The organism is Myxacorys sp., assembly GCF_059501405.1.
In genome coordinates this window covers 1-56293 of record NZ_JCACCM010000190.1, presented here as the reverse complement: position 1 = coordinate 56293, position 56293 = coordinate 1, and the positions used below count along the sequence as shown (strand labels likewise).

Below are 56293 nucleotides of genomic sequence, written 5' to 3'. Positions count from 1 at the left end.
CTTGAATAAAGGGAGAAAGACGAGAATACGGGTACTGCATTATCAGCGTTTTAACTGTGAATGGAAGAAATCATTTAACAGAGGTTGTGATCCTATTCATTACATAAGGACGGTCAAAGAGAGGCGAGATTGAGAACTTCTCTCCTTCCTGAGAAGTATGTGCCGATCGAGAATCTGTCTGGCAGTTGGTTGAGATAATTAGTGGTAGTTTAGTAGGGTTCACGGTGTTTACACATTTTGAATTTGAAGTTTTGTCAACTTTAAAGTTTGAGGCGTTTGAGTCTTTTAGTTAAGTCACGCCTGTCAGGTTGCTAGAAAGCCTAGATATTGACCTTATATAGTTTGGAGATGAACGTGAGCATGTTGAAGCCTATTGCTGCTGCAAGTGTTGTTGCAATCCTAGCGGGTTCCCTATTCCCTGTTACTGCGGAAACACTGTCGATCGCGAAAGATACAAAAGGAGCGGTTCCAACAGAGAAGCTCGTCAAGATGACGCCTTCTGCACCAGAAGGATCTACGATCGCGCCCATCCAACCTTCGACCCAGCCTGTCAATTCTCCGATCACGCAGTCTGCCCCCACTACACCGGCAGCGCCTGATTCGGCTACTCCGTCGCCGCTACCCTCTCCCTCTGGCACACCAGACTCAACGACCCCGGCTCCGACAACGCCCGATTCAACTACAACGCCCATTACTCCCTCCACAACCCCAGACACAACGACTCCTTCCACAACCCCAGATACAATCACTCCGGCTCCGACAACGCCCGATTCGACTACCCCAGACACGACCACTCCGGCTCCGACAACGCCTGATTCGACTACAACGCCCACCACTCCTTCCACAACCCCAGACACAACGACTCCTTCCACAACCCCAGTAACACCCAGCCCAAGTACACCCGCACCGACTGGAGAACAATCGACCCAGCCAACTGGTCAGCCCAGTGCAACCACAATGGTGCTAGAGGAGGAAACCATTACTGGCATTAAGCAAGTCACTCTACCAACGCCGCCTGTGACGCCTGCTCGATTCACTTTGCCAATGGATATTAAAGTTGTGCAAGAGGCGTCAGTTACTAGCAATACGCCCATTACTGATAAGTTGTCTAAGGACTTGCCAAGCTGGGGATCTGCGGTGCGAGCCTGCTTGCAAGATAAGCCTACCTTTGTCCGTGTTGTAGGAGATCAGCAAGTACCTTTTATGGTGAATGGAACTGAAGGGAAGATTAAGCTGAATGCAAACAATCGTCCGGTTTGCACAGCGGGCCTGTAACAGGACTCATCTGTAACAGGACTCACCAATGTCTTTTCAGGTCCTTTTGATAGACAAAAGCAATTCTAATTGAATTGCTTTTGTCTTGACTACCGAGAGGCTTATAAAGCCTCTCGGTAAATAATTGGTTTAGCTGTAAACCGTTGGAAGGATTTGTCTACTGGCAGTAAACCAAGTTTGAACCAGGTGTATTGATAAAGCCATTGGAGACCCAGCCTGCGATCGGTCGATTGATCTCGATCCAGATCCGACCATCCGCTTCAGTTCTAGAATTGGGAGGATTTCTCGTCACATACACTTTTGAGTTGTACGCTACGCTACCGACATACGCAGAAGTCACGCTGGGTCCACGACGGGCAATCAGCCCCTGTTGTGCTCGAACTGAGCGACACAAGGCATTAGGCGAAGGGGACGGAGACGGTGATGGAGACGGGGACGGTGATGGTGATGGAGACGGAGTACCAGGGCAGAGCTTCAGATTGACGGTTTGCACAAATCCTGGAGATGGTGCACTGACGCCAATAAAGCCAGCTTGGGCCGCATTTTCGGAAAGCGTTACAGATTGATTAGTGGCTAATGCCCTGACCACTGCACTGGTTGCAGTACGATCGCCGAAAATGGCAGTGGGCTGCTTAGCACATCGCCTCTGACCGACCAACGATCCTTGAGCAACTAGAGTATTGGATGTAGTTTGAGCTGTTTGAGAAGATTGGATTTGGGCGAGTGCAGCACCGCTAACGGTAGACACTGCTAGAACAACCAAAGCACTGACTGATTGACGCCAAGCCTTCGCTTTCATCATGGTATTAAACTCCTCACGGAATAGAAGGGTAGGATCACGTACCCATGTAAATATCCTGCCTGAGATTATAAGGCAAGTCGATCCGGAATTCGTGATTTGTAAGGGTTTCTACTGCTGATGCTGCAATATAGTCTCAAAGATCCAACGTTCAGCAGGACGACCCATTATTCCAGCCCATGACTTTTGCCGATCACCCAATGTCGTCGAAAGAAACGAGCGAGGGCGGATTCTTCTAAAGCTAGATAGATAGGACGTCCGTGCGGACAGGTACGAGGATTTCGAGTCTGCTGCCACTGGTTAAGCAGCGTTTGCATGTCTGCGAGGGTAAGAGGAGTACCATTCCGAATTGCACTGCGGCACGCGATCGCAACTTGCGCCGTTTGCAAATCGCCTCCTAAACTGAGTTCTAGTAATGCCTCCGCGCGGTCTTCTCGCTCAGCCAAAAGAGTAGGAATTGAGCGCACTGCCCATAGCTGGTCGCCAAAGGGTTCTACCGTCAGTCCGAGATGCTGCAACTGCTCGACTTGGGCATGAGTGAGTTGATTCAGAACGATCGCAGGTTCGAGAGAAACAATTTGCCAGCGATCGCAGATCTGCTCGTACAACACCCGTTCATGGGCAATGTGTTGTTCGACAAGCCACATGCCGCTGGCATGTTCTGCCAAGATATAGCGATTGTGAACTTGCGCGATCGCTCGTAGCGAGGATAGCGTCGGCGTAGCAGGGGCAATCTCTCGGTGGACGGTATAGCCTCCTTCAGATTCTGCGGCTTTTAGCAGAGTCCCGACTCGACTCGAATATAGATCGTCAGGCAATGATTTTGGGTTGAGCCGAAAGGCTTGCTCGATCGCGCTCGTCACCTGTTCTTGCCAATAGTCGAGGTTGTGCAAATAGATTTCCGCTTTGGCAGGATGGCGATTCCAATCAATGTAGGCGGGTGGGAGATGCAGATGCAGAAAGCAAACCGGATAGCGATCGCGCGGTAGAGTGCGGCGAAACCCAGCGAGTAGCGTCTGCTCTAATTCGGGCATGTGGATGAGCCGTCCGTTAACCGCCACTTTTACCCAGTCGGGGCGGCGACGATGACAGCGATCGGGCAATCCCAATAGCAGATAGAGCGATGCCTCGGACGTTGATGCCTCGGATGCTAATGACTGGCTCAACGTCAACTGAATTTCTTGTAATTCCTCTCCACGCACGCCGCGCACCATTTGTGGCAAGCTTTGTTTGGGCGTGCGGCTTGCCCACAGACTGATCCACTCGCGATCGCCCTGCTGAACCTGCCAAGTAACGTGAGGATGGCAGAGCGCTAAATGGTAAATCATCGTCTGAACCGCTTTTAACTGTTGTGCGGCAGACGGCAATCCATCCCGGCGAGCTGCCCAGGTTTCAAACAAGCGATCCACAGTGATAATCGTACCGGGTGCGATCGCAACGGTTTCGGTTGTGATCGGATTGCCCCCGGTGTCGTAAACGACTCGCCAGCCTTGCTCAGCCCCGACACGGCTGAGGATTTCCAGGTTAGAAAGCTGGGCCAAGCTATAGAGCGCTTCTCCGCGAAAACCGAGACTTTGAATGGTTTGCAAATCAGCGCGATCGCGAATTTTACTTGTCGTGTGAGGCAGTGCCGCTTGCTGCAAATTCTCTAGCGTCATGCCTGCACCGTTATCAGAGACCCGCACTCGCCATTGATCTGCCCAGATCGAAACCGAAATTCGAGTTGCGCCTGCATCCAACGCGTTTTCCACCAATTCGCGTACCACTGCTGAGAGCGAATCGATCACTTCTCCAGCAGCCATCAGATGCACAACGTCGATTGGAAGTGGCTGAATCGTAAACCCCATTCTTTCAGTTTAGAAGATAGGGAGGGCTTCAGAGGTTCCCAGGCTCAACATCAGGGGTTAGTGCTCGTCCACGTAAGAATGAGGGATGAAGTAAGCATCGTCATTCTTTCATTCCTCTAAACTCATCGCTCGAGCTAAGGAATCTTCAAATTGTTAAATTTAATACACCTTCTTAAAAGGGGATCGCTATTAATAAATTGAAAGCTCGAAATGCTCTTCCTACAAGGATTACGCTTAGGATGACAACTTGATTTTCTGTGATAGTAACTTAATGTAGAGTGTAGTTAATATTTCAGGAAGCCTTGGAACTCTAGCTAAAAATTGCCGTTCTTAACTTACTGGTATTAAATTTCAACCATGTTCCTATTAAAGGCAATTCAAGAATTTGCGATCGGGTTTCTTCAAGCAGCAAAACAAGCTTGGTGGGTCGAGGTTTCTACCCATGAGCCGGCTTGCGTTTACTATTTTGGTCCATTTGATCATCCAACAGAGGCGGAAGCCGCTTGTCCTGGCTATCTGGAAGATCTTAACGGTGAAGGCGCGATCGGCATTCACTCGATCATCAAACGCTGTCATCCGACAGCGCTCACCCTCGTGGACGGACAGCCCTATTAATTCCCAACAAATTACAGACTAGGAAAAGAAACGATTACGATCGGGTCAATTCTTTTAGTGCTGTCTCAACTCGCTTAGCATCATCGGATTGACCTTGCTGCTGGTAGAGAGTTTGAGCTTTTTGCAACGCCTCGATCGCTTCTTGAGTGCGATCGCGCATTTTCAAAACCATACCCAACTGATAGTAGGCCCGCGCACTATTGGGGGATAGACGAATCACTTCGCGATAGGCAAGCAGAGATCGCATCGTTTCCTTTTGTTCAAGGGCCAAATCTGCTAAGGCAAGCTGAGCCTCTGCTAAGTCAGGGCTGGTATTTACCGCTTTCTGGTAAGCTGCCAACGCTCCCTGCCTATCTCCTGTTGCTTCTAAAGCATTACCAATTTGCAAATGGAGTTTTCCATTATGGGGATCGAGCTGTGTAGCACGATTGAATGCTGCGAGTGCCGATTCACGATTGCCTTGGCTTAACCATGCTAGGCCTAAGCCAAGCTGAACGCTGCTGCGACGAGACTCTAAAGTTGCAGCAGCTTGCAGTGCCAGAATTGCCGCTTCGGTGTTGCCCTGCTGAAGGTAGAGTAGCCCGATCGCCTCTTGGGCTGCTGCATTTTTAGGCTCGACCTTGATGAGTTGCTTATAAGCCCCGATTGCCTCGTCATATTGTTCTTGGCGCGCCAGAACAGCACCCAATCCTAGATAGGCATTGGCGTTTTTCGCATCTAGCTTTATGGCTCGACGATAAGCAGTTGCCGCCGCCCAATCGTCTCCTGCACTTGCCAAACTGAAGCCTAAGGCGTACTCAAAATCGGCATTATCGGGATCAAGCGAGATCGCTTGACGGTAGGCAGTGGCTGCTTCCTGAAAGTTACCTGCTTGAGCTTGGATATAGCCAATTCCCGAAAAAATTCGAGCATTTTTACCATCCAGAACCGCCGCCTTTTGAAACGCATCAAGCGCTCCTGCCCAGTCCTTTGTGTCAGCTAGCTTTCGACCTTGCTCAACGAGTGCACTAAGTTCTTGACCTGCATCCGACGACGCAGACGGATCCCGCTCTGGAGACTGAGCCTGTCCAACTTGAGATGAGAAAACAATAAAGCCAGCAAAGAGAACATTGACAGTGACTCGAATCGGTTTCTTTAGAATGGCACTCTGTGCTAATCGCTTTATCATGCAAACTGTCCAAGGCAAGGTTTCATTACGATTCATTAATGATCGATTACCACACCTTTGCTACAAACTTCAAGCTGTTGGCTATTTTTATTTAGTCCTATCTTTAATGATCAAGAAGAAATGTTAGTATCCTTTAACCTTGTTGCACGGAGAAGAGCATGATTTTAACGACAACTGATGTAGTTCAAAACGCAGATATTGAAGCATATCTAGGTATTGTCACGGCTGAAGTTGTGTATGGTAGCAACGCTCTAAGAGATTTTTTTGCAGGCATTCGAGACATCATTGGTGGGCGGACTGCTGCCTATGAGCGTGTGTTTGAGCGTGGACAGCGTGATGCCATGGCGGAGCTAGAGAAGCGCGCTCAACAGTTAGGAGCACATGCAGTAATTGGCATTGAAATTGATACTGGCACAATCAATATGGATCAATCAGGAGTGTTGTTATTGATTACAGCAGTCGGAACAGCAGTTAGACTTCGCTAAACGCCAATGCATTAGGTTGTACTGATATTAATTTGACAAAACCTCTCGCTGCACTTCTGATCTCAAGTGATCCCCGACGGAATCGAGCAATAGGTAAGAATTATCATTTAATTCGCACCTTTTCAGCAAAACTAGAAACTTTTGTTCTAGTTCAGAGGTTTACGTGTCATTCATACATACAGGTTCTATAAATCATATCTAACCAATGGCAGACTAGGTATTTCCCTAAGATTCCCACTACTGATAGAGATATGTGATTAAAACAAAGCCTAAAGTGATGCTCAAGTCTAAATTTTTTGTAAAAGACTATCACTTTTGGGAGCTAATTTACATGGCTTATACTAATCGACCAATTACCGAAACGGCAGCGGTGGTTCCGGTGGCAGCAGATTATCACGATCGCGTTCGCTGGGGTCCCATCATTGCAGGACTTTTCGTTGCCTTAGTTTCTCAATTAATTCTTAGCGCATTAGGTGCTGCGATCGGGGCAACGTCGATCGCCAACTCTGGCGCACCTAGAACCAATGCTCCTGACGTAGCGAGTGCTGTTGGCTGGTGGTCAATCCTTAGCTTACTGATTTCGCTATTTATCGGCAACTGGGTAATGGCTCGCGCCTGCGGTCCGATGAACCGGAGTACGGCTCTCTTGAATGCTGCAATTCTGTGGGCAACCACCTTAGCTCTCAGCGCTTACTTGTTAGCAAGTGGTGTTTCTGGCGCATTCGGCGTTCTAGCATCCAATGCAGGCGAAGTAGCGAATCAAGTAGTCCCAGGTGGTGCTGCCAACGCTCCTAATGCAATTCCAAGTACTCCTCCTAATGTGACGGCAAATCAAGCTCGCGACATTGCAGGCAATACTTCTAAAGCAGCTTGGTCTTTTGTATTGGGTTCATTGCTAGGATTACTTTCTTCCTTAATTGGTGCAGTTGTTGGCGCTCGTAGTCCTCGTGCCGCTTACAACAATGACCGTCCCGTTTACACTGAGCCAAACCGCTAGTTTCTAAATAGAAATTAAGTTGCTGAGATCCCCTTATCTAGGTCTAGATAAGGGGATTTTTAGATTTTTAACAGAGAAATAATTGACACAGAAAACAGGAAAGGGATGTACCAATAAGAAGTACATCCCTTTCCTGTCGTAACGGGCTAGGAGGGATTCGAACCCCCGACACCGTGGTCCGTAGCCACGTGCTCTAGTCCACTGAGCTACAAGCCCTTGCGCTTCACTAGAAATCTATACTATCACATCAAGTGTGGTGACACAAATGTTTGAACCTTCATTTTTTTGAGACCTCATTACTTATGGAAAATCATCAATCTCTATCTCATCTCGATCCTCAAGGACAAGCGCAAATGGTGGACGTTTCGACGAAGGAGTTAACGGTTAGAACCGCGATCGCTCAAGGGCGAGTCAGAATGTTGCCCCAGACGATGGCCGCGATCGCAGCAGGCGATGCGCCAAAAGGGGATGTTTTGGGAACGGCACGACTTGCAGGCATTATGGCCGCCAAACAAACAGCAACTCTGATTCCGCTGTGTCATCCGTTGCCGATTCAAAAAGTCGAGATTCTTATTACGCCTGATTCAGAGTTACCAGGTTATACGATTCAGGCTGAGGTGAGAACAAGAGCAGAAACGGGAGTTGAAATGGAAGCGCTAACGGCGGTGTCGGTTGCCGCACTGACGCTATACGATATGGCGAAGGCGCTAGAGAAATCAATTCAGATCGAGCAAATTTGCTTGATTAGCAAAACAGGCGGCAAATCTGGCGATTACAAAGCACCGTCATTACCGCCATTGGAAGAGGTTAAACCGCTCTAACTCACACCACTTGTTGAATCCTCATGACTTGCTCGGGAACGCCTGAACGCCTAGCGGACTGGTAGCTCGTGAGATTGAGACCAACCAAAGTAACAGATTTGCCTAAACGATCGTACTTGGCCACAACCTTTGCGATCGCGTCGGCAGCGGACTGATCCCAAATATGCGATCGCGCAAAGTCGATCACGATCTGCTCAGGATCGCTGCTGACCCGAAACAGGTCTACAAAACTGGCCGCTGACCCAAAAAATAGCTGTCCTGTCACCTCGTAGAGCTTGACGCCATCTGAATCAATCGCGCTCGTAGCGTTGATTTGAGCGAGTTGCCAACCAAACAGCAACAGACTGAAGAGCATCCCCGCTAAGACGCCTTGGGCTAGGTCATGCGTACAGAGGGCAACTGAAACTGTAACTGGCATGACTAGAATTTCGGGAAACGGCGACGTTTTCAGGGTCTTGATCGATTTCCAACTAAAGGTTTCACCCGCTACCATGATCATGACGCCGATCAGAGTTGCCATCGGAATTTGTTGCACAACATCTTGCAGCACAAAGATCGAAAACAATAAAAAGGCTCCAGAAACGGCAGTTGAAAGCCGTCTTCTACCCCCCGATCGCACATTGATTAAGGTTTGTCCGACCATGCCGCATCCTGCCATGCCGCCAATACAGCCTGTGACAAAGTTTGCAATGCCTTGACCTCGCGCTTCTTTGTTTTTAGAGCTTTGGGTATCGGTGAGATCATCCACCAGATCTGCTGTCAGCAGAGATTCGAGTAAGCCCACGATCGCTAGGGTAATTGCGTAAGGCAAAATGATGCTCAGCGTTTCTAGAGAGACACTGACTTGAGGAAGATGAAACATCGGCAAGTTGCGCGTGATCTCTCCGATATCTCCCACCCGGCGAATGGGTAACTGGAGAGACATTGCCGCGATCGTCATCACGACAATAGCCACCAACGGTGACGGAATGGCTGTCGTAATTCGAGGAAACAGATAAACGATGGCGAGCGTAACCGCGACCATAACGTAAGCCTGCCAAGGCTCTCCAGGAAGTTGTTGAATTTGAGCTAGAAAAATTAGAATACCGAGGGCGTTGACAAACCCTGCGATCGCAGCTTGAGGAACAAAATTAAACAGCTTACCGAGCTTAAACGCTCCAATCAGAAACTGAAGTATTCCCGTTAATATTGTGGCGGCAAACAGGTACTCAACGCCATGCTTTTCAACGAGGCTAACCATCAGGAGCGCCATCGATCCAGTTGCGGCAGAAATCATGGCAGGACGCCCCCCTGCGATCGCACTCACGATCGCCATACAAAAGGAGGTATAGAGCGCCACCATAGGAGGCACCTTAGCGATCGCGGCAAATGCTAACGATTCGGGAATTAGTGCCAATGCAACTGTAATTCCTGAAAGCACTTCTGTTCTGATTGTAAGCAGGCGGCGATGTTGCAGACTCCAACCGAACGCTGAAGAAGTGTGCCCTTTGTTTAGCAGCATGAGCAATTTTTTTAGAAAACGTTGATTAACCGTGCCCGGACAGGTTTGGTTATGTAATCTGTAGCTGATTTTGGTTAAGCAGCAGACAACGACCAAAAGCCAGTTATACCTTAAACTTGCCCTACATTAAAGCTGAAGAATTTTACCGAAGTAGTGACGTCATCTCAGGCTTAACGGTCTCTTCACCCAATTTTCTGCAGAACGAAGTTTTAGTAAATTTACCGAGTGCTGTGTGATTCTCTTATCCTTCTACCCATGCCACAACTGCAAACACCAAAAACAGAATTCCTCCTGAAAGTGTGACCGTCCGTTCAGAAATATGTCTTGCAATTAAACGCCCTCCCATGACGGCAATCAGGGCGCAGATCGTGTGACCTGCGATCGCTCCAAGCGTTACCCCCATCGGATCGTTGGATGCGGCTAATGTAATGGTGGCAAACTGAGTGCGATCGCCCCACTCTCCTGCAAAGATTAAAACAAACGCTTCTAGACAAATGGCAAATGGTGTTTTCTTACTCAGTTTCGCCTCCGCTTCGGCGACGGCTTCTAGGGCTTCGCGTTCTGCGTCAGAGGCGCAGTTTGCTAACGTCTCATCGGAAGCCAAGGATTTGCTATGGCACTCGACGCGCATTTTACTGGCGTCGTAGAGTAGTTTGAAGCCAAAGAACAGAAACAGCCCAACTTCGGCATAGTGCAACCACTGTTGAGGCAAGAGTGCAGCCGTTTTGCCAAGTAGAACCGAAAGGATGGTCATTGCAGCTAAAGCTGCGATCGTGCCGAGTAAAACATACCGCCGTGTATGATACATGGCTAGGCACATCGCAATAAAAAAGGTTTTATCGCCTAATTCACTGATGGTAATGAGTAATAATCCGGCTGTAAAAGCTGTTAACACGCGCTCAGGCTCCTCAAGATCGGGTAACGGACTCTGAGGAGCTTGAGGAGACTAAAACACTCCACCAAGCTCACATCAGAAGTGAACTCAGTGAAGGTCTCGCTTACAAATTAGAAGTGCTTTAATCTGTCACCTAAACCAGGCTCATCGCCAGTATGTTGATTTAGGTGGGCTGGGTGATCCAGCAGCTACTCCCCTTCAAGTATCCCAAAATTATACACAGACGAATCGCAATTTGAATAGAGTTGTGTGACACAAGCATTGCGCTGCTTAGTCCACAATCATTGCTTATCGCCATTCTCCATTTCCAGACGCCAATGTGCTCTCTACTGCTGTGTTGTTGGTGATGTCCTTGGAGAAGGCGCGCGATCACCACGATAGCTCACAGATCCTAAATAGCCTAGAAACAGCATTATGCCAACCAGAGTAAAAATTTGGACAGATTTTTCGACTTTAATGAAGCCGCTTAGAAATTTGTCCATTAGAATCCTTCAGTTTTGCTGCAATCTTGGCGAAAACTACAACACTCAGTCAGTATTTCCGCAAATAAGCAGCTATTACATCCTAGAGAATTTTAGGATTGTTAAGTAGCATAAGCTCAGTCTAGGAAGTTCGTTAAAGCTGGTAGATAAACAAAAGGTTGAAGGATAGAGGGTTTCCAACCTGTAGCTTGTTGGATAAACCCACCTTTATCAGCGCATTGAGAGTTCCAAAGCTTATCCACAACTGGTAAAGAAAGCCAATTTAGCCGCTCACCTGTTTCAGGATCTTCAGGATAGGTAAAGAAAGTTAGAAAATCATTACGAGGTGAACCTCCTAGTTTGCACTGGAACGGCATTGCCTCAAAAACACCATGTTTTGCTGCCCGAACAGACCAGTAGATAGGAACTAATCCATTTGGATATTCGTGCTGTACTCTCTCAATCCACTGCTTAAGGAGATCAAAGGCACTGATTTCTTTCGGTGTAAAGTTATCACTGATTGGATCTAAACTAACTTCCCAACTTGCTTCAAGAGGCACGTCCTTCTCATAGCCGTGCCTTCTATTACGAATTCTCCAAACACGTACTTGTTGTTCTTCGTTTGTCATCTGTTTCGGCTGTTATGACTTAATTTACAACTTGATAGAACCCCCCGATCGCACTCCGCCCTCTAGCTGGATGTGAAATGCCCAATTCGTGTCTCGACCTTTCGGTTAAATCTCTGTAGGTTTTCTATAGATGAATGCACGTTCAGCCCAAACTTTGCGACCTTCGCTCTAATTTTCCCTAAGGTGTGTGACGCGCATGGAGCAATCTTGATTAATTCTTCGTTCTACTTCTCGTACTGTTCGTACGCTTCTACGATGCGTTGCACAAGTGGATGACGCACAACATCGGATTTGTTGAAATTGCAGAACGCAATCCCTTCTGTCGATCGCAGAATTCGTTCTGCCACCGCTAACCCGGAATTTTGGTGCGAGGGTAGATCGGTTTGCGTCAGATCGCCCGTCACTACCATTTTGGATTTAGCCCCAATTCGAGTGAGCAGCATTTTCATTTGCGCAGGCGTTGTGTTTTGTGCTTCATCCACAATCACAAAGGCATTATTTAAGGTGCGCCCTCTCATGTATGCGATCGGAGCCACTTCAATCACTCCCCGCTCCATCAATCCAGCAATCTTTTCCGGATCAACAAACTCATACAGCGCATCATAAAGCGGACGCAGATAAGGATTGACTTTCTGCTGCAAGTCTCCGGGCAAAAAACCCAGCTTCTCACCCGCTTCGACTGCCGGACGAGTCAGAATTAATCGCTCATACTGATTGTCTAGCAGGGCTTGCACTGCCATTACGGCGGCAAGATATGTTTTTCCGGTTCCGGCAGGACCAATGCAGAACGTCAAATCATGCTTGCGAATGGACTGAATATAGTTCTTTTGGCGAAAGGTTTTTGCTCGAATGACTTCACCGCGCCGAGTCCGTGCCAGTACATCGCTTTGCAGATCGTGGAGTGCTTCTTCCTGATGCGTATCTAGCGCATGACGCGCCGTGAGAATATCAGCGCTGTCGATCGCTTTGCCCTGCGTCCAATATTGCTGAAGCGAATAGACTAACTGCTGCGATCGCTCAACCTGATTTGCCGTCCCTGAAATCATCAGTTCTCGTCCACGCAGCACTAGCTTCGCGCCCGTTTGCTGTCCAATCGATTTGAGGTTTGATTCTTGAACTCCGGCAAGCGCGATCGCGCTCTCATCACTAGGCAATTGAAGAGTAACCGTTTCGCTCATGAAGAGAAGGTAAAAGGGTGAATTCTAATAACCAGTTATTGATAGTCTTGCACTTAGTAGGTGAAATTTTAACGAATAAAGGCATCTGAATAGAATGTTTCAGATGCCTCCAGAAGCTCAGTTGCGCAGGATCTTGCGTATCATCACGATTCACGACGCGGACCAGAGCGCGGCTTGGGTAAGCTTTTAGATGGACGGGGACGCGGCTCTCGCTCTGAGCTTTCTTCGGCTTGATGCCCTCCGTAGATTTCAAGGGTCGCCGACTGCCCAGCGGCCTTCGCCACGCTAGTCAATACGTCTCGAACTGCCTGTACGTTCCGCCCGCCTCGACCAAATATCCGCCCTTTATCCGCCCCTTCAAACGCCATCCGCACCCAGATGCGGGAGCCATCAGCACAGTTTTCACAGTCCACCCGCAAGGCTTCAGGCGTATCGAGAAAAGGCTGCATCAAAAAACGCAGTAATCCTGCGTAGTCGGGCTGCGATTGCAGAGAGTGAGTCATAGGACGGCTTCAAGATCTAGGCGTTTACTTGCTCGGCGTTTACTTGCCCAAGCACGTTGGCTTTTCTGAGGATGCTCCGGACTGTATCTGTGGGCTGTGCGCCTTTTTTGAGCCAGTCCTCGATCGCGGGCACATCGAGCCGCACTTCATCACTTCTAGGATTGTAGAAACCTACTTCGGCTAGGGGACGACCATCACGGCGAGTTGTGCTTTGCATCGCGACGATGCGGTAGCTGACTTCGCGTTTTTTGCCGAATCGCTTTAATCGCAGTTTGACCATGCTGGGAAAGTGAACTCCTTACGGGTTACAAGGGTTTGACAAAAGATTCCAAGTTAATCATCATATCACAGCCCAAATTCTCTGAAGCTTTGATACAGAATTTGACTCTACGAAAGAGGGCAAACCAAAGCTAAACGTCTCGGTTTACCCTCAATCACAGGCTAAATGTGCCTATGCAACCAAAGCAGGTCTCATGGCTGAAGGACGCCGATCGATGACCTGATCAATCAAGCCATACTCTTTGGCTTCCTCAGCAGACATGAAGAAGTCCCGCTCTGTGTCTTCTTGGATACGCTCTAACGGTTGACCTGTGTGGTCGGCGAGTAAGGAATTCAGATGCTGTTTGTGATAGAGAATCTCTTTTGCCTGAATTTCGATGTCTGTAGCTTGACCTTGTGCGCCGCCAAGCGGTTGGTGAATCATAATGCGGGAGTGAGGCAGGCTCATGCGCTTGCCCTTAGTTCCAGCGCTTAGGAGGAACGCGCCCATGCTGGCAGCAAAGCCGACACAGATCGTCGAGACCGCCGGACGAATCTGCTTGATGGTGTCGTAGATGCCCATGCCTGCCGTGACCGAACCGCCCGGAGAGTTGACATAGAGATAGATGTCTTTGTCAGAATCTTCTGACTCAAGAAACAGCAGTTGCGCGACAATCAGATTTGCGACATCTGAATCGATCGCTTGTCCCAAAAAGATGATTCGCTCTCTCAGAAGCCGAGAAAAGATGTCAAAGGCGCGATCGCCGCGACCTGAACTTTCAATAACGGTAGGAATCATGAAGCCACGCCAGTAGTTTTTTCTATTTTAGCGAGTTGTGAGAGATGCAGGGGTGGAGGAATACCAAGATGAGAGGTTTGGGAATCAGAGGAAGACAGGCTATCTTGAGAGGAAATTGACTTGTTGCGAGTAGTTTGAGGTAGCTGTGAAAAAGATTGGATTTGTCTTATTGGTGCTGCTAGGTGGCGCACTGGCAGGTTTGTATTATGTCTGGCATCAAGCGACAAAGCTACCAGACTGGTATCAGGGGAATGCCGAGCCATCGTCAATTGATATTCAACAACGTACGGCACAAGTTGAGCAAAAGATCCAAGCGCAACTTCAGCAGAATTCTAGAGCGAAGGGTCTGGGTTCAAATGATTTGAACGGCAGTAATCTTGGATCATATAATAATGCCGTCAGTAATGCGCCTGATAGCTTATCGAGCGCCGGGTCTGAAGCATCCAATCAAGCGTTTGATAAGCGCTCGAGCAAGGACGTAGAAGTGCAGCTTGATCAGCAAGAACTGAATGATGTGCTCGTTGCAAAAATTGCTGAGAAGAGCCAAACAAAAGCGCTGCCAAAATCGGTTAAAAGCGTTCACACTACAGTTGAACAGGACACTTTAAAGACGGGTGCAGTAGTGGATATCAAGGCGCTAAAAGACAGTAATCTGGGCGCTCAGGAGAAAAGATTTTTGAACGAAGCGGCTCAGAAATTTCCGGGCTTGAACGATCGCAAAGTCTATATCGGCATCGAGGGCAAACCCTATGTTCAAGACGGGAGGATGCATTTTGACGATCAGACAAGAGTTCGAGTTGGAAATTTGAGCCTCTCCGTTGCGGAGCTTGCTCAGCGTTTGGGCGTGTCTCCTGAGCAAGTGAAAGAACGGCTCAAACTAGAACTGCAATTGAATCAACTCAACGTCAAAGGTATCGAGTTGCAGAATGGTTCTGCCATTCTTCGCGGGTCGCCAACGTCTCCTTAGTCAGGAGCTTTTACGGTCAGGATAAGACCATAGCCTCAGGATAAGACCATAGCTATAGAAGGATGAGAAAAGAGGGGCAAACACGAAAAAATCGGAGTGTGCCCCTCCTTCTTGTGCTCCCATGCCGAATCGTCTTGCCCAAGCTCAAAGCCTCTACTTACGAAAGCATGCTAACAATCCGATCGACTGGTGGCCTTGGTGCGATGAAGCGCTAGAAACCGCTCGGCGAGAGGACAAAATCATTTTTCTATCGGTTGGGTATTCAAGCTGTCACTGGTGCACGGTGATGGAAGGCGAAGCGTTTTCAGATCGCGCGATCGCAGATTATCTCAACGCTAACTTTCTACCAATCAAGGTCGATCGCGAAGAACGCCCGGATCTCGACAGCATTTACATGCAAGCTCTACAGATGATCATAGAGCAGGGCGGCTGGCCGCTTAACATCTTTCTTTCACCCGACGACTTAGTGCCGTTCTATGGGGGGACCTATTTTCCGATTAATCCCAAATACGGACACCCCGGATTTCTGCAAGTGCTGGAGGCAATTCGTCGCTATTACGATCAAGACAAAGGAAAGTTAGACGGCATCAAAGCCGAAATTTTGACTAATTTGCAGAATTCTGCTCTGCTTCCCGCCTCTAAGCTCAGTGACAACTTACTAAGACATGGATTAGAGTACAGTGCTGGAATTCTTTCATCCAAATCGCCGGGTCCTAGGTTTCCCATGATTCCTTATGCAGAAGCCGCCCTGCGAGCGACGCGCTTCAACTGGGATACTCAATACAACCCGCATGATGTGAGTATTGGACGCGGCATGAATTTAGCGCTCGGCGGCATTTTTGACCATGTGGCTGGCGGGTTTCATCGCTATACCGTTGATCCCACTTGGACTGTGCCGCATTTTGAAAAGATGCTTTACGACAATGGACAGGTTGTGGAGTATCTCGCGAATCTGTGGGCGGTGGGTGTTCAGGAACCTGGATTTGAACGAGCGATCGCACTGACTGTAGGCTGGCTCAAACGAGAAATGACTTCACCGGAAGGCTATTTCTACGCGGCTCAAGACGCGGATAATTTCGCTACGAGCGATGCCGCAGAACCTGAAGAAGGAGACTTCTACGTTTGGGGCTTTGCAGAATTACAGCACCTGCTCACCCCTGAAGAACTGGCTGAACTTCAAGCCCAATTCACTATTACTCAACAAGGTAACTTTGAAGGCAAAACCGTTCTACAGCGACAGCATCCCGGAAGACTATCCGACTCGGTAGAAACAGCGCTCGGTAAGTTGTTCGCAGCAAGATACGGAAGCTGCATCACAGAAACGTTTCCGCCTGCTCGCAATGCCGATGAAGCGCGATCGCTGGCTTGGTCTGGCCGAATTCCACCAGTGACAGATACCAAAATGATCGTCGCTTGGAATAGTTTGATGATTTCAGGCCTAGCGCGATCGTATGCGGTCTTTCGAGAAGTAGAGTATCTAGAACTTGCCGCCCAAGCCGCCGAGTTTATTCTGCAAAATCAGTGGATTAACAACCGATTTCATCGCGTTAACTACGACGGCACTGTAGAAGTTCTCGCCCAATCCGAAGATTACGCCCTATTTATCAAAGCCTTACTCGATTTGCATCAAGTCTCGCGCAGCATTCGAGCGCAAGCCCCCGAAAATGAGACCGATTGGTTGGCGGCTGCCCTGCGTGTGCAAGATGAATTCGACGAATATTTGTGGAGTGTTGAAATGGGCGGCTATTACAACACGGCGAAGGATGCGAGTCAGGATCTGTTGATTCGAGAACGGAGTTATGTGGACAACGCTACTCCGTCTGCCAATGGCATTGCGATCGCGAATCTTGTCCGTCTCTCTCTCCTCACCGAAGATTTAGATTATTTCGACAAAGCTGAACACACCTTACAAGCGTTTGCAAGCGTGATGGAACAATCTCCAGCTGCCTGCCCCAGTTTATTTTCCGCGTTGGATTGGTTTCGCAACCAAACCTTGATTCGGACAACACGGGATCAAATCTCTCAGCTAGAAATGCAGTATTTGCCAACAGCAGCTTTTGCAGTAATGGAGGAAATGCCTGAAGATGCGATCGCGCTAGTTTGCCAAGGACTGAGTTGTAAAGAACCCGCTCGAACCGAAGAACAGTTGCAAACTCAACTACAACGAAGTCTTGTTAGAGGAAGCTAAAGACGCTTCACTCCACCGTCTGTCTCTACTGTTTGTATTGCTTAACACAGTTTACCAAGCCAACCCTTGGACATAGCAATAACGTGAGTTCGACAAGAGAGAAGTAGCGCAAAAGAAAAGCAAGGATTTCTAAACTCTAACGGTGCTGCGCACTGGCGCAAAGCCTTTCCGAATCGGGTGAGCGACCCCCGTGTGGAGTTGATGCCGTGATGTTTGAGGCTGTTGTGCGGCTTCCTGAACACGGACAAAGGAGAGTCGTCGCTGCAAGTCAGCACATCTCCACAAGTCTTAGTGTGGCATTCCCGAACCCTGTTCCTCAGACTATAAGTCTTAGTGTGGCATTCCCGAATCCTGTTCCTCAGACTATATGTTACGTTTTGTCAAGGCAAATGAGAAAACTCTCTTCCGTTAAGTGACCGAAAATAGATAAACTACTAAATGAATTCTGAGATACCGCAATTAAATATGAGCGTAGTTAGCCAAGTTATCTTACAAGCCGACGACGAACTTCGTTATCCAACGAGCGGCGAACTCAATGGTATAAAGGACTTTTTCACGACGGGAGTACAGCGCACCCGCATCGCTACGGTCTTGTCTGAAAATGAGAAGAAGATTGTAGAAGAAGCCAGCAAATCCCTTTGGAAGAAGCGTCCTGACTTTATTTCTCCGGGCGGCAACGCTTATGGAAATAAACAACGGGCACTTTGCCTGCGCGATTATGGCTGGTATTTGCGCCTTGTGACCTATGGTGTGTTGTCGGGAACCACCGATCCGATTGAGAAGATTGGTGTCGTAGGAGCGCGGGAAATGTATAACGCGCTGGGTGTTCCGGTTCCGGGCATGGCAGAAGCGATCGCATGTCTCAAAGATGCCGCGACTGGTTTGCTCAGTCAGCCAGATGCAGCTGAAGCGGCTCCTTACTTCGATTACATCATTCAAGCGATGTCATAGAGCCAAGACTAGTTAGACAACTAAATACTCGTGTTTTCCTCGTTAGTCGCAGGAGTTTGTGTTAGAACTTCCGTGACTGGCGAGGAAAATTTTTATATGAAAGCCGTTCAAGCCGTTTTGGAGTTTTGGTTTGGCAAGGAGTTGAAGCCACGCAAGGCTTGGTTTGCTAAAGACTTGCAGTTTGATCAAGAAATTAGGTCGCGCTTTCTGTCCCTCCACATTCAAGCGACAGCAGGAGAACTGGCAGATTGGAAGAACTCTGCCGAAAGCTGCTTAGCGCTGGTGATCGTGCTTGATCAATTCTCTCGCAACATGTTTCGCGGTCAGCCAGAAGCATTTACCAGCGACTCGGCTGCATTAGAGGCAGCACAGCACGGCATCGCCCACCAATTCGATCAGCAGCTTCCGCCCGTGCAGCGACAATTCTTTTATTTGCCTTTAGAGCACACCGAAGATCTGGAATTTCAACATCAGTCCGTGAAGCTATTTGAGCAATTTAAAGATGATCCGGCGTTAAGCGATAGCTATCAATCTGCCCTAAGACATCGGGAAACTATTGAACGGTTTGGACGCTTTCCCCATCGCAATATGATTTTGGGACGCCAATCTACCGTTGAGGAGCTTGAGTTTCTGAAGCAGCCAGGTTCATCGTTTTAAGTGATACGGGAATTTTAAGTTTTTCTTGTGGGTTTTTATATGAATGCTCCTAACGTTACACCGACTAGAGAACAGATCGATCAGACCAAACGATCGATTGATGGCTACATCCAAAGTCTCGATCGCAATCCTGAGCGGCGCGAGGGAGCGTATCCGTACTATCTGTTTCATGAGCCAGGAAAGCCGATTCGCGGCACGGTGATGATGTTTCATGGCTTTAGTGCCAAACCGCATCAAATGTGGAGACTCGCGGATTATCTGTTTCAAAACGGATTCAATGTGTATCAGTGCGTGATCGCAGGACACGTTCTAATTAATCCTGCTAAAAACTGGTGTCAAGTCGATCTCAAGCCTCCCTATGCCGATCCGTTGAAAGCCAAGATTGGGCGTGACCCAATTCTGCAAGACTTCTTTAGAAACTTTGCCAATAGCCCGAATGCGGCTCGTCCCGGCTTTCTGCAACAGGTTGCACTGATGGCTCGATTGGTGGCGATTGAGCCTCGGTTGCTCGATATTATCAAAGCGATCGAGTCCCCTGACGATCCAGATTTTGACGAGTACTTTACTTCATCCCATCTTGGTTACCTCAGCGAAGCTCAAACCAGACTCGAAGAACTTCAGGCTATGCCGGGAGCTATCTATACGGTTGGCTTATCGGTTGGTGGAGCCGTTGCGTTAGGATTGGCAGCGTCGCGCCCCGATCGCGTCCGGCGTGTTGTTGCCTACGCGCCGTTGCTCAAAGTTCACGGCAAAGAGCGGAGGCAATATGTGAATTTGGCAGGTCCGTTAGATATTAGTGAGTCGGGGTGGGACCCAAATTTACGCTTTCCAGTTGGGGCGTTGACCGCTGTCGATCGCTTTGGCAGTAGCGTTGTGATGAGTGACTCGTCTGTGCGATCGCTGCAAAACATTCCAACCTTTATGGTGCTAACCGAGAATGAAGACGCGGCAGACATCGAGACGAACAAAGCGTTTTATCTAGATATCAGTGGCGATGAAGGCAGGAATGCTTTTTATCTTTACCCTCTAAAAGACCAAGTTCCCCATCCGATGGTTGACCCGACCGAAGTGAGTCAGAACATGAGCAACCATTTTTGGCAGAGTTTGTATCAGGAAACATTCCGATTTTTAACCCAAGGTCGAGCCAACATTGGCAACATGAGCAGTTTAGGACAGGCGCAAGATATTCCCACGGTTCCGAATGTCAGTTGAACAACAGATGTGAAGAACGAGGCAGCGTATCTCTCTAAGTTGGCTAGAGATACTGCACTCTGTCAGCCTATTTACTGGGAATGGGATAACGCAAGTCGATATAGCGAAAGCATTACTAAGGAATGTCGTAGCGCAAGTCGGTATGACGCAAACGTTCCTTAGTAATGCCGTAGCCTAAGTCGGTATAACAACAGCGTTCCTTAGTAATGCTGTAGCGCAAGTCGATATCACGACGGCATTACTAAGGAATGCCGTAGCCTAAGTCGGTATCACGACGCCATTACTAAGGAATGTCGTAGCGTAAGTCGGTATCACGATAGCGTTCCTTAGGAATGCCGTAGCGCAAGTCGATACAACGAAAGCGTTCCTTAATAATGCCGAAGCCTAAGTCGGTATCACGGAAGCATTCCTAAGGAATGCGATCGCCAAGGTCGTCACCACAGTGTTTGAAGTTCCTTGGTCTTAATTAAGGTGATTATAATCAAGCGAATCAATAATTCTGAAGGCGGAAAATGTAGTTGTTGACATTCGTAAACTACATCACTACTGCCTTAGCCTGGAACACGATGACGGAAAGCATAAAACTCGGCTATTCTCGGAATGAAGGCTGAAAATGCTGAAGAATTACGTCAAATTCTTCTTGAGGTTGTCAAAGTTCAGGAAGCCCAGTTGGGAAGACGGATGAGTTTGGACAACGCTACACCCTAGATTTCACAATCGAATGGCAAAATAGAAGTGCAATCCTCCAGAGTGGCTGGATCATCGAGCATAGTTCAGGGATTCCAAAATTAATAACTTGTGATCCTCTATCGCTGTGAACCTGGCTATAAAGGTTGGCGAACAGAAAATTCTCGTTCTGTGACCTTAAAAGCTCTCCTCACCTACTATCTCACTCATCCCAAAAATCTTGAACTGCTGCGCGATAGAGCCACTAACGATCCCGATGAGCAATTGCGAGAATGGGCACAGGAGCAATTAAAAAGCACAATGTAAAATCAACAATGGAGGAAAGCTTTAATGGCTGAGAATACTGTGAAAGTAGATATTTCATTTCAATCACTTTTAGAAGCAATTTCATCACTGGAAATTAATGAAAAGCATAAGCTTTGGGAATTTTTAGAAGCTGAATTATTCCCCGATGATGAGGACTCCCCAGAGGACATCGCTGAAATTCAAGCTGCCCATGCTGACTATGAAGCAGGTGACTACACCACATTTGACCAATATGTAGCACAGCGAGCAAATCGATCGGCATGACCTACACCATAATCACGCCTAAAGCTGTGCAAAAACAGCTAGATGCTTTGCCTAATGACGTTTACGATCGCCTTGCTGTTAGGATCCAACAACTTGCTGAAGAGCCACGTCCCGATGGAGTGGTCAAAATGAAAGGTACTGACAATGAGTACCGTATTCGTATCGGTGATTATCGCGTTCGTTATGAAATTGACGATAAAGGGTTGCTCATTCTCCTACTTCAATGCAAACACCGGAAAAATGTTTACAGAAAGTGATAGTTCTTGTCTCAGTTTGAACTACTCTCTAACAAAACCGAGAACCTCGTAGCGGACGGCAGCACAACAACCGTGTCGCAACGAATAGTTCAGAGACCTCGGTGGTAACGCGAAGGTTACTAGCCGCCGTTGAACATGAACGTTAGGACTCAAACAAGGATGTTGTAGGGTAAACGTATGGAAGCTTTGATCCTTGAGGTCTAGCATTTCAGGCCTTCATCGTTCTTGCTTACCTGGCCTAGAATCCTTGCTAAACAAGAACCCATTTTTTATATGTTTGCCCTAGCTCCACATCCCTCCATCAGCCTTAAACCCTGAAGAAAGAGCTATCATAGCCTTTGTCTGTATCAGGTTTGGCTATGGGAAGGCAACGCGGATTATTGTTATTAATCTTGGCACTGGTGATCGCCTCAATCGTCGTTATTGTTAAAGTGCCAACTCGCTTAGGACTAGACTTGCAGGGGGGGTCTCAGCTCACTATTCAGGTAAAACCCACCGAAGAAATTAAGAAAATTACAGAGCGAGAACTCGAAGCCGTTCAAAAAGTAATTGAAGGGCGGATTAACGGATTAGGAGTATCTGAACCTGTGATTCAAACCGCAGGAGAAGATCAGGTACTCGTTCAACTTCCAGGAGTCGATAATCCTCTACAAGCGGAACGAGTCTTGGGCGGAACAGCACAGCTAGACTTTCGCTCAGAAAATCCGACTCAAATCGCATTTTTACGAGTCCGGCAAGAAGAACTGCAAGAATTGCAGGCAAAACAACCCGCCTTAGAAAAAGCGGGCGACCAAGCCGCGATCGCTGCCAACCAAGCCGCGATCGCCGCGAAAGAAAAGCAGGTCGAGGATGCAATCAAACAGGTTTATGAGAAAACGGGGCTAGACGGTCGCTACCTCAAGGACGCTCGCACCGAACTCCAAGGTAACGTTTGGGCCGTCGGCATTTCCTTCGACCAAAAAGGAGCCGATTTATTTGCAGCCCTCACCAAGAAAGCGGCTCAAACCAACACCCGTTTGGGAATCTTTCTCGACGACAAACTGCTTAGCTCTCCCAGTGTTGACCCTGGGCAATTCTCCCAAACAGGCATCACCGGAGGTAATGCGGTCATTACCGGAAACTTTACGGCAGAATCCGCCAGAGAGCTAGAGCTACAGCTTCGCGGTGGTTCGCTTCCGGTTCCCATTCAAATTGTCGAGAACCGAACCGTGGGTGCAACGTTGGGTCAAGACAGCATCAGAAGCAGCATTATTGCGGGTATCGGTGGTTTGACACTGGTGCTGGTGTTTATGATTGTCTACTACCGATTGCCCGGCGTCATTGCCGCGATCGCGCTGGTCATCTATGCCTTGCTTACCTTTGCCGCATTTAATTTGCTTGGCGTTACCCTGACGCTGCCTGGTATTGCAGGCTTCATTCTCAGTATTGGGATGGCCGTCGATGCCAACGTGCTGATCTTTGAGCGTACCCGCGAGGAAATTAAAGCGGGCAAAACGCTCTATCGCTCGGTCGAATCTGGATTCTTTCGCGCCTTCTCCAGCATTCTCGATAGCAACGTCACGACGCTGATTGCATGTGCCGCTCTGTTTTGGCTCGGCGCAGGTCTCGTTCGAGGCTTTGCGCTAACGCTGGCATTGGGAGTTGTAATTAGTATGTTTACAGCTATTACCTGTAGCCGGACACTCATGCTCTACGTGTTGAGCATTCAAAGTTTGCGAAAGCCAGAACTCTTTTGCCCCAACATTCCTAACAAACCGTCGGCGGAGGCAACCTCATGAAACTGAATGTTATTCGTCAACGGGGACTTTGGTGGGCCATTTCTTCAGCATTAATTCTGGCGGGATTGGCGGCAATGGCGATTCTCTGGACTCAAATTCAGGCACCCTTGCGCCCCAGCCTAGATTTTGTCGGAGGAACCCGCCTCCAATTTGAATTAGATTGCACAAAACCGAATAATTGCGATCAGCCGATTCAGACGGCAGCAGTTCGTGACGTGCTAGATACTCAAGGATTGGCTGGCAGTACCATTCAAGTTCTTGGGCAAGAGCAACATGCGGTTACGATTCGGACGACGACTCTGGACGTGGATCAGCGATCCAAGCTGCAATCTGCTTTAGAGTCAAAAATCGGAACGTTTGATGTTAAGAAAACTCAGATCGATACGGTCGGACCCACAATCGGTCGTCAACTCTTCTCATCGGGCTTGCTCTCGCTGATTGTCTCGTTTGCCGGCATCGCACTGTACTTAACCATTCGGTATCAGTTCGATTATGCCGTCTTTGCGATCGTCGCCCTTCTCCACGATGTGCTGATCACTATTGGATTTTTTGCCATTTTGGGTCTGATCAACGGCACAGAAGTGGATAGTTTATTCATCGTGGCGTTGTTAACAATCGTCGGTTTCTCGGTGAATGACACGGTCGTGATTTACGATCGCGTCCGGGAAACCATCAGTCTCAGTCCCGGTCGTCACATTAACGATATTGTTGACGATGCTGTAAACCAAACGTTGACGCGCTCAATTAACACGACGCTAACGGTCTTGCTGACCTTAACTTCCCTCTTCTTATTTGGAGGAGAGACGCTGAAGAACTTTGCCCTGGCATTGATTATTGGATTCACGATGGGTGCGTACTCTAGCATTTTCATCGCTAGTACATTGCTTGCCCTGTGGCGAGAACGGACTGGAAACGCGATCGCGCCTGTCAGCGCAACGCCAACCGAAGCGACTGTCTCTAAAGATTCACTAGGGTAGCATCTACAATATGCACGACCCGCGCTCGTCCGACTCGTCACCTTCTGATCCAACGTTTCAAACCTCAGTGCGTAAGTTGCATCGATTAACCGTGCTCGGGAGATGGATCGTTGTGATCGGGCTATGGCTCACGGTTGGCCTGCTAAGCTTGTGGAGCTTACGAGAGTCTATTTCTCTACTGCAACAGTATTTTACCTGGGCGGCCGTGCGTCACGGACTTGCTCGTCATCCCATCGCCGCGATCGGGTTAGGTCTTTGCGTTGGCATGACTGTAAGTACTCTTGTTTGGCAAAGCCGAAATATTCTCTTTGGTCTTTCAAAAGTTGAGCAGAAGAGGCTTGAAGCCAGAGTACTCAAAATTCGCTATCAAGGAGCAAATCATCCGCTTTGGAAATGGATTAATTAGCATTAGCGAGACGCTAGAGAAGTTACTAACATAGCCAAACCTGAAAAAGGGACGCTTCTTCTGAAGGAGCGTCCCTTTACTTATTGGTTCAGCGTTCTGCCTGATCAAGGTTGGCAGACCCAGTAGAAATCGCTCAATCTAGGCAAACCTAGCGCTTGAGCAGCTTTTACCAAAGCGCCCGCACGCCTCCACCAGACTCAGTTCCTCCCTGGGAAGGAGTTGTTGTATCATCAGGAGCCGTTGTATTAGGCGTTGTTGTGTTATCAGGAGTCGTTGTCGAAGGAATGGTTGAATCAGGCGTTGTCGGAGCCGTGTTGCTAGGGCTGCCAGGTGTTACAGACCCACCAGGAGTCACAGACCCACTAGGCGTAGTCGGCACAATCACATCGCCCGTGCCACTGCCTGAACCAGGCGTAACTTGAGTTCCTGAAGAACCACCAGGAGTCGTTTCTGTAGTCGAGTTGGTACCTGGGGTACTTCTGTCCGTGTTGCTGCCCGGACCCACATTAGAGGGGGAAGCAGGAGTAGACCCGTTGTTAGGAGTGTTAGGAGCAGTTTGCTGCAGGGTAGAGCTTCCCGATCCCGGCTGAGACAGATTCTGCTGAGACGTTCCTGGCTGAGAAGCGTCACCTGTGCTCGAACCATTGTTGGGAGTGTTAGGAGCAGTTTGCTGCAAGGTAGAGCTTCCCGATCCCGACTGACCTGGATTCTGCTGAGACATTCCTGACCCAGACGGCGACATTTGAGTCGAGTCCGACGAAGAACTGCCAGGAGCCTGCATGGTGTTGTCCGAGGAGCCAGACATACCCGGCATAGCGCTGCTATCTGGAGCCGTGGTGCTGCCAGCTGAGAGTGCCCGATTATAGGGAGCTTCGTTAAAAATGCTGGGGTTAGGATTAACTTTTGCTAAAGAAGGTGTTGAATTGCGGGGCGTTGCTTCGCCTGTGCCGCTTGTGGGAGCCGACATCATACCAGGCGTCGTTTGATCTGGCGTTGCCTGAGCAAGACTCTTGTTATAGGGAGCTTCGTTAAAAATGCTAGGTCTGGGATTGAGGGGAGAGGTCTGTGCTAATGCAGGAAGCGCCAAGAAGGAACCCACACCTGCAATTCCTAAAGTACCTGCTAATTTCGCAACGCCTTTCATGGTGAATAAGTCACTAAACACACGCTTCTTTCCGTTCATTTGGTTCTCCTTGATGTACTGAATCTACATGCCCGGATGATTGATGGGCTACAGGCTGCGATTGTTTTTTGCTGCCAGTGAGAATCTAAGTCGAATCGTCACCACAGTTCTGAAGTGTAAAGATTAGTAATCGCGCAGCTCTCCCCCAATGGTCTGATTTTTCAGATCAAGAATGGATATTTGTCTTTAGTCACGGACAGTCACTTCTGTACCGATCGGAATTTTGGCAAATAGTTCGGAAATATCTTTGTTGTACATGCGGATGCAACCGTGAGATGCCGCTGTGCCAACCGATTTAGGAGTTGGCGTGCCGTGAAATCCGATCCAGTTCTTTCCGTCTGTCCAGAATCCAAGCCAATATTTTCCTAACGGATTTTCTGGATCGCCGCCTTTCACCACTTCTCCGGTCAGGGGATGAATCCAAGTCGGTTTCTCAATTTTCTGCTGCACTTTATAGCTTCCTTTGGGCGTCTCCCAGCCAGGACGACCCACCGCGATCGGATAACTTTTAACTTTGGTTTCTCCCTGATATAGCGTGACACGCCGCTGTTTTAGCTGAATTTCTAGTCGAACCGGTAAGGTTGCAGCTTTTGTAGATTGAGTAGTTGCAGATTGAGTAGTCAACGGTTCAACCAACGATTCAGCCGCTGATTCAACCGCTGATTTAGGAGTCGTTTGAGCCAAAGCAGAGGGGGTGAAACCTGCGATACAAGCTCCTATAGGAAGCACGGCAATAAGCCATTGAGCTTGCCGAACAACTAACTTCAGCATCAATTTTTGGGGAGAAAACTACATCAATGAAACAACCAGATTTGGGATGGGTGTTTCATCCGTCTATGGCTAGAGCTATCTGTGAATAAAGGCATAGAAAATTTTCACGCCTCAATTCATTCTTCGCCTCGGCTCCTGTTTGTTATGATGCGTGACAGATAAGACAGGAGATGAAACGATGCCTGATGAGGTATTTACCCAAGCAATCAGTGATCGCATCTGCAACCACATGAACAAAGACCATGCGGATGCGGTGTTGGTCTATGCAAAAGTTTTTGGCAAAGCAGATGAGGCGAGTGCGGCTGAGATGGTCGCGATCGATGCCGAAGGAATGGATCTGTCTGCCCAAGTGAACGGGCAAGCCGTTCCAGTGAGAGTTGAGTTTGATCATGTACTGGAAGATGCAAAAGACGCTCACACGACGCTTGTTGAAATGTTGAAGGAAGTGCCTCAAGCCTCGTAATTTTGCAAAGCTGGCTGTGCGATTCTCCGAAGCTCCCTGTGAGATCGCGCTCTGAAATGGGAATTACATAGAGCAGTAGATGCTTCTGAATACTTGGTGGGGCGGACAGTACGTTCGCCCTTTTTTCATGCCGCCTATTGATTCTGATATGAACGCTCAATCTCCCCATCATGCTTTCGTCTTTTTAGAAATTTTCTCGCGTGAGGGAGGAATTCAGTCTTATGTCAAAGACATTCTGAACGCTTATGCTGCGCTACCCACACGCGGAGATGTCTTTCTCCTGCGGGACGGCGCAGAGGTTGAGAACTCGTCGGAGCATTCAAATCTGAAGTTTCACTACTTCAAATCAAAGTCGGCCCTGTTAGGACGAACGAGACTGGCGATCGCGCTCTTGGTGCATCTGATCAACCATCGTCCTGATCGAGTGTTCTGTGGTCACATTCTACTCGCCCCATTAGTTCAAACCTTGTGTCAACCCTTGGGAATTCCGTACACAGTGCTGACCTACGGCAAAGAAGTCTGGGAACCGCTTTCACCTGCCAAGCAAAACGCGCTTCGTAAGGCGGAGCAAATTTGGACGATTAGCCGCTATTCCCGCGATCGCGCTTGTGCGTCCAACCAAATTGATCCTCAGCGTTTCCAATTTCTGTTCTGTGCGGTTGATGGAACGGTGTTTGCTCCTCAAGCCAAATCACCGGAACTGGTAGAGAAGTATGGACTACGGGAAGCTAAAGTTTTGATGACGGTCGCACGGTTGTGGTCAGGCGATCCGTATAAGGGTGTCGATGTGACGATTCGCGCCTTGCCCGCGATCGCGCAGCGTTTTCCGAATGTGAAATATTTGGTGATTGGTCGTGGCGATGATCAACCCCGACTAGCGCATTTAGCAGAAGAATTGGGAGTGCGCGATCGCGTTATTTTCGCGGGCTTTGTCGCCACTGAAGATTTGCCGCTGCACTATTGCCTCGCGGATGCCTATGTGATGCCCTCTCAAGAAGGATTTGGAATTGTCTACCTCGAAGCGATGGCATGCGGCGTTCCTGTTCTGTCAGGCGATGCTGACGGTTCTGCTGATCCGTTGCAGGATGGTGCGTTAGGGTGGCGCGTGCCTCATCGCGATCCGGTGGCGGTGGCAGCGGCGTGTGTTGAGATGCTCCAATCGACGGATCAACGCTGTGATGGTGCATGGTTGCGTAAGCAGTGTTTAGAGCTATTTGATAAAGCTGCGATCGCTCAAAAGGTGCGCGAGTTAATCGATGAGACAACGTGATCGGCTGAAAGGCTCTCTAATCAATTTCAATAACTCTATCCCTCACCCCACCAACGGACTGCCATGATGATGCACTAGATACCATTGCTTTGCCATTCGCTCAAACACATTGGTTGACATCGATCGCGCTTGAAGTTGCCTCCGTCCTACTACTTGCAATACTGTCTCAATCAGCACAACATAAGCTAAGTCGCCGTTGATTTCAATCGTGATTATTTGTGTATCAATTTCAATATAGTTTGTATTGCGAAAAATCTTTTGCCAGGAATCAGAAATGCGTTCCCATCCTCGTAATGCTTCTCGCCCTGGATGAATACAAATACTTCCCGCGCCCTTTGACCAAACGGCATTCATGGCGTCCAAATCTTTCTTCTCAAAAGCTCGGTAAAACGCATGATTGACAGCTAAAATATCTTGTTCTTCACTCATGCTCAATTGTGGAAGGCAGTTGATCCTATTTTCAGGCATCATGATTAACGCGACCGTATTGTGATGTAGCGGGTGATGGTTCAAACTGTGGTAGCTCAAACATTAGTCATTAAAATTGGTACGTCTAGCCTGACGCAACCGAATTCAGGACAGTTAGCCCTCTCCACGATCGCATCGCTGATCGAAGTTTTGTGTGAACTGCGGCGGCAAGGACATCGCGTGATTCTGGTGTCGTCGGGAGCGGTTGGGGTTGGTTGTGCGCGGCTAGGCTTAACCGAACGTCCGAAAGCGATCGCGCTCAAACAAGCCGTTGCTGCCGTAGGTCAAGGGCGGTTGATGCGAATTTACGACGACCTGTTTACCGCCATGCAGCAACCGATCGCCCAAGTCCTCCTCACCCGTGGCGACTTAGTTGAGCGAAATCGCTACATCAATGTCTATCAAACGTTTCAGGCTCTACTACAGTTGGGCGTTGTGCCGATTGTGAATGAAAACGACACCGTTGCAGTTGAAGAACTCAAGTTTGGCGACAATGACAGCCTATCGGCACTCGTAGCAGGTTTAGTCCGTGCAGATTGGCTCTTTTTGCTTACCGATGTCGATCGCTTATATTCTGCCGATCCGCGTCGCAATCCCAATGCTGAACCGATTATTCGAGTCCAGCGCATCGAAGAATTAGCTGGCGTGAACACCGGGACGTCAGGCACAGCTTGGGGGACAGGAGGCATGATTACGAAGATTTCCGCCGCCCGAATTGCAACGGATGCAGGCGTGAGAACCGTAATTACCCAAGGACGCTCACCCGAAAATCTGCTCAAAATTTTGGCTGGAGAATCGATTGGAACTCAGTTTGAACCCCAGCCCCGCCCAATTAATGCTCGCCAGCGCTGGATTGCTCATGGCTTAATTCCAACTGGAACGCTAACTTTAGACGAAGGAGCCGTAAATGCGGTGCGGCAGTTAAAACGCTCTCTTCTAGCGGCTGGCATTATTCAGATTGAAGGAGACTTTGAGAGTCAGGATGCGGTGAGACTTTGCGATCGCGCTGGACAAGAAATCGCGAGGGGGTTGGTTAACTACACTAGCGCCGAACTGCAAAAGATTCGAGGTCGGCGCTCAGACGAAATTGCAGCTATTTTAGGCTATGCGGGTGCTGAAACCGTTGTGCATCGAGATAATCTTGTTCTGAATTCGTGAGCGACGAGTTCGTGAACGCTGGAAGCCAAGGTTGCTTTGCAGTTCTCAAGGGATAATCGCCCTTCAATCTCCACCGTTCAGCCTCCGAACTCGGAATGTCGCCTTCTGAACTCGGAGTGTCGCCTTCTGAACCTGGAACTCCGCCTTCTGAACCTGGAACTCCGCCTTCTGAATCTGGAACTCCGCCTTCTGAATCTGGAACTCCGCCCTCCGAACCTGAAATTCCGCCTTCAAAGCTTGAAACGCCGCCTTCAAAGCCTGAAACTTCAAGATCGAAGCTTGAAACCTCTCCTTCCGAAGCCGAAACGTTGAGATCAGAAGTGCCTGCCACCCCTGTAAACCTGTATCAAAACAGACTTATACCGTTTCTAAAAAACCCTGATACACATGCTCCTCACGTAAAGACGCGATTAATCGCGTCTTTACCAAGATCTGTAGCGACTATTTAGGGAATTGGTATTACTAAAACTCTTGTTCTCCAGCAGCCCGCAACTGTAGCTCGCAACTTAACTTAAATCGAAGACCTCCCCTAAATCCTTTTTTCATTGAGAGAGGCATTCATCCAATCCAACTTGCACCAATCCCGACTTACACCAATCCCGACTTGCAATGAAATTGCGATAGCGATACCCTAAGCGTTACTTAATGTTAATGCTCGCGAATCAGAAATTCTCCTGTGACTTATTTAACTCCATCTCAGTCGAACCAGTTCTCCGTCCTCGGCTTACCCGTTCATCTCCTGAATGACTATCCGAGTTGGTTAGCCGATCGCATTGAGCAAGGGCTTGGCTGTCACGTCGTCACCCTAAATGCCGAAATGACGATGCAGGCAGAACACAGCCCCGCACTGGCTCACATTATTCAAAACGCTGAACTGGTGATTCCCGATGGAGCCGGAATCGTGCTTTACCTCAAGCTGCACGGTCGGCATGTCAATCGCTGTCCTGGCATTGAGCTTTCGGCAACCCTACTGGCGCGATCTCCACAGTTCAATCCGCCTTGGTCAATTTTCTTTTTTGGCGGTGCGCCCGGAGTGGCGGCAAAAGCGGCTGAGGTTTGGCAACAAAATGCACCAGGAATTGCGATCGTAGGCACTCAAAACGGCTATCTCACGCCCGACGAGGAGCCTGCCTTTCTACACAGGCTAAAGACACTGCAACCTCAAATTATCTACGTCGGCTTAGGTGTTCCTCGGCAAGAATTGTGGATTGCTCAGCATCGGCACTATTGTCCAAACTCGATTTGGATCGGTGTGGGCGGCAGTTTTGATATTTGGGCAGGCACGAAAACCCGCGCCCCAAAATGGTTCTGTGACAATCATCTAGAGTGGGTTTATCGCCTGTATCAAGAGCCGTGGCGCTGGAAACGGATGTCAGCGCTGCCCAAATTTGCTTGGCGATCGCTGATTTACCGCCTCACAAAACGGAATCCGGTGATTGTCAGTAAATTCTGAGACAAACCGGAGGGTGAGGGGGTGACATACCTCAGTAGGTACCCAGACGCCCGCTAAAAAAAATTGATGTAAAAGATGGGTAACAGTTAGTTTATGGCGCTTTCGGGGCGCTCTATGGCTAGCTTCCGATTCGCTAACCCTTCTTTTCTACCCCACCATGACGCAAGTTCTACCCCATCCCCCTACAACTGATGCTCGTCCTGCTGCTGCGGTACAGGTAGGGGTTCCTCTAAAGCAACCCTCCAGCCATCAACCTGCCCCCAGCATTATTCAACTGCGGCGGGTCAGTAAGGTCTATGACAACGGTAGCCATGCCCTCGTTAACATCAATTTAGACATTAGAAAAGGCGATTTTCTGTTTATCACAGGCCCGTCTGGCTCAGGGAAGTCAACGCTATTAAAGATGCTATATGGCGATGAACGCCCATCGGACGGAGAAATTATTGTCGATAAAGAGTTTCCGCACCAGTTGCGGGGTAACAAACTGTCGATGCTGCGCCGCCGCATCGGTATTGTATTTCAGGATTACAAGCTAATTCCGCGTCGGACTGTAGCAGAAAACGTTTCGTTCGTGCTGTGGGCGCAGGGCTATAACCGTCAAGAGATCGCGCGTCGCTTACAGCCTGCCCTCAAGATCGTAGGACTGACTGACAAAGCCAATCGCTTCCCAGAAGAGCTCTCTGGCGGAGAGCAGCAGCGAGTTGGCATTGCCCGTGCGATCGTCGCTACTCCGCCGATATTACTAGCAGACGAACCCACCGGAAACCTAGATCCCGATAACTCCTGGCAAGTCATTAAAATTCTAAAGAAGCTGAATCAGCTTGGCATCACTGTGGTAGTAACAACCCACGATGAGAATCTGATTCGCTTGTCTAATCATCCTGTCGTGCAGATTCGGAACGGTAGACTATATCGTTAGGCCGAATCGTTAGGCCAGAGTCTACTTTACGCTTGCTCCATCCAATCGAAGATTTGATCGAGTTGAGCGATCGTAATCAACCCGTACTGCCAAAGAATCATCGGTAGATGCGATAAATAAGCGCTGCTGGAATCACCGTGACGTACTGCCAAGTCAATCGCAGAGGTCGGTAGCGCTAACTCTTCTTTCAAAAATCTAAGAAAATCCCGCCGCTTTTTAGTTTCCATTTCAAAATTGCACCCTTTTATTATGAGAAATGTTAAAAGATTTGTTTAACTGTTTTAGCAGCTTCTTATCAGCTTCGTATCATCCAAAAGGGTTAGATTACCGCGATTGGAGTATCAGCCCGTTGAGCCAACATTTAAGTAAGCCAATCGGATTCATGGCTTGGCTTAATCTGACGCTGCTTTACGTAGAAACACGGCTATTGTAGCTCATGGATTGCCCAAGTGTTCTGATCAGTTCGTGTTCTGAACGGGAACTTTAGAGGAATTACGTTCAGGGTCAGACTATGCCATCGACACAGCAACTCATCATTTGGCGCAAAAAAGCGGCTAACCGCATCCATCAATTGATTACAAGCTATACCGGAGAAGAGCTTCAACCGACTGATTCACATGCCGACACGTTGTTACGACGGTTGAGCAATTTGCCTCAGCGACCCAGCGATCGCGCTCCTTACAAAGGCAGTTTTCCCGATGTGAGCATCAGCGTTGGACGGGTCAAAACCGCAAATCGACTTAAACAACTCGTCATCAATATTAAAGGCGACAGTCTTCAACTCCAAGATGGCTGGGTGGATGATGCCCTACGATCGCTGCTCACGCTGCCCCCTAGAGGAGGCAATCCACCTTATGCAGACCTTATTCCAGCAACCTCTCTGCCATCGATTAGCTCCAATCAGCTGTTAGAAATGGCGATCTACGCTGATCCAAATCGTGTCAAACGCTTGTACCCTCATCTGCTTCTAGCAATGGCAGAGTATGACATCACAACCCCTCTTAGAGAAACTCACTTTCTGTCGCAACTCATTCATGAGTCCGGTTCCTTCAATTATGTTGAAGAGATTGATCCAGGCGACTATCTCGAAGGTCGTACCGATATTGGCAACACTCAACGGGGAGATGGTCGGCGCTACAAAGGCAGAGGCTTGATTCAGATTACGGGTAGAACAAACTACGAAGCGTGCGGACAAGACCTAGGAGTTGATTTGATTAACAATCCCGTCTTGTTAAAGAACGATGATTTAGCTTGCCTCAGTGCAGGCTGGTTTTGGCAGAAAAATGATCTGAATGAGTATGCGGATGCTGATGATGTAGAGATGGTCACTCGAATAATTAATGGGGGCCTGAACGGATTTGCAGAGCGGCAAAAGTATTTAGCGATCGCAAAAGAAGTGCTTCGCGCTTAGACTCGCTTAGAAAAGCGACTGAATGAGAGTAAATGATATAGTGCAAGCCGGACAGTTTGGGCGAGTACGGCTATGGGCATTTCTGACATTACAGTCAAAACAATCGACAGCGTAGACAAAAGCTTAGGTGACTACGCAGGCGACGTTCTTCTGATTGTGAACGTGGCGTCTCAGTGTGGGTACACGCCTCAGTACAAGGGCTTGGAGCAACTGAGCCAGCAGTATAAAGATCAAGGGTTGCGTGTACTGGGATTTCCCTGCAATGATTTTGGGGCACAAGAACCGGGCACGAATGAAGAAATTCAGCAGTTTTGCGATCTTAACTACGGTGTTACCTTCGAGCTATTCGATAAAGTTCATGCCAAAGGCGCAAACCAGCATCTGCTGTACAAAACCTTGACGGATTCTGTGACTCCCTCTGGCGCAGTTAGCTGGAACTTTGAGAAATTTTTGATCGACAAAAAAGGCGAAGTGGTGGCTCGCTATCGCAGTGGTGTGACTCCAGATAGTCCAGAATTAATGGATGCGATCGAGAAAGAGTTGGCGAAATAGAAGCTCGTCACCTTCTTTGATCCTAGTCACCTTCTTTGATTAATGGATTAATGACGCCTTTTGACCTGAGCTAAATCGCTTGCTGAGTGTCCTTCCCCTAGAGCGCTTTATGTTTCTATTCCTCTCGAAGTTGCTGCCGATCTTTCTCTACCCGCTCGGACTAAGCTGCCTGCTGCTCATTGTCACGTTTGTTTTGATTCTTCAGAAGCGATCGCGCCTTGCACTCATTCCCCTGATTGTGGTGCTAGGGTTACTCACGTTGAGCGGCAGTGCGCGGTTTAGCGACGCCCTTGTGAAATCTCTCGAATTTCAAACGATTCCTCAGGGCCAGTTGCCGAAAGCAGAAGCGATCGTGGTGCTTGGGGGGGCAACAGAATCCGCGATCGCGCCCAGACCGTGGGTTGAGTTGCGTGAAGAAGGCGATCGCGTGTTGTATGGGGCAAAACTCTACCGCGATGGCAAAGCACCGAAGGTTATTCTCAGTGGCGGACGGGTCGATTGGCGAGCGGGCAGCGCGTCTGAGTCGGAAGATATGGCAGTTCTGATGGAAACAATGGGCGTACCGCGATCGGCAATGCTGCAAGATCCAACGTCTCTCAATACCCGCGAGAATGCGGTAAATGTCAAGAAAATCATAGACGCTCAAGGCATTCGACGAGTATTGCTTGTGACCTCTGCAATGCACATGCCGCGATCGCTCTTAATTTTTCAGAAATTAGGCATTGATGCTATTCCTGCCCCTACGGACTACACTGCACTGACGCTCGATCAAGCCAGTAAAAACAGTACAGAAGCTGCCATCCTAGATGCACTGCCCGATGCTGATCAGCTTCGTCGCACCACACGAGCGCTGAAAGAATACATTGGTATTTTTATCTATCAATTGCGGGGCTGGATATAACCATTCTAAACACTCTAATGGTTGGCTCGAATCGCTTCTCTAAACTGTGAAACGGCATCTAAAGGTTCTGGGTTAAGCACGAACGATGCCAGTAGCTCCAAGTCTAAATTTGGCAAAAACTCGCTGTGAATCATTTGCTCATAGTGATTGCCTCTAAGCTCGACTTTATCGATTAGGCAGCATAGCAAAGCTGCTCTAACCAACAGCCCAACACTTGGCTCGAAACATTAATCAGGTCGCCCTGAGAACCTGACCTCTCAACCTGAGAACCTGACCTCTCAAAAAGTCGGGGTGCCCATAAATAGGAGCGCACTAAAGCTAAGGCATCAATGAAAGTGGGATGAGCTTTAACATACCAAGCGGATTGGCGTAAGTGCCATTGTTCTTGGGGTAGGAGTTGGTGAGCAAACAAGACGACCATCGAGAACAGCCCAAACAAGGCAGGTGTGGTTCTGGCAGCTGAATCCTAGAAATATTGCAGAGACGATTGTCAATAATGAACCGCCTGCACTTTGATTTCTGAATTCACGAACTTCTGAATTCACGGACTTCTGAATTTACATCAGCGCACCATTGCTTGTAACTGAGCCAGCCATGGCAGGGTGATAGCCGAACGTCTACACTCTCACTTACCGCTGAGCCTTGGTCAAAGCTGATTTTTTAGCGGACACTTTCACACACAGGTTGCCGAATTGGAATTTGAATCACGAACTCGGCTCCAGCCCCAAGACTAGAGATGCACTTCAGCTTACCACCATGTTTTTCGGTAATGATTTGATGGCTAATAGACATTCCCATACCTGTTCCCTTGCCCACGGGTTTTGTTGTAAAGAAGGGGTTGAAAATGTGTTGCTGAATCGTTTCGGGCATGCCCAATCCATTGTCAGCGATCGCAACTTCTATCCACTCAGCATTCCGCGCCGATGACGTGCGAACCGTAATCTGGTTAGGCTTTGCTTCAATCTCCTGATAAGTTCGTTTCGCGTTACTCTCTTCTAATGCGTCGATCGCGTTTGCCAGAATGTTCATCAGCACCTGATTCAACTGTCCGGGATAGCATTCTACTTGCGGTAAATCACTGTAATTCTTAATGACCTGAATCTCTGGACGGTCTGATCGCGCCTTCAGACGATGTTGCAAGATTAACAAGGTACTGTCAATGCCCTCGTGGACATTGACTTCTTTGAATTCAGCTTCATCCGTACGGGAGAAGTTACGTAAGCTCAGCACGATCTGGCGGATGCGATCGGTACCAAGTTTCATGGAATCGAGCGTTTTAATTAAATCAACTTGCAAAAATTCCAGATCGACCGCTTCAGCTTCGGCTTGAATTTCGGGTGCGGGGCTTGGATAGTACTTCTCATAAAGTTGGATTAGGTTCAGCAGATCTTGAGAGTACTCTCGCACAGGGGTTAGGTTGCCGTGGATGAAGTTGACAGGATTGTTAATTTCGTGAGCAACTCCCGCGACCAATTGTCCTAAACTCGACATTTTCTCCGCCTGCACCAGTTGTGTTTGCGTCCGCTGCAAATCACTCAAGGCGCGTTCCACTTCTTCTCGTGCTTCGGTGATGGCGGCAATCTGAGGTAGGCTTGTCCAGCACGCGATCGCCACACCCACAAAGGCAACAGTTATCAGCAAAATGCTAAACAACGCCATATGGCTACCCACGCCTTGGCGTTCAAGTCCGGCTCTGACTAACCAGCCAACACTGACCGAACCACACACTAAAAAGATGAGAATCGTGACCTGCAAAGCAATCCAGTCGCCTTTAGGTGTACGGAGTGTCTTGCGATCGCGCTGGAGCCACCAAGTGGGTTGGAACGGCGCAAAGTGCAGACGCGGCAGCAGTGTGGCTGCCACTCCAACCGCTAATGGCAGCAGTAAGCCAAGCAATAAATCCTGCCAGCCCCATGCCAACCCGCCGGAGACTAAGACAACAGCCTCTATGCCAAAGAAGCCAAGGGATAACCAAGACCACCGAGTTTCTGGTTGCTTGCGGCAGACCCACAAGCCCCAGTGAACTGCCATCATCGACGTTAAGTAGCCTGTTCCTGTGACCATAACAACGCGGGAAACGTCTCCCCACACGAGGCAAAGTAAACTCAGCGACAATGTAAAAATCAAGCTAGGTTCAAGCACACCTCGACGTGAAACTGTAGCGAATAGGGGTGGCAGGTACCCATCTTTTGCCAATTGATACAGAATGCGGGGGCAGTTAGAAACAGCAGTTGCAGAACTCAGTAGGCAACCAGACGTAATCAAGAAGGTGACGAGTGCAGGAGCTAAACCACCCCAGAAGGGTTGAGCGGCTGCAATTAAATTGAGATACGCACTATCTCCTAATCCAGATCCGGTTGCCAACCGCATGACGACCCAAGATCCAGCGAAATAAATGATCGGAATGAGTCCAGCCGTTACGCTTAAACATCGCAGAGTTATGGTCGGCTGACGACTATCGGCAACAAACGAAGAGGCAGTCTCGCAGCCATAAACGGCATAAATGGCAATAAAAAACCACTTCATCCACTCGATCGCGTCAATGCCTGACCACATGTGGGGCAGCAAACCGGGGCTTGTGGGGGCAAGGCTGAGCCAGCCAATGCCTTGCAAACAAAAGGTAACGAGAAACCCGATCGCTGGAAAGACAAAGAAGGTATGCAGAATTCCCAACGTTCGCGTACCGCTAAACGCCACAATAAAGGGCAAAATCGCAAAGCCAATGCGGAACGGCATGATTGGACAAGCAATTCCCAAGGGTGCCAAATTTGCCTTAATTAAGTCAGTCAGGATGATGGCATTCATGGGCGGCACAGAGACCCAGCCTAACAGGTAGCCGATTGCGCTATACCGCGCAACCGATGGAAAGCGCTGAAGCAGACGAGTGATGTAGTTGGGTGTACCACCCGCAACATCGGAATAATAGGTGCCCAAGCGTTTGACTTGCAGATTTAGCAAAATGCCAACGATCGTTCCAGGTAACCAGACCCAGATGGCTTGAGGCCCCAAAGCGGCGTGCATTGCAGGTGCAGTGCCTAACCACAAAAGCAAACCGCTAAAACCAAATCCCCAGGTTTCAACTGCAGTTAAACTGCGGGGGAGTGAGACAGCAGAAAGCGATGGCTGATTCATTTGTGTCTAGAGAAAGGGAGCAATTGTCTCTGTCAATATTCCCTAAGACACAACTTGGTACTCACTTCCAACATCGTTCCACGATGAAACCTTTAGCTCTGCTGATACTGGTTGCCTGGCGCGATCGCTTCAGAATGCAGAAAAAATCTTAGAGCAAAACATTATTGGCACAATTGGCACATACTCAAAAATTAACTTCATGCCTTTGCATCGTCAGACACATAATCACAGTAGCCGACTTTCATACCGTTCCTATATGGCTGAATCACGCAGATAGTGAACCAGTCTTGACTCAAGAAAGCACAGGGAGAAACTCGCGATGGCCAACGTGTACTCAATCTTTGACATTATGCTTAAATTTGTGCTTAAAACTCTGGAAACTTGCAACCATTCCTGCTTGTCTCAGCGTTTGCCAGAGTTCGTTACACATGCACCTCAACCTTTGGTACTGACTGCTTTTAGAGGCTACGGGACTGGCGGGACTCGAACCCTCGACCTACCGCTTAGGAGGCGGTCGCTCTATCCAACTGAGCTACAGCCCCAAATGTATCGAAATTATGATAGCAAACCTAGAACGATCGAGCGCTCTTTTAGTTAGTGATGGAAAAGATGAGCAATCGCACTCACAAGATGTCCACCTACCTGACCCAAGAAATGCTCAGTCTGACCCGCGTGTTCGCCAATGCCCGACGCTCCATTTGCAACCGCATCGATGACGCCGCTATACTCCATAGGCTCAACCGAGTCAGGTTGACGAGGTTTGAACCCGCGAACAATCATTTCCCCTAGAGTAATCACACCTAACATCATGAGTGTGATGACAGTGAGCGCAAATAAGGTCTGCATAACCCTCCACCCAATCTAATGACTTCCACCGCACCCAGATGCCCAAATTTCGTTCCACGGCCCGCCGCCAGTCTCTAGACCGCAGAGCGAACTTTTCGCTTCGAGGATCAGTTGGTAGCTGCGATCGCGCACTTCCACCATAACGTCTCCCCGCATCGTATCGCGACAGGCAAACGCTAATCCTTCTAACGTTGGCGCACGCAACGGAGTTCCCGGTAGCTCAGTTGTGCCTCTCACAATCACCGTGTACTCATCACTTTTAGCCGTCATCTCCCAGAAGCCCCACGGCTGCATCACCCAGTTAATTTCAGAATTCCAGGGAACAAACTCATAGAATTTGCCCCGGTAATGAATCCCAATCATGGCGACCGATTCCATCCACCACAACACTCCTCGCCGTCCACCGCCTGCGGTTAATGCTAAATCTGGTTCATTGTCAAAGGCGTTGCAATTTAACCAAAACCATTTTGTCGGAAATGCTCCACCCCAATTCTTTTCACCGTAAGCAGGAGCATTGGTGAATTCATATCGTTTGCCATTCCAATCAATGTGACCTGTAGCATATCCATGTGCCATCAAAACTTGCCAGCCGGGTTCAAAAATCTGCAAAGAAGAGAGAAAACCAGCCGTGGATTGCTGAGGCTTGTTCACATCACCCCACCCATAAATCGGTTGAATTGAGTACTGCCATTCTGCAACGTTGCCGTTCGGTTCTCTTAGTTTGCCTTGATGCCAAGTTGCGGTAGCTTGGTATCCTTCATCGACCGTGCGATTGAAGTCTTCGGGCGATAACAGGTGCGGAATGCGTGGATCAGCAGAACGCCAATGCCCTAATGCTAGTGTGTCTTTTGCTGCCCAAAATCGTGAAACATCGGGAAAGGTGCGGCAGAGGTATTGATCATCTGGCCCAAGAATCTGAGCCGCGCCGCCACTGTAAGGTTGACCGCCGATCGGGTCTTCGATCGAAAACATGAACGCGAATGTTTGACCACAATCAGGTAGAGTGACGCGATAGTACCAGCCCTCGAAAAAGCGGCGGTTTGACCCATCCCAGTGATAGCCACTGTGGGGAGTTTGAAGAGAAAGATTAGGAGATTTGAATAGTCGATTCATAGTAGCGGCAGGAATCACAGGGACCCATAGGATTGATCGCACAGCGAATGTAAGGGGAGCGGGCATTGTAGCGGCAGGAGAAATCGCCAATGAGTGCGCCAATGCCCTCGACGTATTGGTAATCACGAGGAAGAGTGAGCAAGCGTTGCACTTGACGCCTTTCAGCAGCGGCGATCGCGGCGCGAAGCTGACGTTGTGCCCTAAGTTCCATCCGGTGGCGGAGAAAGAACGTCAACAGTGAGGGAAGGAGTCCGATCGCAAGAATTAAAAGAACTTCCAGCATAAATTCACTTTCAGCATAAATTCATTGTGCTAGATCCGTGCGATCGCTGCCATGTTCCTTTCGTTTATTTTTGAATCCAAAAATTCTTTTCTGACAAAGTACCCATCTGGGTATCCCTGCGATCGCAGTTTGTCTTCAACAATAAGTTATCAGAGAAACGACTACTCAACCGCCTGTAGCTCTCTCCTGAACTGCCTTTCACCGCTTAATAAAGGCAGCTCAACGGAGAGTAATGATAGGTGGTTGGATGACAGTGATCTGTTTAGTAAGCACTCATCTTCTAAGGAGAAATTCATGGCTACGAACACATTAGGTCAGGTCAAATTTGTACTCGGTCTGATTGCAATGACTGGGTTTGCCGCGATCGCGCCTTCTGCTCAATCCGCCCCTGTTCCGGGTGCAATGAGCAACCTCCTCAGCCAAGCAAATATCAGCCTTGATGCGTCGTCTTCTTTGCAGCGTAGTCCCATGTTGGAGCGGGTTCCTGGCTTGAAGAAAGGCTCGGTCATGTGTGATGGGGGCGGCAGTCACAATACAGGCGGATGTGCGACCAGCCCGATTCCGCAACTTGAACATCGTGGAATTGAGAAACTTCCTGGGCTAAAGAAAGGCTCAGTTATGTGTGATGGTGGCGGCAGTGTCAATACGGGTGGATGTGCTGCCAGCCCCATTCCCGGTGGTTCAGAAGTGATTTATCCGGTACAGCAACGACTTCGCTAATGCCTCTGGCGAGGCCTCTCAACAAACTGACTTGTTGCAGTTTAGGGAAAGCGCAAAGTAACACGGGCGAACCTGAGTCACGGCTCTTTTCAAGGTTGTCTAGACCTTCAGAGATCACTACACTCAGGTTCACCCTTCTTTTAACAATCTGATGTCCCAATCGCATCAATACTGAGGAAAAACCAATGACTGTAAAACTGTCTCGATATCACGTTGTGACCCAACCCTTTTTTGACGAAATTGGCTCGCAATTTAAGCGAGTTCTCTTTGCAACCCGAACCTCAAATGTTTGTGTTATCGATGATCCAAGCTGGATGCTGCTAGAAACAGGAGCCTTTGACCAACTTTCTCAACAGATGGTCTCGGATTTGCTAGAGATGGAACTTCTCGTGCCAAGCGATGAAGATGAACTCATGACGATCCTCGATCGCAATGATGCCGCTTCTGAGAACGATGACACCCTCTTTTTTAGCGTCCAACCAACGGCAATGTGTCAGCTTGGCTGTCATTATTGCGGGCAAGAACACCGCAACAAACAGATGAGCGACGTGGATCAAGAGCGATTGTTAGAGCGCGCCCGCACCAAGCTTTCTGAAGGATCGTTTCGCGCCTTTGGGGTGACATGGTTTGGAGCAGAACCCCTCATTGGGTTGCCTGTGATTCGGAATCTTGCGCCAAAGTTTCGGGCGTTGGCAGAAGAATTTGGGTGTGTGTACGAGTCAAAAATGGTGACGAACGGATTGGCGCTTACTGACTCGGTAGCCACCGAATTGGTTCAAGACTTTGACGTGAGATTAATTGAAATTACGATCGATGGATTGGCAGAATTTCACGACGCTCGCCGAATGCAAAAAACGGGAATGCCAACGTTTGATAAAATTTTTGCAAATACAGTTGCGATCGCTCGTCGAACCGATATAGATGTTTACGTCAGCGTTCGCTGTAATGTTGACGCTCAGAATTACGAATCTGTTACTCCACTGTTATTAAAGTTTGTAGAAGAAGGCGTACAAGACCGAATTAATTTCTACGTCGCCCCAATTCATTCTTGGGGTAACGATGCCCACACCCGTTCGCTCTCAGCCGATGAATTTGCGGCTTGGGAAATCAAGTGGATGAGTGAGAAAATCGAGCTAGGATTCTCCACCCAATTAATTCCAGCGCGGCAACCGATCACCTGCATGGCAACCCGTCCGCACTCTGAGCTAGTCGATGCAGATGGCTTGGTTTACAACTGCACCGAAGTCTCTTATGTGCCTGCTTACGGCACGCCAAACGAGTATGCGATCGAGCATTTGAATGGTCAAGCGATGGCAGGCACGCGGGAACGTCTGGGCGACTTTACCAATCGAGTGCGGCGCGGCGAATTTAACTGTCCAACTTGTCGAATGCTGCCAGTCTGTGGTGGCGCGTGCCCCAAAGCTTGGCAAGAAGGGTTAGAACCTTGCCCCAGCGCTAAGCGCAACATTGAACAGCGATTATTGCTCGGCTATGCCGTCGCTCGAATTGAGCAACAGATGACGCCTTCCGCTGAAGCGCTATTGGTTTAAGCAGGCTTCGCAGGCTCTAGTTTCGGCTTGTACGTCGAGGCAACCTGTAATTCTTTAAGCTGCTTGTCATCCACACCAGAGGGTGCCCCTGTGAGCAAACACCGCGCCTGCTGCGTCTTCGGAAACGCAATCACATCGCGGATCGAGTCTTCGCCAGAGAGCAGCATCACCCAGCGATCGATGCCGTAAGCAATGCCTCCATGGGGCGGCGCACCATACTCGAAGGCTTCAATTAAGAATCCAAATTTGTTTTGGGCCTCTTCGTCTGAGATGCCGATCGTCGAGAATACCTTTGCCTGCAAATCTGGCTGATAAATGCGGACGCTGCCGCCGCCGACTTCAAAGCCGTTGAACACTAAGTCGTAGGCTTGGGCACGAGCGGTTTTCAAGTCCTCAACATCTTCTGGATGCGGCGCAGTGAACGGATGATGTAAGGCTTCTAGGCGTTTCTCATCGGCATTCCACTCGAACATCGGAAAATCTGTCACCCACAACAAGTTGATCTTGTCCGGGTCAATCATGCCGAGTTCGTGACCCACGTATTGCCGCAAGCGATCGAGGGTTTTGTGCACTGTTGCCGAATCGCCTGCACCAAACAATAGCAAGTGTCCCGGCTTGGCATTTGTCCGCTTAAGGAGTTCTTGTTTCTGCTCTTCACTCAGGTTGTCTTTGATTGCGCCGATCGTATCAATATCGCCATCATCCCGCACCCGAATGTAAGCCAGTCCTCGCGCCCCGGCTTCCGAGGCTTCTTTGAATAGGTCTCCACCTGGCTTAATCCGCACATTAGAAATGGCGGCGTTGCCGTTGGGAATCGGCAGAATTTTTACGATTCCGCCTTTAGAAACGGCGTCTGCAAACACCTTGAAGCCAGAATCTTTCAGAACATCTGACACATCGACTAGCTCTAGCCCAAACCGGGTATCTGGCTTATCGCTCCCGTACCGCGCCATCGCCTCAGCATAGGTCAGGCGAGGAAACGGACGCGGAATCTCGATGCCTTTTATGGTCTTAAAAATATTACAGACTAGATTTTCGTTCAGTTCCAAAATTTCTTCTTGAGACATGAAACTCATTTCCATGTCCAACTGAGTGAATTCTGGCTGACGTTCTGCCCGCAAATCTTCATCGCGAAAACAGCGAGCAACCTGATAGTAGCGATCGCACCCTGACACCATCAACAGTTGCTTAAATAACTGCGGCGATTGCGGCAAGGCATACCATTCACCTGAGTTCACCCGCGATGGAACCAGATAATCCCGTGCGCCTTCCGGTGTGGATTTTGTCAGAATAGGTGTTTCAACTTCGATAAAGCCTTCTGCATCTTCTAGATAGCGCCGCATGGATTTAATGATGCGATGGCGCAATTGCAAATTTTGACTCATGCGATCGCGCCGCAGATCCAAATAGCGATACTTCAACCGTAACTCTTCTCGCACAGGTTCTGCGTCCGCCGATGAAACCTGAAACGGAAGCTGCTTCCGCACCGGATTAAGAATCTCAATTTCATCGGCGTAAATCTCAATTTCACCTGTCGGAATTTTTGTGTTTAGCGATTCATCCGGGCGCTTCGTGACCCGTCCCACAATTTTAATGACATACTCATTTCGCAGATCACCCGCTTGCTCATGAGATTGGGGCGTCCGTTCAGGATCGCTGACCACCTGCACCGTACCAGAGCGATCGCGCAAATCCACAAAAATTACATACCCATGATCTCGCCGCCGATCCACCCATCCAAACAAAGTGACCGTTTCTCCAATGTGGCTGGCTCGAACTTGACCGCAGTAATGGGTACGCATAGCAGAACGTGAGAGTAAAAGGGGACTTCTAGATTTAAGTCTAGCGATGGTCAGAACAATTGCGACATTGTTCCGACAAATCGCGAAAACTTCCCCATTATGCCAGCAATTGCGCGGGGAATCATAGAGAAGACGTATCAGAAACCAAGTTCATGATGTTAGAGGTATTGGCCACTCTCGTGCTGGGAGGATTGTGCTTTTGGGGAGGAACAAAAATTGGGCGATCGTTGGGCGATCGCGGCGTTACCGCTGAAAATATTTTTCAAGGTAAAAATGCGGTTTCTCTCCTATTTTTAGGACTCTACATTCTGCTCATTGTGTTTGCGCTCAATATTCCTCAACTCCAACTTTTTCCACAAGACTGGCGCGTCTACGGGCTGCAAACAAGCTGGACGTTCATTCGGATCAGCTTTCTAGGCTTTTGCGGCATTGCCTACGCAATCACTCAAAAGTCAGCGCGTCGTCAACTCCTCACCATTGTCGCACTCACTATTGTCGGAATTGGCGGATTCAGCAGTGCTGAAAGTTATATTTTGTCTCCCATCTACGGAGAATTAACCAACAATTTGCAGCCCAATGGAGTATTTAAACAAACCTCCATGACAAGCTGTGCGCCGTCAGCACTGGCGACCGTCTTGCGCCTTTGGAAAATTCAAGACGCGACAGAAGTGAGTGTGGCACAATACGCCAGAACCAGTCGCTTAGGAACGAGCATGCCTCAAGTCATCGAAGCTGCACAGCACTTTGGTTTGGAGGGCATCGAGCTATCGCCTACATGGGAGCAGATGCAACTGATCAATCGTCCGGGGGTGCTAGCGGTTTGGCTGATGGATGGCGATCGCAAATTGCCTCATGCGGTTGCTTTACTAGGCATGGATACAGAACGCGCCGCGATCGGTGATCCATCGAGTGGAAAAATCTATCTGCTCAATCGCTTAGAATTTGGCAAAATTTGGCGTCAGCAATACGTGCCGATCTATCGTCCGCAGGAAGTGCTGTTGTTGAGCGATACTCAGGCGGGGGACTACCTCAAACGATTGGGGTATGAGGATCAGGACTTCAAACTTGCTGTGAAAGCGTTTCAGCGATCGCACAATATTACCCCTACCGGAACTCTAAATCCTCACACATCATTACTGCTGATCGGAGCATTTTTGAAAGACGTGCCAACTCTGCAAGATTTAAAACTGCCACCCGCTTGAACTGCATACGACGGCTCTTACCGAGCCTCCCGTTTCTCCGCATCATAGATATAAAACTTGCCAAACATGCCAACCGTCTCTAGCTGAAACGAGGGCAACTTGATAAAGAACGGGACACCTGGAAACAGAGAACGGGCAGATAAGTTAGTGCTGTAAATGCTGAAAAAGAAATAATTCTGGCGATCGCTATTGCGAGTAATCAGTTTCTTAACCTCTGCTTTGTTCGTCTCCACAAATTCCGGACACTGCTCCCGCAGGATCGACGGAATCTCTTTACAGCCGTCTGTTTTTAGCTTACGCACAGCAAATTCCTCAAACGCGGCTTCTTCGGGATTCAGGAGTGCCATCACTGCTCCCAAACCTGCCAGTCCGACTCCCAGCACACCTAAACAGATTTGAAATGGTTTCATATCACGACCGAACACGTCTCATTTCTAACGTTTTTCCCATCTTAGGCACAGAACAAAATCTCGCTACATTTTGGATCAAATTGTTAGCAAGATGCTATGATCATTAAGGTGATGGCGAGCGTAGCCAAGTGGTTAAGGCAGTGGTTTGTGGTACCACCATCCGGGGGTTCGAGTCCCCTCGTTCGCCCTAGTTCTAGGCTTCAAGATTTAGGCCTGCCCTAAATCTGACCTAAAACTAAGAATTGAATATTTTAGAGCAGGGGTTATTAACCCTAGCTGTTGCATTTGTGTGAGGAGGGCTATATAAGGCTTTGGTTCTTTATAGCCCTCCTCACACAAATTTGATCGTGGGCTAGGAGCCGAGTAAGTGAAAGCTTGCAGTCGCCAAGATTAAGTAATCCTTCTGAGCTTGTCAAAGCCAATCGCACCCTGGTAAAGCTTTTCAGAGTGCTGCACAAGACGGCTTCTCTAAGAGCGATATTCCCGATCACGCGCAAGAATTTACAAAATTTGTAAACGGATTCTCCAACGAGGGGAAACAAAAGGAAGTCTTACTCTCATCAGTTTATGCTTCCACCCGTATGTTCATTGATTTGGGATGACGGACCTTCCCCAGTCTGGATACCCAGAAACTTTTCCATCGCTGCCTCAACAATTTTCGATGCGATGATGTAGGTGTTCTCCGCCAAGCGAGCGACCTGCTGTTTAATTTCGAGCGAGACTCTAGCCGCGATCGTCGGCTTTGGCTCGCTCATGCCTCATTCCCCAAAACCTTTGTGATTGCATCAGCATTACGGCAAGAGTTCATCGGGATTGTGATCGACCAAGCGGTGACGCGCTCGCTATCACAGCTTCAATCGGTTGATATGGAAGGTTCTTCTACCCTTCAAAACTTCTTGTAGCAGAACCCCATGTTCTGCTACCCACCGTTTCTGTAAATGCACCACTTCGCGCAAACCCTTCATCTACCAGTGTGACCTGTGGTACCTGATCAACTAACTCAGAATCAAAGCGGTACATTTCTTGTAAAAACTGCCCGCTCAGCAGTGCCTCATCTAACTCCTGTATATAGGTTTGAGCAACAAGACATATCTCTTTGCTACCTCCATGATTTCTCCTGTCTAATAGCTTTTTGAGGGCCAGTCTCAGTCCTGATAACCGGGATGTTAGTTTAAGCAGTCCGTAGAGCCGAGAAACCTGCTCGCAAGTCATATAGTTCTGTCCGAGGGCTTGAGCGTAGGCAAGTTCGGCATCCAAACTCGGATAATAGCGGCTCGTGTAGAACGCCTTTTCATCGCGGCGATACCACGCTTCAGTGCGCGAGATCGATGCAGAAACTGTGTTGTGTAGCTTCCAAAAAAATAAGCGCAGCGATACTCCATCTACTAAAGTGGAGAGTTTAGCCTCGATCGACACCACAAAGTCCGTGATTTGAGGATCGCGCCCCAACATCAGATATTCCAGCGGGTACAGCTCTACCTCTCGATTTTGCACAACATACAGGTTGAGATGGTGACGGCAATAGGGGCAGGGATACAGAGCGGCAAACGTCTGGAAGAACTCCTTGATTTGGGCAACCATCCCGATCTGCTGCTCGATTGGGGTTGTGCAGACGATTTCAGCCGTGGTGTGAAAAAACCGCCACACCCCAGGACCGAGATAGTAAGGATAGCTGAGCCGCATCTCAGCCGTTTGCATACCTCGCTGATTGAGATGGACATCGATAAACGCGACGTAGTGCGAAAGGGTGCCAGATTCGCGCCCACACTCCACACGTTCACGCCGTTTTTGCACCCCATTGAGATACAATCGCGTTAACCGCCATGCCTGCTTAAGCATCAGTTTTTGGCCTGCCGTGCAGCTTAAAAATCCTTCTGCCACATCCATTCCAAAGGGATAGAACTCCCCGGCTGCTTTGGTGCTCTCGTACCACTGGTCTAACTCTGATTCGACCGGTTGGGTGTTTGACTGGACGTCTGCCGCCGTGTTTACACTAAACGCGGCTAGCAGCTTCGGCATAAAGTCTTCGTACCAATATGCAACGGGCATCATTGCTCCATCGATCGCCTCAGATGTGTCTGACAAAATCACTCGGTTCCACTGGCTCAAGTACCTTTTGGGAGCGTCGTCAGAGGAAGTAACTGGAGCGATGTCTTCCTGCTCCTCCTGTTTTCTCAAGCGATCGAGTTCGTGAATGGCTAGTACACCGTCTGCTACGTCTGCCAAGCTGAGCTGCTTTTTTTTCAGCGTGATGGCAAACTCAACGCCCGCCGTAAACTTTTCTTGAACCGTTACAGATTTTTCTCGTGCCGCTAACATCGCTTGCTGGGTGGCTAACATCTCTGGAGTTTTTTCCACGCTTTCCCAGTGCTGGATGCGGAATTTAAGCCGGGCATACTCCTCGGTGATTGAGGTTACGAGCGCATCCAATATGGGATAACACGCCGCTTCGACGATGCCTAATGTTTTATATAACGCGATCGCACCTTCGACAAACGATACAAAATCGGTGATGCGGTAAGGTAGATTTTTGACGCGCAAATGCGTTTCATGGTTAGCGCAGAAGCTTTCGCGGAAGCAACGGTAAGCCGCACCCTGAATCAACCGAAATAGCCCGCTCTGCATCTGTAGGCGAGACGTCCCTTGCTGGTGGGGTGTGATGGTCTTGGAACCGGGTTCAAGCGGCGTAGGGTGAGCGGTGCTAGAAGTCTGTGAGCGGTGCTCTGCATCAGGCACTGAGGAATGATTCGAGAACTTGAGCCTGTCTTTATAGCCCGTTGTGTGGGATGACTCCTGCACCACCAGTTGACAGAACTCCTCGAAGTTGATGGCGTGATCGCCGTCGCGGTCCACTTCTTGAATCATCTCGGCGAGTTCGGCATCGGTCAACCCAAACGGATGCATCACCTGACGCAGTTCATCGGCGCTAATCTGACCGTTGCCATCTTCATCCAGCATGCTAAAGGCGAGCCTGAGCCGACTGGTACGATCACCGTGCCTTGACACCATGGAGGCTCGAAATTCCTCAAAGTCGATCGTGCCAGAGGCGTCTTGATCGACCTCTTGCATCAAGTGGTGTAATTCTGCTTCGGTGGGTGTGTGTCCTAAGGATCGCATCACCTGGTTTAGGTCAGCGAGTGAGATGGTGCGGCGCTTGGCAGAACTGCTTGCTCGCGCTCCATTTGCATCTAACCCGGTGAACGTGTTCCACAACGTCGTAACTTCCTGATCGCTGAGTGCGGCTTCTTTAAACTCTCCAGAGGGCATTACTGAGCAGTTCCACAATGATTTGCTGTAAGCCTAGCGATATTCAGCTAAGGGAAACACCCACCTGATGCAGAGGAGTTGCTGTAAACGCCGCGATTGCGCTGTTTTCCATCTCCACAATTAATCGCAATCCGCTCCATAGTGAACTGCCTGCACCTTGGCTTCTGAGTTCACATCAGCGAACCATTGTCCGTGATGCAGCCAGACCATGGCGGGGTGATAGAAGACTGTAAAGGCTATTGCCAGAGCGCTTGCTATGGCGAGAGAAATCAGAAAAATTGGCAGAATCTTCTTAGGGCGAATAGTCAGAGGCGATGGCCGTTGGCTCATGAGGGGATGGCAGAAGGGGCGGTTTGATTATGCCCCTAAGCAGGATAAAGGGCGCGATCGTACCCTGCAAAAGCCCCCATCGAGTGATAGGGACTTGGGTGTTATTAAAAAGGAATGGCATAGCATTTACAAAATTTGTAAACGGAGTCTCCAACGAGGGGAAGCGCTTCAAGCAATCGTTAAGCAGACTTAATCAGGCTAGAAATCACCTGAATTAATCTCTCTGGTTCGATTGGTTTTGAGACATGCTGTTGAAATCCAGCTTGCAGGGCTTGTTGCTGGTTGAAGTCGCCAGCATAAGCAGTGAGGGCGATCGCTCGGACTCGTCCACCTTGCTCTGGCGGCAACGCTCTCACCTGTTGCATCAGCATGTAGCCATCCATGTCTGGCATCCCAATGTCACTCAGCAAAATAGTTGGCTTTGATTGCATCAGCAGGGCCAATGCTTCATCGGCAGTTGTTGCGGTGAGCACGCTTGCTCCCGCTTGCTCTAGCACAAACGCCACAAACTCCCGTGAATCTGGTTCATCATCCACAACCAAAACTTGAACACCGTTCAGATTAGAAGATAGCTCTGACGATGGACGGTTCTGATTGGCGATCACCTGGGTGGGCATCAGTGGAAGTCTGACGGTAAAAGTTGCACCCAGCCCAACCCCTAGGCTTTCGACTCCGACTGTGCCTCCATGTAGTTCGACTAAATGCCGCACGATCGCCAGCCCTAATCCCAGTCCACCGAACTTTCGGGTCGTGGTCGCGTTGGCTTGCCGGAAGTAGTCAAACACATAGGGCAGAAAGTCAGGCGCAATTCCCTGCCCAGTATCGCTGACCGTAATGTGGGCGTAAGAGTCAGTGCACTCCAATTGGATGTTCACCTGCCCCCCTTCGGGCGTGAACTTGACCGCATTGGAGAGCAGATTCCAAATCACTTGCTGCAACCGAGTGGCATCTCCAAAAACCAGACCCATCTCCAGTTCTAGGCTTGTCTTTACTTTGATTGACTTGGCTTCTGCCGCCAGCCGGACCGTTTCCATTGCGGCTCGAATGATGGAGACCAAATTGAGCGGCCTAGCATTCAGGTTGAGCTTGCCTTGGAGAATCCGGGAAACATCCAGCAGATCTTCAATCAATTCCGATTGCAGTTTGGCATTGCGTTCGATCGTCTGCAATGCTTGCTGGGTTTTGTCAGGGTCTAGCTTGCCGTTCTGCAAGAGTTTTGACCAGCCCAAAATCGGATTAAGCGGCGATCGCAATTCGTGGGAAAGCACTGCCAAAAACTCATCTTTGATCCGATTGGCGCGATCAGCTTCAACGCGGGCGGCTTGCTCGCGGGTCAGGAGTTGTTCCCGCTCGGCAATGGTCTGCCGCTGTTCAATCAGGTCAGCGGCTTGGCGAGCTAGCAGATCCAGAAACCGCAACTCGCGTTCGCTCGGTCGGTGGTGTTCATGCCAATGGGTTGAAACCATGCCGATCAGTCTGCCTGCACGGGTGGTCAACGGGGTGGACTGCGCGGAGAGATACCCAGCCTCCACATGCAGTCGCATTGCACCGCTGGGGTCTTCACTCTCTGGCACATCGAAATCAACGAAGCTACGAATCCCTGTCCTAAGGGCAATACCGCAGGACGTATTAAAACTTGCATTCACCCGGTGGAAATGCTCGACCATCGTTTGTTCAAAGCCCTGCGTGGCGAGCAGCACCAGATCCTGCGTCGCTCCATCGAAGATTTGCACCGTGCCAGCATCTGCCTCGGTGATCGCGATCGCCGTAGACAAAATCTCTTGGTACAGCGTTTGAATGTCACCTTCAGTTACAAGCCGTGCTCCCAGTTCACGGAGTCGCTGCGTATCTTGGAGGTCTGCTGCGACAATCGCTTCGGCGCGGGCGCGATCGACTGCTGCCCAAGTTCGCTCGGCAACTTCTTCCGCTAGCGCCACTTCATCCTCTGCCCAAGCTCGCGGTTCGGACGTGTGGACTGCCAAACCTGCGACGAACTCGCCGCCTTTAACTAGCGGGATGCCAATATAAGCACCAATCTGGATGGCAGCGTAAGCGGATTGCTGAGTCAGGGACAGGTTGGCGTCGGTTGACACATCCGGCACACACACAGTGCGACCCGCACAGTACGCTGCAAGCAGCTTGGGTCCGAACGAATCAATGGGGTAGCCACCAGCAAGGGCAGCGGCACCGTTGACGTAATCGCGCTCAACCACGTAATCCGTGCCGCGAACCTCGAAGTATGCCACGCGATTTGCGTTGAGATATTTGCCCAGCACCCGACTGGCAGTTGCTTGAACCTCTATCGGGTCGACAAGCGGGCGAAGTGCGTCAGAGAGGGAGAGGCGGAAAGCATCCAATTCGGCGGTGCGCCGCGTCATCTCTTCTGCCTGTTTGCGATCGGTGATGTCGTTGAAGAGAAGCGCTACCTTGTGCTCATGCGGTTCACCAATGCGGAAAGCATTCACGTCAAACCATCGACCCATGACGTGGGAATAATCCATGAAGCGCTTCGGCTCCCCCGTCAGGGCAATTGTGCCGTAAAGGTCAATCCAGAACGGCTCAATGCCTGGTACAAGCTCGCGAATAGTTCTTCCGAGGGCATTCTTGAGCCCAGTTTGCTGCTCGAAAGCGGGGTTAACCTCCATAAAGCGGTAATCGATGGGGGTTTGCTCCTCATCGAACGTTAACTGCAGAATACAAAAGCCTTCGTCCATTGACTCGAACAGCGATCGATATTTTGCTTCCGATTCGCGCAGGGCTGCTTCCGCACGGGCACGTTCAAGACGCGGGAAGATGCAGTTTGAGATGTCCTGAATCAGGTCAATTTCGTCGTCACGCCAATCGCGCGGGCGCGAATCACAGACCGCAATATAATGCGTCCACCTGCCGTTGCGGTGAAACGGAACCGTGACAAACGCATACATATTGAGCGCAGCATAGGCGGGTCCATCCGTGCGCGGGTCAGTCTGCGTGTCACAAATCACGGAGGTCTCCCCGGCACGGCTTGCCCGCGCAAACTCCTCACTCAAGTACTCTGTGGTGCGAAATGTGCCCATCGTGCTCGGTACATCCGGGCTATTCCAACCGTCATGAACCGTTACTTCGCCCCGTGCTTCATCCACATCTGTGAAGTTGCAGGTGGTGACCTTCAAATACTCGCCGACCTTCGCTCCGACGACTTGCATAATCTCATTGGCAGTCGAGAGGCGTGAGAACGCTTCAGTCATGCCAAGTAAGAAGGCAGCATTCGCTTCCCGGCGTTTGCGCTCCGTAATGTCTTGGAAAACGATGGCAATGCGGCGACTGTCCTCACCGCCCACTTTGAAAACGTAGAAGTCATACCATTTTTGATTCGGCTCAGCGTATTGCTCTAAGCGCTCGCCGTTGCCTGTGCGAGCTACGCGACCGAAGATTTCATACCAGTAGGATTCATAATTTGGGTTAATTTCGCTCAGCCACCGTCCGGTGAAATCTTGCCCCACCAATTGGGTTGCCGCTGGATTCGCGTCTATATAGAAGATGTCAAGCGGCTGGTCGTTCTCGTCAAAAATGACATCGGCGAGATAATAGCCTTCGTCCATCGAACTAAACAGCGTCCGGTACTTTGCCTCGCTCGCTGCCAGTGCTGCCTCAGCCTGCTTGCGCTCGCTCAGATCAACGGTGACTGCCAGCACGGTGCGCGGGTGCCCCTGCTCATCGTCGAGGCGCGTGAGATTGCTGTTAGCCCAGACGATTGTTCCATCCGAGCGCAGGTAGCGCTTATCGAACGAGACTGGCTTACCCGTCTCAACCACTTGTTGAAAAGCTTCTAAGCTTTTGAGCACGTCTTCAGGATGCGTGACATTGGGTATGCTTACCGCTAATATTTCCTCCCGCGATCGCCCCAAGATCCGGCATAGCTCATCGTTAACCCGCTGAAAATATCCATCTAGTGAGATCTCAGAAAGCCCCACCGCTGCTTGTGAGAAGATCGCAGATAGCCGCTCCTCACTCTTCCGCAAGCGCTCCTCCGCCTGTTGGCGTTTGTCTTCGCTCTGCTTGCGTCCAGTAATGTCTCGCGAGACGCACAACAGCCGTTCAACTTGCCCCTCTGCTCCTCGAATGGGACTCACCTTGCTATCCCACCATTTGAGTTCGCCCCTGAGCGTCGGACGATAGCCTTGAAAGATACTAACTTCGCCTGCTCTGGCTTTGGCGATCGCCTCGCTTGCCGCTTGCTGATCTGCTCTCTGCCAAAACTCAGCCCAAGACGTGTTGAGAAAGGGTGTGATATCCTCAATGCCCAACAACGCTTGCCCTGGCTGGCTCATGAACAGCAGTCGTCCCTCTAAGTCCAACACCTTGATGCAGTCATCGCTACTGTCGAGAATCTGCTGATTAAACTGCTCGTGTCGCAACGCGGTTACCGCCGTCTGGCTCATCTGTTGCATACTATGCAGGGCAGAAGCCGTAAAGCCTCCCAGGCTCATCATCAGCCGCTGATCCTCGGGATCAAAACGCCGATCCTCGTGATGCGACACAATCCATAGCGTCCCCAGAGGGCGATCGTTGATGCATAAAGGAATGAGCAATCCTTCCACGACCGAGAACTGTGGGTGATACAAATAGGTAAAAAACCGCTCAGGATAGCTGTATAGCTGGGGTTGGTTACAAGCAAGGGTTGTGCCACAAGGACTGAAGTTGCCTGGGGTCGTGCTTTGCTCCAACGCTTCTAGCGCACCAGCGATCGCCACCCACCGGAAAAACGATGTACCATCCGGCGCGGTTTCGAGTAAGTTAACCCCCACTGTATCGGCTCGACAGAGGTCAAGTGCTAGATGAACTAGCGTCTTCAGCATGGACTCTGGCTCGTCCATTAGGTGTTGAGCAAGGGTGCGAAGCGCTTGGCTTTCTGCTGCAAAATCAGGCTCTCGGGCAGGGCGGTTCGCCAGCACCCCTGTCATGAGGACATCTGCTTCAGTGACTAGGTGAGAACTTGGCGGGGAATCTCTGTCTGCAAGACCAGAGCGGTGGAGGCCATCAGTCATCGGGTTTACGTCCTCACTCCGAAAAGTATTTGACGAGCAAGTCTTTGCCAGTATCGCCCATCTGCCGCAGCAAGTGCTCAATCCGTTTCAACGCGATGGGCAAGGGATTTGTCCGCCCGTTCTCCCAGCGATTGACGCTCTGAAATGAAACTCCTAGCTTCGCGGCAAATTTGGTTTGTGAGAGTTCTAGGCGGTGCCGGCTTTCCCGCACAAGTTCTGCTAGCGTTGGTTGGTTGATTGCAGCCATAGAACACGACCCTGAAGTGAAGTCACTATATACCAGCATATACCAGCTGCTATATCAACCGTTCTCTCTGGTAGGACACAGGAAATGTTAGCTAACGTAAGCTGTTTAATCGCACTAAGTAAAAGGCTGATAAAAGTAAAAGGCTGATAAAAGCTCCTAAGATGACGCGATCGCGCCTCTAGGACAACCACTGCCAAGCATTAGGTGCTGTAGACTAGCCTGCAATCGTTAGAAACTTGGGAGGAGAGCCTATGTCTAAGCCGATCTACTCGGAACGATTACAAATGTTGCTTGACTACTGCGATCGCTACAGAGCGTATAAGGAAGCCCAATTGCAAGCCGATCAAACCCCTGCTGAACTTAAAAGACGAAGCTAGCCTCTCAAGACAATAAAAGAAGCGGGGGAAGGCTCTCGACGCCAAACCGACCGAATAGACCTGACGATGGGGATTGCCGTAGTCAAACTTTTCAAGACGCGATCGCTCTGCTGCCAGATTGCGGACGACCGCAAAATGATTGAAAGAATGACGACTACGGCTCTATTCCCAGATTATTTGGTAATAGAGCTCTCGCGTTGCAAACGAGACAGTCTGCGGAACTGATTCAGGGACTAGAATAATCCGTTTTGAAAACGGAGAAATCAATGGTGTTGTATCTAAAAGCGACACAACATAATTTAATTTAGGATGCCTGCCATAGCGAGCAAGCCAATCTGCGCCATTTGGACGGCATTGGCAAAATGAAAACTCCTAGTCTGGCAGCGGGCGATCGCGCTCCTGAGCAGCTGCTTAAGGAATGCCTGGAATGGAACTGTTCCCGACTTATACCTCGCGTGCTTTAGATGCTTGTTTCGTCTGTAGGCATGAGAATCCATAGAGAGGGCAGGGCTAGTTTATTGACCGTAGAAAAAGCAGAATAGCGTCGATGTTTCTGC

The 56293-nt window shown here is 49.4% G+C and carries 59 protein-coding genes and 3 tRNA genes (1 of these 62 cut by a window edge); 31 read left to right on the top strand and 31 right to left on the bottom strand.

Features of this window, described 5'->3' with window-relative positions; all coding sequences use genetic code 11:
- Positions 1–40, bottom strand: partial view of a DEAD/DEAH box helicase gene (locus tag AC5I6P_RS26795; RefSeq protein WP_495696827.1) — the 5' end (the start) only. 2156 nt of this gene lie to the left of the window's left edge; 40 of the gene's 2196 nt are visible here — the first part of the coding sequence; its start codon is at positions 38–40; its stop codon lies beyond the left edge, outside the window.
- A gap of 320 nt (positions 41–360) precedes the next feature.
- On the opposite strand from AC5I6P_RS26795, the gene AC5I6P_RS26790 reads away from it, so the two are divergent.
- Complete coding sequence (locus tag AC5I6P_RS26790) at positions 361–1275, top strand: hypothetical protein (protein WP_495696826.1); 915 nt, start codon at positions 361–363, stop codon at positions 1273–1275.
- A 157-nt stretch (positions 1276–1432) separates the two neighbouring features.
- On the opposite strand, the gene AC5I6P_RS26785 is transcribed toward AC5I6P_RS26790, so the two are convergent.
- A complete protein-coding gene (locus tag AC5I6P_RS26785) occupies positions 1433–2077 on the bottom strand; it encodes an SH3 domain-containing protein (protein WP_495696825.1) in 645 nt (214 codons plus the stop codon).
- Positions 2078–2241: 164 nt separating this feature from the next.
- Positions 2242–3921 carry a DNA mismatch repair endonuclease MutL gene (mutL, locus tag AC5I6P_RS26780; RefSeq protein ID WP_495696824.1) on the bottom strand — a complete coding sequence of 560 codons (1680 nt, stop codon included), beginning with the start codon at positions 3919–3921 and terminating at the stop codon, positions 2242–2244.
- Positions 3922–4278: 357 nt separating this feature from the next.
- On the opposite strand from mutL, the gene AC5I6P_RS26775 reads away from it, so the two are divergent.
- Positions 4279–4536 carry a DUF1816 domain-containing protein gene (locus AC5I6P_RS26775; protein WP_495696823.1) on the top strand — a complete coding sequence of 86 codons (258 nt, stop codon included), beginning with the start codon at positions 4279–4281 and terminating at the stop codon, positions 4534–4536.
- Positions 4537–4570: 34 nt separating this feature from the next.
- Here AC5I6P_RS26775 and AC5I6P_RS26770 read toward each other — a convergent pair whose 3' ends face one another.
- A complete protein-coding gene (locus AC5I6P_RS26770; protein WP_495696822.1) occupies positions 4571–5704 on the bottom strand; it encodes a tetratricopeptide repeat protein in 1134 nt (377 codons plus the stop codon).
- A gap of 158 nt (positions 5705–5862) precedes the next feature.
- Between AC5I6P_RS26770 and AC5I6P_RS26765 the strand changes: the two genes are divergently transcribed.
- Both AC5I6P_RS26765 and AC5I6P_RS26760 read left to right on the top strand, forming a co-directional pair.
- Entirely contained in the window at positions 5863–6189 is a 327-nt protein-coding gene (locus tag AC5I6P_RS26765; protein ID WP_495696821.1) for a YbjQ family protein, read from the top strand.
- Between the two features lie 331 nt (positions 6190–6520).
- A complete protein-coding gene (locus AC5I6P_RS26760) occupies positions 6521–7186 on the top strand; it encodes a hypothetical protein (RefSeq protein WP_495696820.1) in 666 nt (221 codons plus the stop codon).
- Between the two features lie 142 nt (positions 7187–7328).
- On the opposite strand, the gene AC5I6P_RS26755 is transcribed toward AC5I6P_RS26760, so the two are convergent.
- Positions 7329–7402, bottom strand: a tRNA-Arg gene (locus AC5I6P_RS26755).
- 86 nt (positions 7403–7488) lie between these two features.
- On the opposite strand from AC5I6P_RS26755, the gene moaC reads away from it, so the two are divergent.
- A complete protein-coding gene (gene moaC, locus AC5I6P_RS26750) occupies positions 7489–8007 on the top strand; it encodes a cyclic pyranopterin monophosphate synthase MoaC (RefSeq protein ID WP_495696819.1) in 519 nt (172 codons plus the stop codon).
- A 1-nt stretch (position 8008) separates the two neighbouring features.
- Here moaC and AC5I6P_RS26745 read toward each other — a convergent pair whose 3' ends face one another.
- From AC5I6P_RS26745 to clpP, 7 genes are all read right to left on the bottom strand, one after another.
- Positions 8009–9508: a SulP family inorganic anion transporter gene (locus AC5I6P_RS26745; protein ID WP_495696818.1), complete on the bottom strand. Its 1500-nt coding sequence runs from the start codon at positions 9506–9508 to the stop codon at positions 8009–8011.
- A 241-nt stretch (positions 9509–9749) separates the two neighbouring features.
- Positions 9750–10403: a TMEM165/GDT1 family protein gene (locus AC5I6P_RS26740; protein WP_495696817.1), complete on the bottom strand. Its 654-nt coding sequence runs from the start codon at positions 10401–10403 to the stop codon at positions 9750–9752.
- Between the two features lie 598 nt (positions 10404–11001).
- Positions 11002–11493, bottom strand: coding sequence for a hypothetical protein (locus tag AC5I6P_RS26735; protein WP_495696816.1), 492 nt, complete (start codon positions 11491–11493; stop codon positions 11002–11004).
- A 224-nt stretch (positions 11494–11717) separates the two neighbouring features.
- Positions 11718–12671 (bottom strand): PhoH family protein, encoded by a 954-nt coding sequence (locus tag AC5I6P_RS26730; RefSeq protein ID WP_495696815.1) that lies wholly within the window; start codon positions 12669–12671, stop codon positions 11718–11720.
- 143 nt (positions 12672–12814) lie between these two features.
- The gene (locus AC5I6P_RS26725; RefSeq protein WP_495696814.1) at positions 12815–13174 is read right to left on the bottom strand and encodes a KH domain-containing protein; all 360 of its coding nucleotides are present in this window, start codon (positions 13172–13174) and stop codon (positions 12815–12817) included.
- A gap of 16 nt (positions 13175–13190) precedes the next feature.
- Positions 13191–13454, bottom strand: coding sequence for a 30S ribosomal protein S16 (gene rpsP / locus AC5I6P_RS26720; RefSeq protein WP_495696813.1), 264 nt, complete (start codon positions 13452–13454; stop codon positions 13191–13193).
- 171 nt (positions 13455–13625) lie between these two features.
- On the bottom strand, positions 13626–14231 hold the full coding sequence (gene clpP, locus AC5I6P_RS26715) for an ATP-dependent Clp endopeptidase proteolytic subunit ClpP (protein WP_495696812.1): 606 nt from the start codon (positions 14229–14231) through the stop codon (positions 13626–13628).
- Positions 14232–14376: 145 nt separating this feature from the next.
- Between clpP and AC5I6P_RS26710 the strand changes: the two genes are divergently transcribed.
- Together AC5I6P_RS26710 and AC5I6P_RS26705 are read left to right on the top strand one after the other, a co-directional pair.
- The gene (locus AC5I6P_RS26710) at positions 14377–15198 is read left to right on the top strand and encodes an Lrp/AsnC family transcriptional regulator (protein WP_495696811.1); all 822 of its coding nucleotides are present in this window, start codon (positions 14377–14379) and stop codon (positions 15196–15198) included.
- 121 nt (positions 15199–15319) lie between these two features.
- A complete protein-coding gene (locus AC5I6P_RS26705) occupies positions 15320–17386 on the top strand; it encodes a thioredoxin domain-containing protein (protein ID WP_495696810.1) in 2067 nt (688 codons plus the stop codon).
- 129 nt (positions 17387–17515) lie between these two features.
- Here the strand turns inward: AC5I6P_RS26705 and AC5I6P_RS26700 are convergent, their stop codons facing one another.
- Positions 17516–17653 carry a hypothetical protein gene (locus tag AC5I6P_RS26700; protein ID WP_495696809.1) on the bottom strand — a complete coding sequence of 46 codons (138 nt, stop codon included), beginning with the start codon at positions 17651–17653 and terminating at the stop codon, positions 17516–17518.
- 198 nt (positions 17654–17851) lie between these two features.
- Between AC5I6P_RS26700 and apcD the strand changes: the two genes are divergently transcribed.
- The 11 genes from apcD (at position 17852) to AC5I6P_RS26645 (ending at position 24881) form a co-directional block, all read left to right on the top strand.
- Positions 17852–18337: an allophycocyanin subunit alpha-B gene (gene apcD, locus AC5I6P_RS26695; protein WP_495696808.1), complete on the top strand. Its 486-nt coding sequence runs from the start codon at positions 17852–17854 to the stop codon at positions 18335–18337.
- Positions 18338–18433: 96 nt separating this feature from the next.
- Positions 18434–18994: a DUF924 family protein gene (locus AC5I6P_RS26690; RefSeq protein ID WP_495696807.1), complete on the top strand. Its 561-nt coding sequence runs from the start codon at positions 18434–18436 to the stop codon at positions 18992–18994.
- Positions 18995–19033: 39 nt separating this feature from the next.
- Complete coding sequence (locus AC5I6P_RS26685; RefSeq protein WP_495696806.1) at positions 19034–20206, top strand: alpha/beta hydrolase; 1173 nt, start codon at positions 19034–19036, stop codon at positions 20204–20206.
- A 493-nt stretch (positions 20207–20699) separates the two neighbouring features.
- Positions 20700–20810 (top strand): DUF6883 domain-containing protein, encoded by a 111-nt coding sequence (locus tag AC5I6P_RS26680; protein WP_495696857.1) that lies wholly within the window; start codon positions 20700–20702, stop codon positions 20808–20810.
- A gap of 112 nt (positions 20811–20922) precedes the next feature.
- Positions 20923–21024, top strand: coding sequence for a hypothetical protein (locus tag AC5I6P_RS26675; RefSeq protein ID WP_495696856.1), 102 nt, complete (start codon positions 20923–20925; stop codon positions 21022–21024).
- 40 nt (positions 21025–21064) lie between these two features.
- Positions 21065–21199 carry a hypothetical protein gene (locus AC5I6P_RS26670; protein ID WP_495696805.1) on the top strand — a complete coding sequence of 45 codons (135 nt, stop codon included), beginning with the start codon at positions 21065–21067 and terminating at the stop codon, positions 21197–21199.
- Between the two features lie 24 nt (positions 21200–21223).
- Positions 21224–21463 carry a hypothetical protein gene (locus AC5I6P_RS26665; protein WP_495696804.1) on the top strand — a complete coding sequence of 80 codons (240 nt, stop codon included), beginning with the start codon at positions 21224–21226 and terminating at the stop codon, positions 21461–21463.
- The gene (locus AC5I6P_RS26660; RefSeq protein ID WP_495696803.1) at positions 21460–21720 is read left to right on the top strand and encodes a type II toxin-antitoxin system RelE family toxin; all 261 of its coding nucleotides are present in this window, start codon (positions 21460–21462) and stop codon (positions 21718–21720) included. The genes AC5I6P_RS26665 and AC5I6P_RS26660 overlap by 4 nt, the downstream gene beginning before the upstream one ends.
- Positions 21721–22079: 359 nt before the next feature.
- Entirely contained in the window at positions 22080–23498 is a 1419-nt protein-coding gene (secD, locus tag AC5I6P_RS26655; RefSeq protein WP_495696802.1) for a protein translocase subunit SecD, read from the top strand.
- Positions 23495–24475, top strand: a complete 981-nt coding sequence (secF, locus tag AC5I6P_RS26650; RefSeq protein WP_495696801.1) for a protein translocase subunit SecF — start codon at positions 23495–23497, stop codon at positions 24473–24475. Before secD ends, secF begins: the two co-directional genes overlap by 4 nt.
- A 10-nt stretch (positions 24476–24485) precedes the next feature.
- The gene (locus tag AC5I6P_RS26645) at positions 24486–24881 is read left to right on the top strand and encodes a hypothetical protein (protein WP_495696800.1); all 396 of its coding nucleotides are present in this window, start codon (positions 24486–24488) and stop codon (positions 24879–24881) included.
- A gap of 166 nt (positions 24882–25047) precedes the next feature.
- Here the strand turns inward: AC5I6P_RS26645 and AC5I6P_RS26640 are convergent, their stop codons facing one another.
- Together AC5I6P_RS26640 and AC5I6P_RS26635 are read right to left on the bottom strand one after the other, a co-directional pair.
- Positions 25048–26064 (bottom strand): hypothetical protein, encoded by a 1017-nt coding sequence (locus tag AC5I6P_RS26640; RefSeq protein ID WP_495696799.1) that lies wholly within the window; start codon positions 26062–26064, stop codon positions 25048–25050.
- Positions 26065–26250: 186 nt separating this feature from the next.
- Positions 26251–26835, bottom strand: a complete 585-nt coding sequence (locus AC5I6P_RS26635; RefSeq protein ID WP_495696798.1) for a L,D-transpeptidase — start codon at positions 26833–26835, stop codon at positions 26251–26253.
- A 178-nt stretch (positions 26836–27013) separates the two neighbouring features.
- On the opposite strand from AC5I6P_RS26635, the gene AC5I6P_RS26630 reads away from it, so the two are divergent.
- On the top strand, positions 27014–27298 hold the full coding sequence (locus tag AC5I6P_RS26630; RefSeq protein WP_495696797.1) for a DUF2470 domain-containing protein: 285 nt from the start codon (positions 27014–27016) through the stop codon (positions 27296–27298).
- A 79-nt stretch (positions 27299–27377) separates the two neighbouring features.
- Complete coding sequence (locus tag AC5I6P_RS26625) at positions 27378–28568, top strand: glycosyltransferase family 4 protein (RefSeq protein ID WP_495696796.1); 1191 nt, start codon at positions 27378–27380, stop codon at positions 28566–28568.
- A gap of 42 nt (positions 28569–28610) precedes the next feature.
- Here AC5I6P_RS26625 and AC5I6P_RS26620 read toward each other — a convergent pair whose 3' ends face one another.
- Positions 28611–28997: a nuclear transport factor 2 family protein gene (locus tag AC5I6P_RS26620; RefSeq protein ID WP_495696795.1), complete on the bottom strand. Its 387-nt coding sequence runs from the start codon at positions 28995–28997 to the stop codon at positions 28611–28613.
- Positions 28998–29072: 75 nt separating this feature from the next.
- Between AC5I6P_RS26620 and proB the strand changes: the two genes are divergently transcribed.
- Positions 29073–30194, top strand: a complete 1122-nt coding sequence (proB, locus tag AC5I6P_RS26615; RefSeq protein WP_495696794.1) for a glutamate 5-kinase — start codon at positions 29073–29075, stop codon at positions 30192–30194.
- Here the strand turns inward: proB and AC5I6P_RS26610 are convergent.
- Complete coding sequence (locus tag AC5I6P_RS26610) at positions 30130–30525, bottom strand: hypothetical protein (protein ID WP_495696793.1); 396 nt, start codon at positions 30523–30525, stop codon at positions 30130–30132. The genes proB and AC5I6P_RS26610 overlap by 65 nt on opposite strands.
- 345 nt (positions 30526–30870) lie before the next feature.
- Here AC5I6P_RS26610 and AC5I6P_RS26605 point away from each other — a divergent pair, with 345 nt between their 5' ends.
- The gene (locus tag AC5I6P_RS26605; RefSeq protein ID WP_495696792.1) at positions 30871–31647 is read left to right on the top strand and encodes a WecB/TagA/CpsF family glycosyltransferase; all 777 of its coding nucleotides are present in this window, start codon (positions 30871–30873) and stop codon (positions 31645–31647) included.
- 157 nt (positions 31648–31804) lie between these two features.
- On the top strand, positions 31805–32566 hold the full coding sequence (ftsE, locus tag AC5I6P_RS26600) for a cell division ATP-binding protein FtsE (RefSeq protein ID WP_495696791.1): 762 nt from the start codon (positions 31805–31807) through the stop codon (positions 32564–32566).
- Between the two features lie 26 nt (positions 32567–32592).
- Here the strand turns inward: ftsE and AC5I6P_RS26595 are convergent, their stop codons facing one another.
- On the bottom strand, positions 32593–32793 hold the full coding sequence (locus AC5I6P_RS26595) for a DUF2949 domain-containing protein (RefSeq protein ID WP_495696790.1): 201 nt from the start codon (positions 32791–32793) through the stop codon (positions 32593–32595).
- Positions 32794–33077: 284 nt separating this feature from the next.
- Between AC5I6P_RS26595 and AC5I6P_RS26590 the strand changes: the two genes are divergently transcribed.
- The 3 genes from AC5I6P_RS26590 to AC5I6P_RS26580 all read left to right on the top strand — a co-directional run bounded on the left by AC5I6P_RS26590 (position 33078) and on the right by AC5I6P_RS26580 (position 35430).
- Positions 33078–33977 carry a glycoside hydrolase family 19 protein gene (locus tag AC5I6P_RS26590; RefSeq protein WP_495696789.1) on the top strand — a complete coding sequence of 300 codons (900 nt, stop codon included), beginning with the start codon at positions 33078–33080 and terminating at the stop codon, positions 33975–33977.
- Positions 33978–34049: 72 nt separating this feature from the next.
- A complete protein-coding gene (locus AC5I6P_RS26585; protein WP_495696788.1) occupies positions 34050–34529 on the top strand; it encodes a glutathione peroxidase in 480 nt (159 codons plus the stop codon).
- A 109-nt stretch (positions 34530–34638) separates the two neighbouring features.
- Positions 34639–35430, top strand: a complete 792-nt coding sequence (locus AC5I6P_RS26580) for a YdcF family protein (RefSeq protein WP_495696787.1) — start codon at positions 34639–34641, stop codon at positions 35428–35430.
- Between the two features lie 172 nt (positions 35431–35602).
- Here AC5I6P_RS26580 and AC5I6P_RS26575 read toward each other — a convergent pair whose 3' ends face one another.
- The 6 genes from AC5I6P_RS26575 to AC5I6P_RS26550 form a co-directional block, all read right to left on the bottom strand.
- Positions 35603–35851: a hypothetical protein gene (locus AC5I6P_RS26575; RefSeq protein WP_495696786.1), complete on the bottom strand. Its 249-nt coding sequence runs from the start codon at positions 35849–35851 to the stop codon at positions 35603–35605.
- Between the two features lie 239 nt (positions 35852–36090).
- A complete protein-coding gene (locus tag AC5I6P_RS26570; RefSeq protein ID WP_495696785.1) occupies positions 36091–38562 on the bottom strand; it encodes an ATP-binding protein in 2472 nt (823 codons plus the stop codon).
- Between the two features lie 468 nt (positions 38563–39030).
- Positions 39031–39104: transfer RNA gene (locus tag AC5I6P_RS26565), tRNA-Arg, on the bottom strand.
- Between the two features lie 52 nt (positions 39105–39156).
- On the bottom strand, positions 39157–39408 hold the full coding sequence (locus tag AC5I6P_RS26560) for a hypothetical protein (RefSeq protein ID WP_495696784.1): 252 nt from the start codon (positions 39406–39408) through the stop codon (positions 39157–39159).
- A 15-nt stretch (positions 39409–39423) separates the two neighbouring features.
- On the bottom strand, positions 39424–40521 hold the full coding sequence (locus AC5I6P_RS26555; RefSeq protein ID WP_495696783.1) for a tocopherol cyclase family protein: 1098 nt from the start codon (positions 40519–40521) through the stop codon (positions 39424–39426).
- Entirely contained in the window at positions 40496–40804 is a 309-nt protein-coding gene (locus tag AC5I6P_RS26550) for a DUF6464 family protein (RefSeq protein ID WP_495696782.1), read from the bottom strand. The genes AC5I6P_RS26555 and AC5I6P_RS26550 overlap by 26 nt, the downstream gene beginning before the upstream one ends.
- 294 nt (positions 40805–41098) lie before the next feature.
- On the opposite strand from AC5I6P_RS26550, the gene AC5I6P_RS26545 reads away from it, so the two are divergent.
- Both AC5I6P_RS26545 and AC5I6P_RS26540 read left to right on the top strand, forming a co-directional pair.
- Entirely contained in the window at positions 41099–41524 is a 426-nt protein-coding gene (locus AC5I6P_RS26545; RefSeq protein ID WP_495696781.1) for a hypothetical protein, read from the top strand.
- 185 nt (positions 41525–41709) lie between these two features.
- The gene (locus AC5I6P_RS26540) at positions 41710–43074 is read left to right on the top strand and encodes a radical SAM protein (RefSeq protein WP_495696780.1); all 1365 of its coding nucleotides are present in this window, start codon (positions 41710–41712) and stop codon (positions 43072–43074) included.
- On the opposite strand, the gene aspS is transcribed toward AC5I6P_RS26540, so the two are convergent.
- Positions 43071–44876, bottom strand: coding sequence for an aspartate--tRNA ligase (gene aspS / locus AC5I6P_RS26535; protein WP_495696779.1), 1806 nt, complete (start codon positions 44874–44876; stop codon positions 43071–43073). The genes AC5I6P_RS26540 and aspS overlap by 4 nt on opposite strands.
- Positions 44877–45028: 152 nt before the next feature.
- On the opposite strand from aspS, the gene AC5I6P_RS26530 reads away from it, so the two are divergent.
- On the top strand, positions 45029–46078 hold the full coding sequence (locus AC5I6P_RS26530; protein ID WP_495696778.1) for a cysteine peptidase family C39 domain-containing protein: 1050 nt from the start codon (positions 45029–45031) through the stop codon (positions 46076–46078).
- Between the two features lie 17 nt (positions 46079–46095).
- Here the strand turns inward: AC5I6P_RS26530 and AC5I6P_RS26525 are convergent, their stop codons facing one another.
- Positions 46096–46488: a DUF4359 domain-containing protein gene (locus AC5I6P_RS26525; protein ID WP_495696777.1), complete on the bottom strand. Its 393-nt coding sequence runs from the start codon at positions 46486–46488 to the stop codon at positions 46096–46098.
- 114 nt (positions 46489–46602) lie between these two features.
- Here AC5I6P_RS26525 and AC5I6P_RS26520 point away from each other — a divergent pair.
- Positions 46603–46675 (top strand) — tRNA-His (locus tag AC5I6P_RS26520).
- A 373-nt stretch (positions 46676–47048) separates the two neighbouring features.
- Here the strand turns inward: AC5I6P_RS26520 and AC5I6P_RS26515 are convergent.
- The 5 genes from AC5I6P_RS26515 to AC5I6P_RS26495 form a co-directional block, all read right to left on the bottom strand.
- Positions 47049–47243 carry a hypothetical protein gene (locus tag AC5I6P_RS26515; RefSeq protein ID WP_495696776.1) on the bottom strand — a complete coding sequence of 65 codons (195 nt, stop codon included), beginning with the start codon at positions 47241–47243 and terminating at the stop codon, positions 47049–47051.
- Between the two features lie 124 nt (positions 47244–47367).
- Complete coding sequence (locus tag AC5I6P_RS26510) at positions 47368–49755, bottom strand: EF-hand domain-containing protein (RefSeq protein ID WP_495696775.1); 2388 nt, start codon at positions 49753–49755, stop codon at positions 47368–47370.
- A gap of 120 nt (positions 49756–49875) precedes the next feature.
- Complete coding sequence (locus tag AC5I6P_RS26505) at positions 49876–50085, bottom strand: hypothetical protein (protein ID WP_495696774.1); 210 nt, start codon at positions 50083–50085, stop codon at positions 49876–49878.
- Between the two features lie 179 nt (positions 50086–50264).
- Complete coding sequence (locus tag AC5I6P_RS26500; RefSeq protein ID WP_495696773.1) at positions 50265–55112, bottom strand: PAS domain S-box protein; 4848 nt, start codon at positions 55110–55112, stop codon at positions 50265–50267.
- 13 nt (positions 55113–55125) lie between these two features.
- Positions 55126–55359 carry a helix-turn-helix domain-containing protein gene (locus AC5I6P_RS26495; RefSeq protein ID WP_495696772.1) on the bottom strand — a complete coding sequence of 78 codons (234 nt, stop codon included), beginning with the start codon at positions 55357–55359 and terminating at the stop codon, positions 55126–55128.
- 251 nt (positions 55360–55610) lie between these two features.
- Here AC5I6P_RS26495 and AC5I6P_RS26490 point away from each other — a divergent pair, with 251 nt between their 5' ends.
- Positions 55611–55736 (top strand): hypothetical protein, encoded by a 126-nt coding sequence (locus tag AC5I6P_RS26490; RefSeq protein ID WP_495696771.1) that lies wholly within the window; start codon positions 55611–55613, stop codon positions 55734–55736.
- The last annotated feature ends 557 nt before the right edge of the window (positions 55737–56293 follow it).

Bases quoted from the DNA above. Each gene is read 5' to 3' on its own strand.
- AC5I6P_RS26790 (WP_495696826.1), top strand. From the start codon at position 361: ATGTTGAAGCCTATTGCTGCTGCAAGTGTTGTTGCAATCCTAGCGGGT.
- AC5I6P_RS26785 (WP_495696825.1), bottom strand. From the start codon at position 2,077: ATGATGAAAGCGAAGGCTTGGCGTCAATCAGTCAGTGCTTTGGTTGTT.
- mutL (WP_495696824.1), bottom strand. From the start codon at position 3,921: ATGGGGTTTACGATTCAGCCACTTCCAATCGACGTTGTGCATCTGATG.
- AC5I6P_RS26775 (WP_495696823.1), top strand. From the start codon at position 4,279: ATGTTCCTATTAAAGGCAATTCAAGAATTTGCGATCGGGTTTCTTCAA.
- AC5I6P_RS26770 (WP_495696822.1), bottom strand. From the start codon at position 5,704: ATGATAAAGCGATTAGCACAGAGTGCCATTCTAAAGAAACCGATTCGA.
- AC5I6P_RS26765 (WP_495696821.1), top strand. From the start codon at position 5,863: ATGATTTTAACGACAACTGATGTAGTTCAAAACGCAGATATTGAAGCA.
- AC5I6P_RS26760 (WP_495696820.1), top strand. From the start codon at position 6,521: ATGGCTTATACTAATCGACCAATTACCGAAACGGCAGCGGTGGTTCCG.
- moaC (WP_495696819.1), top strand. From the start codon at position 7,489: ATGGAAAATCATCAATCTCTATCTCATCTCGATCCTCAAGGACAAGCG.
- AC5I6P_RS26745 (WP_495696818.1), bottom strand. From the start codon at position 9,508: ATGCTGCTAAACAAAGGGCACACTTCTTCAGCGTTCGGTTGGAGTCTG.
- AC5I6P_RS26735 (WP_495696816.1), bottom strand. From the start codon at position 11,493: ATGACAAACGAAGAACAACAAGTACGTGTTTGGAGAATTCGTAATAGA.
- AC5I6P_RS26730 (WP_495696815.1), bottom strand. From the start codon at position 12,671: ATGAGCGAAACGGTTACTCTTCAATTGCCTAGTGATGAGAGCGCGATC.
- AC5I6P_RS26725 (WP_495696814.1), bottom strand. From the start codon at position 13,174: ATGACTCACTCTCTGCAATCGCAGCCCGACTACGCAGGATTACTGCGT.
- rpsP (WP_495696813.1), bottom strand. From the start codon at position 13,454: ATGGTCAAACTGCGATTAAAGCGATTCGGCAAAAAACGCGAAGTCAGC.
- clpP (WP_495696812.1), bottom strand. From the start codon at position 14,231: ATGATTCCTACCGTTATTGAAAGTTCAGGTCGCGGCGATCGCGCCTTT.
- AC5I6P_RS26705 (WP_495696810.1), top strand. From the start codon at position 15,320: ATGCCGAATCGTCTTGCCCAAGCTCAAAGCCTCTACTTACGAAAGCAT.
- apcD (WP_495696808.1), top strand. From the start codon at position 17,852: ATGAGCGTAGTTAGCCAAGTTATCTTACAAGCCGACGACGAACTTCGT.
- AC5I6P_RS26690 (WP_495696807.1), top strand. From the start codon at position 18,434: ATGAAAGCCGTTCAAGCCGTTTTGGAGTTTTGGTTTGGCAAGGAGTTG.
- AC5I6P_RS26685 (WP_495696806.1), top strand. From the start codon at position 19,034: ATGAATGCTCCTAACGTTACACCGACTAGAGAACAGATCGATCAGACC.
- AC5I6P_RS26665 (WP_495696804.1), top strand. From the start codon at position 21,224: ATGGCTGAGAATACTGTGAAAGTAGATATTTCATTTCAATCACTTTTA.
- AC5I6P_RS26660 (WP_495696803.1), top strand. From the start codon at position 21,460: ATGACCTACACCATAATCACGCCTAAAGCTGTGCAAAAACAGCTAGAT.
- secD (WP_495696802.1), top strand. From the start codon at position 22,080: ATGGGAAGGCAACGCGGATTATTGTTATTAATCTTGGCACTGGTGATC.
- secF (WP_495696801.1), top strand. From the start codon at position 23,495: ATGAAACTGAATGTTATTCGTCAACGGGGACTTTGGTGGGCCATTTCT.
- AC5I6P_RS26645 (WP_495696800.1), top strand. From the start codon at position 24,486: ATGCACGACCCGCGCTCGTCCGACTCGTCACCTTCTGATCCAACGTTT.
- AC5I6P_RS26640 (WP_495696799.1), bottom strand. From the start codon at position 26,064: ATGAACGGAAAGAAGCGTGTGTTTAGTGACTTATTCACCATGAAAGGC.
- AC5I6P_RS26635 (WP_495696798.1), bottom strand. From the start codon at position 26,835: ATGCTGAAGTTAGTTGTTCGGCAAGCTCAATGGCTTATTGCCGTGCTT.
- AC5I6P_RS26630 (WP_495696797.1), top strand. From the start codon at position 27,014: ATGCCTGATGAGGTATTTACCCAAGCAATCAGTGATCGCATCTGCAAC.
- AC5I6P_RS26625 (WP_495696796.1), top strand. From the start codon at position 27,378: ATGCTTCTGAATACTTGGTGGGGCGGACAGTACGTTCGCCCTTTTTTC.
- AC5I6P_RS26620 (WP_495696795.1), bottom strand. From the start codon at position 28,997: ATGAGTGAAGAACAAGATATTTTAGCTGTCAATCATGCGTTTTACCGA.
- proB (WP_495696794.1), top strand. From the start codon at position 29,073: ATGGTTCAAACTGTGGTAGCTCAAACATTAGTCATTAAAATTGGTACG.
- ftsE (WP_495696791.1), top strand. From the start codon at position 31,805: ATGACGCAAGTTCTACCCCATCCCCCTACAACTGATGCTCGTCCTGCT.
- AC5I6P_RS26595 (WP_495696790.1), bottom strand. From the start codon at position 32,793: ATGGAAACTAAAAAGCGGCGGGATTTTCTTAGATTTTTGAAAGAAGAG.
- AC5I6P_RS26590 (WP_495696789.1), top strand. From the start codon at position 33,078: ATGCCATCGACACAGCAACTCATCATTTGGCGCAAAAAAGCGGCTAAC.
- AC5I6P_RS26585 (WP_495696788.1), top strand. From the start codon at position 34,050: ATGGGCATTTCTGACATTACAGTCAAAACAATCGACAGCGTAGACAAA.
- AC5I6P_RS26580 (WP_495696787.1), top strand. From the start codon at position 34,639: ATGTTTCTATTCCTCTCGAAGTTGCTGCCGATCTTTCTCTACCCGCTC.
- AC5I6P_RS26575 (WP_495696786.1), bottom strand. From the start codon at position 35,851: ATGGTCGTCTTGTTTGCTCACCAACTCCTACCCCAAGAACAATGGCAC.
- AC5I6P_RS26570 (WP_495696785.1), bottom strand. From the start codon at position 38,562: ATGAATCAGCCATCGCTTTCTGCTGTCTCACTCCCCCGCAGTTTAACT.
- AC5I6P_RS26560 (WP_495696784.1), bottom strand. From the start codon at position 39,408: ATGCAGACCTTATTTGCGCTCACTGTCATCACACTCATGATGTTAGGT.
- AC5I6P_RS26555 (WP_495696783.1), bottom strand. From the start codon at position 40,521: ATGAATCGACTATTCAAATCTCCTAATCTTTCTCTTCAAACTCCCCAC.
- AC5I6P_RS26550 (WP_495696782.1), bottom strand. From the start codon at position 40,804: ATGCTGGAAGTTCTTTTAATTCTTGCGATCGGACTCCTTCCCTCACTG.
- AC5I6P_RS26545 (WP_495696781.1), top strand. From the start codon at position 41,099: ATGGCTACGAACACATTAGGTCAGGTCAAATTTGTACTCGGTCTGATT.
- AC5I6P_RS26540 (WP_495696780.1), top strand. From the start codon at position 41,710: ATGACTGTAAAACTGTCTCGATATCACGTTGTGACCCAACCCTTTTTT.
- aspS (WP_495696779.1), bottom strand. From the start codon at position 44,876: ATGCGTACCCATTACTGCGGTCAAGTTCGAGCCAGCCACATTGGAGAA.
- AC5I6P_RS26530 (WP_495696778.1), top strand. From the start codon at position 45,029: ATGATGTTAGAGGTATTGGCCACTCTCGTGCTGGGAGGATTGTGCTTT.
- AC5I6P_RS26525 (WP_495696777.1), bottom strand. From the start codon at position 46,488: ATGAAACCATTTCAAATCTGTTTAGGTGTGCTGGGAGTCGGACTGGCA.
- AC5I6P_RS26515 (WP_495696776.1), bottom strand. From the start codon at position 47,243: ATGAGCGAGCCAAAGCCGACGATCGCGGCTAGAGTCTCGCTCGAAATT.
- AC5I6P_RS26510 (WP_495696775.1), bottom strand. From the start codon at position 49,755: ATGCCCTCTGGAGAGTTTAAAGAAGCCGCACTCAGCGATCAGGAAGTT.
- AC5I6P_RS26505 (WP_495696774.1), bottom strand. From the start codon at position 50,085: ATGAGCCAACGGCCATCGCCTCTGACTATTCGCCCTAAGAAGATTCTG.
- AC5I6P_RS26500 (WP_495696773.1), bottom strand. From the start codon at position 55,112: ATGACTGATGGCCTCCACCGCTCTGGTCTTGCAGACAGAGATTCCCCG.
- AC5I6P_RS26495 (WP_495696772.1), bottom strand. From the start codon at position 55,359: ATGGCTGCAATCAACCAACCAACGCTAGCAGAACTTGTGCGGGAAAGC.
- AC5I6P_RS26490 (WP_495696771.1), top strand. From the start codon at position 55,611: ATGTCTAAGCCGATCTACTCGGAACGATTACAAATGTTGCTTGACTAC.